Below are 55,301 nucleotides of genomic sequence, written 5' to 3' on the forward strand. Positions count from 1 at the left end.
CGTGGTGTATGGCGTGATCCAGCGCGCGCCCAGCACGCCATCGTCGAAGGCACCCAGACTGGAGCGGTAGGTACGCGTCCAGGCGAGGGGAAATGGGCCGGGTAGCGTGAAGTCGGTGTGGCTGAGTGTTTCGCTGCCCGTGGCGAAGCTGATGTTGCTGCCGGTGCCTGACGGCGCTCCGATCTTGCACACGTTGGCGTCTTGGTCGGCCGGGCGTTCTTTGACGCGTGCCTCAAGTGATTCGCCTGGATGGAGCGATCCAGCCCGGCTCGTCGTATCGGTCTTGACATTGGCGGCCAGGTAACGGCTCGGCCCTCGCGCTTCGAGCGACCGATGCAATCCGGCGACGATCCACCCGACACTACCTTGCGTCGACGGATTGGCTTGCGCGCGTACCTGGCTGGCCAAGAGCGCGGCGAACTGGCGCAGTAGCTGGGCGTTTGCGGCGATCTTGGCGCGTGTTTCTTTTGAAGGGCTTTGTGCCGGGGCGCTCTGGCTTGTGGTTGCGGCATCGCGCTGAAACTGAAGCGCCGCGTCATAGAGGTTGGAAAACATCTCGGTGGGGTCGCGCCACGACTTCCCTGATTCGCTTTTGCCGGGCGCTGTACCGACAACGTTGTTCGCCTGACTCAGGGTCTCCAGACCGCTGGCGAGGTCCAGTATGAGGCTTTCGCCAAAGGTCGCGGCTTCATCCAGCAAACCGGGTAGCCTTTGTTGGGTCTGCTTTACAAAGTCGTCCAACTCGCCCCGAATGCTGCTGTTCAGATTGACCGTCAGCGTGTTGAGCAGGGCCTCGCTGACCAGGGATTTTTCGCCAGTCAGTTCCTGTCGCGCGAGAAAAAGTGCAGGCCGCAGCGTCATGCGGGCGGGAGCGGTGGCCGGGGCAGGCATCAGACCGATCAGATTGATGCTCGCGATCGCCCAGTCCGAAGTATCACGGTCCTCGCGTGTGGTGAGGGTGACGATATCGCCCAGCAGGTCTGCCAGATTGAGGATGTTACGGACCGCTGGCAGATTGCCTGCAACGGTGCGCAGGCGATCCAGGGTCACTGCTCCGTCGGTGATTGCGCCCAGCCATTGGCCAAATGCATCGATGGTCAGCGCCACGTCACCCAGTTGGATCTGGTTGAGCGGAGCGACTGTGACGGGACGTGCGGAAGAGGCGGACGCTTCAGGTGCTTGGCTTGCCATCGGTGCTCCAGGAACTGAGCACCTACAACTACTGCCTCTAGTGAAGGAATGACTAGCAGCAGGCTCTCAGCATGTGGACGTACATGAAATTCTCCAGGCACAAGCGTGCGCAATTACTCGCGATTTGAATATAGGATCGATCTGAAAAGCCGTTTAGATGGGCGGCTAACTGTACAAAATTCATTTCAGCGCACAGCCATTCTCGTTGGCCGGGGGCGAAAAAAGGCGTGCGTCAGTAATGCTGGTGGGAGTCTCGGCCGGGTCCTGGACTAATATTGCGCATGGCGTAGGTCGGCTGATTCTGCGTCGTGAAGGGCGCACAAGGGGCAGCGGTTTTGCCATGGCCCGGCGCCAGTACCTGCTCACACCACAAGATTGCGCGCCGACGCCAGCCCGTCGATGTAGCCCAACCACGCCTGCAGCATCTTCCGCCGCTGGTCAACATATTCGGCCCGGTTGTAGACGTCGCGCACACCGCCGATGGTGTGATTCAACGCTTTCTCCACCCCGTCCGCCTCCCAGCGCTGTTCATGCAGCAACTTGGAGGCTGAGCGCCGCAGATCATGGATCGTGAAGGCGGAAATCTCCTGCGCCTGTAATGAAACCTTCAACGCCTGGAAGTGACGTTATTTACCGAGGAAGAAAACCGTTGCCGTGCCGCGATCCGCGCTGTCGATCGTCAAACCCGCCGTCGACGATATCGTTGCGGGCCGCAAGCGGGTGGAAATCCGGTCGTGGGCGCCGCCGGCCCTGCCGCTGCGCGATCTCGTGCTGGTGCAGAACACGATCTTCCTGCGACAGGACGGACAGGAGGATCCCGATGGTATCGCGCTCGCGTGGGTCGACGTCGTGGGGATATACGACTGAACGCCTGATGAAGCCCGCACGCAAGGTTAGCAATGGTGCGCCGGATACGTATGCTGGGAACTGACGAATGTGCGGGCGATCGATCCACCTTTTCCGTGCGTCGCCAGGCGCGGTATCTATGCGTTGACGGATGACTCCGGCAAGGTATCCTGATGATTGCGCCGGCATCCCGGGCGTGCCGCGTCCCCTTTCGATACACAAGCGGCCGGTAGAAACGATCGATCACCCGGCGCGCGCCGGTGACGTGCGCTAAACCGGAATCGACCGCCCGCGAATCCTGATCCCGAGCCGCACGACGCCGATCACCGTATTCGACAGCCACGTAAGCAGCGGCATTTGCCGTACGGCCGGCGGCGCGACGACGTTGCTGCGTCGCGCCATGATCCGGCTAGGCATATTTGTTGCCGACGGTACTTCGCACCGGATGCGTGTCGTAGATGATGACCATGCGCTCGATGCGCGCGTCGTCGTCGAACTCGAAGACGTCGACGCACTCGAACCGCACCTCGGAGCCGTCCTTCAGTCCCCAGTCGTAGACGAAATAGCCGGTGGCCCGACGTGCGCCCGTCGTGCTGACGCAGATGTCGAGCGGCGTGATCCGGCTTTGTCCGGATGCCGCCGCGACTTTTTCGAAGAAGGGCTGCGGCGCCATCCAGCCGAGAAACGGCGAGAATATCCGTGCATCCGGCGCGAACAGCGCGCAGATCTCGGCGACGTCGCCGCGTTCGAGTGCTTTCAGGTAGGCATTGACCTGCCGCGTGTATAGTGCGTCGGACGACGAGACCATGGTATTTCTCCGCTGATGGTTGACGAGCCTGCCGCGACAGCCGCCGCGAACCGGTTCAACCACGATAGCGATGCCGCGATGACCGAACAAACGAATAATCCGCAACCCGGGTATGTCGCCCGCGCATATCCGCTGGCGGATCTGACCCGTGCGCTGCCGCCGCTGACGGCGTTCCAGGCGTTCGTCGCCGCCGCCGAACTCGGCAGTTTCAACCGGGCCGCCGAGCATCTGTGCCGGACCCAGGGTGCGGTGAGCCGTCAGGTGCAGCAACTGGAAGCGCACTACCGATGTGCGTTGTTCGTCCGTCATCCGTCGGGATTGACGCTGACCGGGGAAGGCAGCGCGTTGCTGACGGTGGCCGTCAACGTGCTCGCGCAACTGGCGCAACACGCGCATGCCCATGCGCATTCCGCGTCGACCCTGACGTTGCGCTTGCCTTCCACGTTCGCGATCCGGTGGCTGCTGCCGCGGCTCTCGGCCCTCAATCACGCGTTGCCGCGAACCGAATTGCATATTCACACGTCGGCGGACGACACACCGGATTTCACCGACGCCGATTTCGATGCCATCGTCGTGCGCGGTACCGGAAACTGGCCAGGAATGGTGGTCGTGCCTTTATTCGACGAGTGCCTTACGCCGATGTGCACGCGCGACGCAGGCACGTCGTTGAAGTCGTTCGCCGATCTCGCGCATGTGACGCTGCTGCATCCCGCGCGCAATCGAGACGAATGGCGATGTTGGCTCGACGCCGTCGGCGCAACGCAGATCGACCCGGGCACCGGGCTCGTATTCGATACGCTCGAACTGACGTTGACGGCAGCGGCTCACGCACACGGCGTCGCGATCGGCGATCCGCGCATGGCGGCGGATCGGCTGGCGGCCGGCGCGCTGGTCGCGCCGTTTCCGGAGGTGGTGCGCAACGGTCTGGGTTACTACCTCATCTACCCGGCGCAGCGCGCCGCGCAACCCGCGATTCAAGCGCTCGCGGAGGTTCTGACGCGTCTCGCGCGCGAGGATTGACCGCGAAGGGCGCGCGTCGTGCAGTTGGCTAAACCGGAATCGACCGCCCGCGAATCCTGATCCCGAGCCGCACGACGCCGATCACCGTATTCGACACCCACGTGAGCAAGCGCGGCATCCCGCGCCGTCGGATATCGAGCAGCAGCACGATCCGTACTTCGTCGCTGTCGTTCCATACCTCGTGCACGAACGTGTCGTCCCACAGCAGGAAACGGCCTTCCTCGAGCCGATATTCATGACCGTCGACCTTCAGCACCGCGGCCGGCGTGCCGTCGGCGCGCTTCGGCATCGACAGCACGAGATAGCCGCGCAGGATGCCGCGAAACGGCCCGCGATGCGGCGGGATGTGTTTGCCGGGCGCGAGGAACGACAGCGACGCGGACAACACGTCCGGCGACGCCGCGACGATCGACGCGACGGTCGGGCAACGCGACAGGTTGCGCGGGAACGGCTGGCCGTAAGCCTGCATGATGAACATCCGCCAGTCGCGCGCATCGTTGGCCGAGATGTCGTGCTGTTCGCGCATGATCTCGTGGAAACGCGGGATGCGCGGCAGGTCGCGCGCGACGGCGAGCGCTTCCGCGCGAATGGCCGGCCACGCGCGGACGAATCGCTCGGCGTCGGGGAACATGGCCGAATCGAGCACGGCACCGCTGTCGATATGACGGTCGAACAGTGCGCGAAGCAGGCCGGCTGCATAGTCGTAAGCGACGGACATGATCGAGGCGCGATCCACAAGGTGTCGTCAGTCTGCCCCACGCGCGGTGGGGCTTGCGTTACGTCAGGTTACGCCGGCTGACGAAAGAATGACAGCTCGATGAACGTCCGGCACAAGCGGTTCGCCATTCCGGGAATAAACGGACACCCAGCGTCGTCATACGGGTGTAGCACGTCGTCTCGTTGACTTCTCAAGGAGTGGAACATGAACACGCATTGGCTGGTGGCCGCCGCCGTGGCGGCGATTTCTCTCGCGGGTATCGCGCCGCAAGCGTCGGCACAGGCACTGACGCGCGCGCAGGTCAGGCAGCAACTGATCGACGCCGAAAACAACGGGCTGCGCTTCGTGACCGATACGTCGTATCCGGACGTGAGCCCGCTGTTCCAGCAGCAAGCCGAACAGATGCCCCGGCATCAGGCCGAAACGGCGGTCGGCAGCGATCCGGCCGCGACTTCGGATGCGGGAAGGCCGACGGTACTGCCGTCGCGTCCGCGTTCGGCCGCGTGCGTGGGCCCCGAGAGCTTCTGCACGCCGTATTTCGGAAGCTGACGTAGCGGACTGCCGCGGCCGGCCCGAAATCCACGAAGGTTGATCGGCGCGCAAGATTGAAGGAGTTGATGATGAAAACATGTATCGCACTACTGATGATGATCGGCGTGATATCCGGTCAAGTTGCATTCGCGCAATCGAATGCGCCGCTCACACGCGCCCAGGTTCGCGAGGAACTGATTCGTCTGGAAGCGGCGGGCTACGATCCGTCGAAGGGGGACGACGGCGAATATCCCGCGGACATTCAGGCCGCGCTGGCGAAGCTCGCCGAGCAGGATCGGGCGAGGATGGCGGCGTTGCCCGCCGCGCCGGCGCCGGCTTCCGTCATGCCGGTGCAGACCGTCAACTAGGTGTCGACATGTACGTGTGTGTCTTCAGGCCGACGTGTTCGCGGTACGGCGATACGCATGCCGTTCGCGGCACGCGGCCTGGCCGAATTGCACGGACGGCGAGGCCGTCGATCGCGCGCCGCTTCGCGCGGCGCCGCGATCAGCTCGTTGCCCGATTCCGATGGGCGCGCAGGTGGATCGCAGGATGAGCCGCGATGCAGGCGAGCGCGCGATCGGCCATTGCGGGGTATCTGCCCGTGACGGTGCGCAAGGGGGCAGGTGGCGAGATTACCAGAGCATCATCCGTTGCATGACCCTGTCGCGCAGGACGAAACGATGCGCGACCGCGGCCGAGACGTGAAGGCAGATGCCGCCGAACAGTGCCCACGCGAGGATGCCGTGCACATCGCCCATCGCGTGCCCGAATCCCGAGCCGGCCGCCGACAGCGCCGGCAACGGGACGACGCCGAACAGCGTCACGGCCCATGCGCGCGACGACGCATTGATCCAGCCGAGCAACGGCACCGCGATCAGCAGTGCATAGAGCCCGAAGTGCGTCACGCCGGACACCGCGCGCATCGCGGGCGACAGTTCGTCGGCGGGTGGGCGATGCGTCACGCGCCATAGCACGCGGCAAGCCATTGCGGCAAGCAGCGCGGTGCCCACGATCAGGTGCGCGGCGATCAGGCCGACCGGTTGAGTATCGCGATGCACGTCGGGCATCGTCCAGCCGATTGCATACTGCGCGACGACCAACGCCACGATCAGCCAGTGAAGAAGGCGTGCGACTGCGTCGTATCGGGCGGTTGTAGACATAAAAGCTCCTGGCAAGCGGATGAGGACCGTATCTTCCGGCGGATTTTACGGCCGAATCCTTAACGAGACGTTAAGCGTGCGGCCGCGCAGCGACTTCGCCCGATAACGCCTGCGTGCCATCGATCCGAGAGGATTCAGCCGACGGCAACGCGATCGTGACGCCGAGGCCGCGGCCGCCGATGCCCGGCCCGAACTGCACGGTTCCGCCGAAGTATTGCGCGATGCGCTGGACGATCGACAGCCCGAGTCCGCTGCCGGGCAACTGCGTGCCGACGCCGCGATAGAAACGATCACCGAGCCGCTCGTGCTCGCCCGGGGCGACGCCGGGCCCGTCGTCGCGCACGACGATGCGCTGCGCGGTGCCGTCGTCGTGTACGTCGATTTCGATGCGGCCACCTTGCCGGCCGTACTTGACCGCGTTGTCGAGCAGATTGTCGAGCAGGATGCCGAGCAGGATCGGATCGGCCAGGATCGCTCGCCCGGGCGTGCCGGTGGCGACGATGTCGATGAAGTGATCCGACGCCTTCGCGAGATGTCGCTCGATGGCCGCGTCGACCAGTTCGCGGACGACGACGGCGCGCACCGGAATGCGTTCGTATTCGTCGAGTCGCGCGAGCAGCAGCAACTGTTCGGCGAGACGCGCGCTGCGATCGACGCCTTGCACCACGCGCTGCATGGCGAGCTGCTTGCGCACCGGATCGTCTGTCGCGAGCGCCACCTGGGCCTGAACCTTGATCGCAGCCAGCGGCGTCTTGAGTTCGTGCGCCGCGTCTGACGTGAATGCCCGCTCGCGCACGATGGATTGCCGCAGTCTGGCGAGCAGGCGGTCGATCGCGTCGACCAGCGTGCGGACTTCTTCCGGGACGGTCGTGATGGCGAGCGGTTCGAGCGAGCGCGCATCGCGCGCGCCGATCTGCGTCGACAGCGTTTTCAGCGGTGCGAGACTGCGCCCGATCAGGTACCAGAGCAGCAACGCCAGCACCGGGAGCGCGAGGATCAGCGGCCAGACGATGCCGCGCGCGATGCCCGTCGCGAGATCGCTGCGCGTGTTGGCCGGCTCCATCACCCGTATCCATCGCCCCGACACGTCGTTGCGCAGCGTGTGCGTGCGCCATTGCGTGCCGCGTACGACGATCGTTGCGGGGGTGTCGCTTCGGCCCGCTGCATCGGGCTGGCCGGGGGCGTCGACCGGAAGGCTCGACGCAACGACGTTGCCCCGAGCGTCCCGGACTTCGAACAGCACGTCGCGCGGCAGACGATCGCCGTCGTTGTCTCGGGTCGCGGCCGACGTGCCGTGCGCCAGTTCGATGCGCGCGTCGGGCGGGAAGCGGGCGAGGCGCTCGAGGTCGGCCGGTGCAAGATCGACGAGCAGCGACGCATATTCGACGAGACGGGCGTCTTCCCATTCGCCGATCTCGCGTGTCGCGTGCCGGAAGCTGCCGAACACGGCGACGATCCACACGACGGTCACGCAGCCGAGCGCCATCGACGAAACGCGGCGTCGTATCGAGCGCGAGGTCATGGTTTGTCGACGACGTAGCCGATGCCCCGCACCGTCCGGATCAGTTCCGCGCCGAGCTTCTTGCGCAGGTTCGAGATGTGAACCTCGATCGCATTGCTTTCGATGCCTTCCTGCCATCCATACAGGCCGTCCTCGAGACGCGCCCGCGATTGGGGCATGCCCGCACGACTGACAAGCTGAACGAGGATGGTCCATTCGCGTGACGTCAGCGCGATGCGCGCGGCATCGCGTGTCACCGTCTGGGTGGTCAGGTCGATCGTGATGTCGCGCCACACGATCTCGTCGCCGGCGCGGCCCTGCGAGCGCCGCACGAGCGCGCGACAGCGGGCGAGCACCTCGGATAGCTCGAACGGTTTGGCGAGATAGTCGTCGGCGCCATCGTCGAGGCCGCGGACCCGATCGGCCACGGTGCCGCGCGCGGTCAGGACGAGCACCGGCGTGGTATCGCCCGCGTCCCGCATCGCACGCAGCAGTTCCGTTCCCGATTTGCCGGGCAAGCCGAGATCGAGGACGACGAGCGCGAAGCGCGTCGTCGCGAGCGCGGCGGCGGCGGCATGACCGTCGCGCAGCCAGTCGACCTGGTAACCGGCCTGACTCAGGCTGATTTCGAGGCCGCTGCCGATCAGGTCGTCGTCTTCGACAAGGAGGAGTCGCATGGTCGATTCGTGTGCAGATACGTGCAATTGTACGAGCCCGACTGTGCGCGCCGTGCAACGGATTGTAATTGCGTTCCCTCAAATATCGCCCGATTCTGAAGAACGCTTAAGGTTCGGCACCGACATTCCCGCTACCATCGCCCACAACATTTCTCGGGACGATCTCCGCTTCCCCTGATCCCGAACCGGGTTCGGCGCGTCCGGCACGCGCTTGCCCGTCCACCCGCGACCATGTCGATCGACGCACGATCGATGCGGGCCGTCCGCACGGGAGGTTCATTCCTGATGGCACCCTCGACGATCGAGCGCTGGCGCGCCTACTTGTTGATCGCCGCGCTCGCCGGTATGTTCATTCAGTGTTTCGTGCTGGTTTCGTTGTTTGCGCTGCGCGTACCCGAAGCGTTTTTCACGACGATGACATTCCGCATCTGGACCGTCGTCGCGGTCGCGACTGCGATCCTGTCAGCCCGTAAGGTGGCCGACGCGGCGTTCAGGGCCGCTGACGTGTGCGGCCATGTGCGCGTGTCCGGAATCGATCGCCGCACGGTAGTCGTGTCATCTGATTGCGCGTACCGTTGGTTGATCGTCCTGCATATCCGGCTCAACGGGAATCGATACGGCGGCGTGTAAGGGTGAGCGCGCGTTCACGCGTTCCTGCCCCGGGCGTCGCGGTCACTGGGCCACCACTGGGGAGAAGCATGGTATTGCTGCATGTGCTGTACGCGCTGGCCGGCGCGATGTCGATCGCCTGCGGGTTGGGCGTGTTGCTCGGCATTGCCTACACTGTCACGGCCAGCGTGCTCGTCGGCCGGTTCTTTTCGCGCGCGCGGGCGATGCCGCGCGATTATCCGGGCGTCACCGTCGCGAAACCGCTGCACGGCGACGAATGGAATCTCGTACAGCATCTTGAAAGCTTCTTCGTCCAGGATTATCCGGGGCCGGTACAGCATCTGTTCGGGGTGCACGATGCGGGCGACGCGGCGCTCGCGGCCGTCGAGACGCTGCGCGCGCGCTATCCGGACGCGAACATCAAGGTCGTCGCCGATGCGCGGTTGTACGGGCCGAACCGCAAGATCGCGAATCTCGTCAACATGCTCGAACATGCGGAGCATTCGGTGCTGTGTCTCGCCGACAGCGATGTGCTGGTCGAGCGCGATTATCTGCGTGCCGTCGTCGGCGCGCTACAGCAGCCGGAAGTCGGCATCGTGACGAGCGTGTATCGCGGCATCGCGTCGCCGGGCTTCTGGCCCGGTGTCGCCGTCGCGATGACGAACTACCATTTCCTGCCGGGCGTCATTACCGGGCTTTTCATCGGGCGCGCCCGTCCGTGCTTTGGCCAGACGATTGCGATCACGCGCGCAACGCTCGAACGCATCGGCGGGCTCGCGCGTTTCGCGCATCACCTGGCCGAGGATCACGCGCTCGGCGAAGCGGTGCGGCAGGTCGGCGCGCAGGTCGTCGTCCCGTCGTTCGTCGTCGGACATGCCTGTGTCGAAGAGACCTTCGCCAGCCTGTATGCGCACGAATTGCGCTGGAGCTGCACGATTCGCGCGGCGGACCGGCTCGGTCACGCCGGGTCGGTGCTGATGCACCCGGTGCCGCTCGCGCTGCTGGCCGTGCTGTTCTCTGGCGGCACGCGCGCCGCCTGCTGGCTGACGGTCGCGGCGCTCGCCGCGCGGGCGCTGCTGATGCTGAAAACGAGCCGTGCGACCGGTGCCGGGCTGCGCGGTGCCCTCTGGCTGCCGTTCGTCGATCTGCTGCAGTTCCTGGTGTTCGTGTCGAGCTTCTTCTCGTCGCACGTCGTCTGGCGCGGCACGCGCTTTCGCGTCGATCGCGAGGGCTTGCTGTCGCCGGCAGGGAAATCATGATGCACGACACGCATTTCGATGTCGAAGGCGCGGACCGGCGGTCCGCGCGTCGCGATGCACGGTTGCGGCATGCGGGGCGCGCGGCGGCGCTGGCCGGGCTGGTGCTCGCGGTGTGGCTGATCTGGCGCGAGCATCCGCTGGAGATCCTGCACCGGTTGCGGATCGCCGGCGCCGGGTTGCTGATCGCCGCGCTGGCCCACATCCTGCCGATGCTCGCGAATGCGTGGGACTGGCGGCTGCTGATCCGTGGCCCGCGCCGGCCGTCGTTCGCGACGATGCTCAAGCTCGTGTGGATCCGCGAATCGATCAACGGGCTGTTGCCGGTCGCGCGGATCGGCGGCGAGATCGTGTCGTTCAGCCTGCTGCGGCAGGCGGGCGTGCGCCCGGCGACCGCCGTGGCGAGCCTCGTCGCGGACATGCAGCTGACGCTGATCAGCCAGCTGGTGTTCGCGCTGGTCGCGATCGGCTACGTGCTCGAACACGTGTCGTCCGACGCCGCGCAGGTGGCCGCGCGCCTCGCCATCGGCATGGCGGCGCTCGTGCCGGTGCTGCTGCTGTTCGCGCTGGTTCAGCACGCGCGGCCGTTCGAGCGCGCGATGCGCGTGGTCAACCGCGTCACGAGCGGCAAGGTGGTGGCGCTGGTCGGCGAATCGGCACGCACCGACCAGTCGATCCGGATGATCTGGAGAAAGACGGGTATCGTCGTCCGCTATCTGGCGATCTGGCAGACGCTGCAATTTGTCGGCTATGCGCTGGAAATCTGGCTCGCGCTGCGTTTCCTCGGCGCCGATCCTACATTCGCGCAGGCGCTCGCGATCGAAGCGCTGATCCAGCTCCTGAGCAGCATCGCGTTCCTGATGCCGGGCGGGTTGGGCGTGCAGGAGGGCGGGTTCGTGCTGATCGGCGGGCTGCTCGGGTTCGACGCGACGACTTGCCTGGCGCTCGCCGGCGCGCGGCGCGTGCGCGACTTGCTGTTCTATCTGCCGGGCTTGCTGGCATGGCAGCATGCGGCCGGCGCGGCGCGCTCGCCGTACGAGGCGAAGCGCGCATCGATGCCCGTCGGGGAGTCCGCCGGGCCGCGCTGATGCGGCCCGACGTTGCCTGCCAGCCGGGCGGGAAGCGGCTCGCCGACGCGGCCGCGTGCCCCGCCGGGCGGCGCGGCCATCAACGCCGCTCGTCGGCGATGTAGCTGCGGATCACGTCCGCGAACGACGTGTCGCCCTTCAGTCCGAGCGCTTCGGCGCGCGCCGTGTCCCAGCGGCCCGGCCAGCTGCCGACGATCTTCTCGATGCGTTCGTCCGGCGCATGGCGAATCAGCTTCACGACGTCGTCGCCCGCGACTTCGCGCAGCGCCGCGATCATTTCGTCGACCGATACCGACAGGCCGGGCAGGTTGATCACGCGCTTGTTGCCGAGCTTCTCGCTGTCGATTTCGCAACCCGCGACGAGCGCGTCGATCGCGCCGCGCGGCGACAGCAGCCACAGCCGCGTCGAGCCGGGCACCGGGCATACGCTTTCCTCGCCGTTCAGCGGTTCGCGGATGATACCGCTCGCGAACGACGACGCGGCCGCGTTCGGGCGACCCGGCCGCACGCTGATGGTCGGCAGCCGCAGCACGCGGCCGTCGACGAAGCCGCGCCGTGCGTAGTCGCACAGCAGCAGTTCGGCGATCGCCTTCTCCGCGCCGTACGACGATTGCGGATTCAGCGCGGTGTCGTCCTGCACGACGTCGGGCAACACGCCGCCGTAGACGGCCACCGAGCTCGTGAACACGACGCGCGGACGATGGCCACGCGCGCGGCACACTTCAAGCAGCGTGCGCGACGCGTCGAGGTTGATCCGCATGCCGAGATCGAAATCGGCTTCGGCCTGGCCGCTGACGATTGCCGCGAGATGGAAGATCGCGCCCGTCTGCGCGTCGATCGCGCTTTCGAGCACCGTGCGATCGGCGATGTCGCCGACGATCGACGTCACGCGGGCGTCGCCGAAATCGCTGCCCTTGACGACGTCGAGCAGCACCAGCTCGTCGATCTTGCCGGTCCGGCCGTCGGGGCCGGTCAGTTCGCCGCGCTCGAGCAGCTTGCGCGCGAGACGCTGGCCGAGAAAGCCGGCGCCGCCGGTGATCAGTACTTTCATGTTGTGAGCCCTCTTCGGAATGCCTGGATTACAGATAAGGCTTGAGCCAGCCAAGCCCTTCGGACGTGCCGGCCTTCGGGCGATACTCGCAGCCGATCCAGCCGTCGTAGCCGAGCGCGTCGATCAGCGCGAACAGATACGGGTAGTTGAGTTCGCCGATGTCCGGCTCGTGACGCTCGGGCACGCCGGCGATCTGGATGTGGCCGATGCCCGCGAAATCGCGCTTGAGCTTCATCGCAAGGTCGCCCTCGACGATCTGGCAGTGATAGCAGTCGAACTGCACCTTCAGGTTCGGCGCGCCGACTTCCGCGCGGATGTCATGCGCATCGTCCTGGCGGCTCAGGAAATAGCCGGGCATGTCGCGCTGGTTGATCGGCTCGATCAGAATCGTCATGCCATGCGCGTCCGCCGCCTGCGCCGCATGCCGCAGGTTTGCCACGTAGGTATCGCGATGGCGCGCGCGGTCGGCGCCCGGCGCGACCATCCCGGCCATCACGTGCAGCTTCTTGTTGCCGAGCACGCGCGCATAGTCGAGCGCCTGGTCGATGCCGCGCCGGAACTCGTCCTCGCGGCCCGGCAACGACGCGATCCCGCGTTCGCCGGCGGCCCAGTCGCCGGGCGGCGCGTTGAACAGCGCCTGCTCGAGGTTGTGCGCGTCGAGGCGTGCGCGGATGTCCTCGGCGGCGAAGTCGTACGGGAACAGGTACTCGACGGCCTTGAAGCCGTCGTACGAGGCAGCGGCGAAGCGTTCGAGGAACGCGTGCTCGGTGTACATCATCGAGAGGTTGGCGGCGAAGCGGGGCATGGCAGCGGTTCCTGTGAATGAATGGGGCAGGGCGCACGGCGCCCCGCGTCGAATGACGGATCAGCGGTTCACGAGTTTCGCGGGCGTGAGCCACACGGCGATCGCGCCGATCACCAGCATGGCGGCCAGCACGTACATGCCGGACGCCGTGCTGTGCGTGGCGTCCTTCAGGTAGCCGATCACGTACGGGCTCGCGAACCCGGCGAGGTTGCCGACCGAGTTGATGATCGCGATCCCGGCGGCCGCGGCGGAGCCGGCGAGAAACGCGGTCGGCAGCGACCAGAACAGCGGTGCGCAGGTCAGCACGCCGCCCGCCGCGAGCGACAGGAACACGATCGACACCGCCGTATTGTGCGAGTACGACGCGGCGACCGCAAACCCGACCGCGCCCATCAGCGCCGGCACGATCAGGTGCCAGCGGCGTTCGCGGCGCTTGTCCGCGCTGTGGCCGAACAGGTTCATCACGACGATCGCGACGACGAACGGAATCGCCGACAGCAGGCCGATCTGCAACGTATCGGTGATGCCGGTCGACTTGACGAGCGTCGGCATCCAGAACGTGAGGCCGTACTGGCCGGTGACGAACGCGAAGTAGATCAGCGACATCCACCACATGCGCGGGTCGGAGAACACGGCCTTCAGCGAATGGCCGTGTTTCTGCTGTTCCTGCGGCTGCGCGGCGATTTCATCCTCGAGGATCTGCTTCTCGCGCTCGTCGAGCCATTTCGCGCTGCGGATGCTGTTGTCGAGATACAGGATCGTCGCGATGCCGACGAGCACGGCCGGCACGGCCTCGATCATGAACATCCATTGCCAGCCGTGGAAGCCCGAGCCGCCGTGAAAGCGCTCCATGATCCAGCCCGACAGCGGGTTGCCGAAGATGCCCGACACCGGGATCGCCGACATGAACACCGCGATGATCTTCGCGCGGCGATGCGACGGGAACCAGTACGTGAGGTACAGGATCACGCCCGGATAGAAGCCGGCTTCGGCGAGACCGAGCAGGAAGCGCAGCACGTAGAATTGCGTCGGCGTCTTCACGAACGCGAACAGCGCGGACAGCAGGCCCCACGTGATCATGATCCGCGCGATCCAGATGCGCGCGCCGATGCGGTGCATCAGCATGTTGCTCGGCAGCTCGAACAGGAAGTAGCCGAGGAAGAAGATGCCGGCGCCAAGGCCGAACACGGTTTCGCTGAACGCGAGGTCCTGAGACATCTGCAGCTTGGCGAAGCCGACGTTGACGCGGTCGAGATACGCGACCACGTAGCAGAGCATCAGGAACGGCACGATGCGCCAGAACACTTTCTTGTAGGTGCGGTCGAGTTCGGCCGATTGGGCGGGCGCGGCGGGCGAGCGGCCTGCGGCCGCGTCGAGAGCAGTCATTGTCGTCTCCTGGGATGTCATGTGCCGGCGGCGCGCACGCCGCCGGATTGTGTCGTGTGTGCTGATGGAGGGGCCCGCGCACACGGCGGGCATGGTACTCGGTTCGTAGTCCTGCGTGATCAGGACGCGATGCGTTGCGTCACCAGCGTGCGCCGAAGGTCTGGCGCAGCTCGTCGAGCGCCGTGTCGGACAACGGCTCGGGCTTCGGGTTCGTCATCAGCCAGAGCCGCGCGGTTTCCTCGAGCTCCTCGAGCGCGTACGACGCGTGCGACACCGACTGCCCCCACATCACCGGGCCGAGGCGGTCGAGCAGCACGCCGCGCACCTGGTCGGCGAGCGCCGCGACTTCGGCCGCGACCGCCGGGTCGCCGGGGCGGCGATAGCGGATCAGCGGAATGTGGCCGACCTTCATCACGTAGTACGGCGTGATCGGCGGCAGCACGTCGGTGTCGCGCCACACGCCCGCGAGCGTCAGCGCAACCAGGTGCGTCGAATGCGTGTGGACGATGCCGTTTGCTTCCGCGTTGCGCGCGTAGATGCCGCGATGCAGCGCGAGCGTCTTCGACGGCTTGCCGCCCGATACGGGCTGGCCGTCCAGGCCGACCTTCGCGATGTCGTTCGGGTCGAGCCGGCCGAGGCAGGCGTCGGTCGGCGTGATCAGCCAGCCGTCATCCAGACGCGCGCTGATGTTACCGGCGCTGCCGACGGCGTGGCCGCGCGCATACAGGCTCGCGCCGACGACGCAGATCTCTTCGCGCAGTTTCGCTTCGTGGCTCATCATGCGGCTCCGTCGAGCGCGCGCAGCGCCTTGTCGAAAAAGTCCACCGTGCCGAAGTTGCCGGATTTCAGCGCGAGGCCGAGCGGCTGCGCGTCGATGGTGGCCGTCGCCGGCACGCCCGGATCGATTTGCGCACCGATCTGCAGCGACTTCACGTCGAGCGCCTGCACGACCGCGCCGGACGTCTCGCCGCCGGCAACGACGAGCTTGCGCACGCCGAGGTCGCGCAAGCCCCTCGCGATCGCCGCGAGCGTGCTCTCGACGAGTTGGCCGGCCGCCTCGACGCCGAGCGCCTGCTGGACGGCCTTCACTTCGTCGGGCGTCGCGGTCGCGTAGATCAGCACGGGTTGGGGCAGGTGCGAGCGCGCGAATGCCAGTGCCGCGTCGACGACGGGTTCGCCGCGCGAGGCCGCGATCGGGTCGATCCGGAAGCTCGGGCGGCTTTCGCGCCACGCGGCGACCTGGGCGTTGGTCGCCTTCGAAGCGCTGCCGGCGAGCACGGCGGACAACCCGTCGATGCGCGGCAGCGAGGCTGCGTTGTCGCGCTCGGGCAGTTGATCCGCGCGGCGGAAATTCGCGGGCAGGCCGAGGGCGACGCCCGAGCCGCCGGTGACGAGCGGCAGGTCCGTGCACGCTTCGCCGAGCACGTAGAGGTCGCGATCCGACAACGCGTCGGCGATCGCGAAGCGCGCGCCTTCCGCGCGCAGCTGCTCGATCCGCGCGCGCACGGCGGCGGCGCCCAGGGCGATCGTGTCGTAGCGGATCAGGCCGACATGCGACTTCGTTTGCCGCTGCAGCACGCGCACGAGGTTCGCGTCCTTCATCGGCGTGAGCGGGTGGTTCTCCATGCCTGATTCGTTCAGCAGCACGTCGCCGACGAACAGATGGCCGCGGAAGATCGTGCGCCCGTTCTCCGGGAACGCCGGACACGCGATCGCGAAGCCGCCGCCGGCCGCATCGAGCAGTGCATCGGCGACGGGCCCGATGTTGCCCGCGTCGGTCGAGTCGAACGTTGAGCAGTACTTGAAGAAGAATTGCCGGCAACCCTGTGCGCGCAGCCATTCATGGGCGGCGAGCGATTGCGCGACGGCGTCGGCGGCGGGAATCGTGCGCGACTTCAGCGCGACGACGATCGCGTCGGCGTCGATTGCGGCGTCGCCGGCGGGTACGCCGATCGTCTGCACGGTACGCATGCCGCTCTTGACGAGCATGTTCGCGAGATCGGTCGCGCCGGTGAAATCGTCGGCGATGCAGCCGAGCAGGGGACGGGAAGCGGAAGCGGTCATGGCAGGAACGTCGTTCGAATCAGCGGGCGGGCGGCAGCGTGATGCCGGGGAAAGTCTTGATCACGGCGGAATCGTCCTCGCCGCCGTGGCCGGCGCTCGACGCGCTCATGAACATCTGGTGCGCGGTGGCCGACAGCGGCAGCGGGAACTTGCTGCGCCGCGCGGTATCGAGCACGAGGCCGAGATCCTTCACGAAGATGTCGACGGCGGACAGCGGCGTGTAGTCGCCGTTCAGGATGTGCGGCACGCGGTTCTCGAACATCCACGAGTTGCCGGCGCTGTGCGTGATCACGTCGTAGAGCGCGTCGGCATCGACGCCTTCGCGCAGGCCGAGCGCCATCGCCTCGGCGGCCGCCGCGATGTGCACGCCGGCCAGCAGTTGATTGATGATCTTCACCTTCGAGCCGATGCCGTGCGCGTCGCCGAGGCGATACACCTTGCCGGCGATCGCGTCGAGCACGTCGTCGCAGGCCGCATACGCGGCGGCGGGGCCCGACGTCATCATCGTCATCTCGCCGGAGGCCGCGCGCGCCGCGCCGCCGGACACCGGCGCGTCGAGCATTTGCAGGCCCGCGGCCTCGATGCGCGCGCCGAGCGCGACCGCGAAGTCGGGTGCGACGGTCGCGCTCGCGATTACGACGCCGCCGGGCTTCATCGCCGCGACCGCGCCGTGCTCGCCGAACAGCACCGTTTCGGTCTGCGCGGCATTGACGACGAGTGTGACGACGACATCGCACCGCGCGCCGAGTTCGGCCGGGCTCGCGCAGGGCACGCCGCCTTCGGCCGCGAACGCCTGCAGCACGGTGTCGCGCACGTCGCATGCATGCACGCGGAACCCCGCGCGCAGCAGCGAGCGGGCGACGCCGAGGCCCATCGCGCCGAGGCCGATGACTCCAACATTTCGTGACATGGTCAACCTTGATCGATTCGGGAAGAGGTTCGGGACAACGACGGCACCGGATTGGCCCGGGCCGCCGCATTCAGCAATCGTTCATCAGCAGATGCCGGCTTCCGCGAGACGGCGGGCGGCGTTGTACATGTGCGTGCGCGCCGCGTTGCGTGCCGCCATCGGGTCGCGCGCGCGGATCGCGTCGGCGATCGCCGCGTGTTCCTCGCGCACCTGCCGCGAGAAATCCTCGCGCGTCGCCTCGTTGCGCCGCGTGACCTTCACGCCGGCCTCGAGGTACTGGTTCAGGAACTGCAGTGTCTTCAGGAAATACGGGTTGCCGGTGACGGCCGCGATCGTGCGGTGGAACGCGACGTCTTCCGCGACGCCGTCGCGCCCTTCGGCCACCGCATCGTCGATCTTGCGCAGCGCGTCGTCGATGTCGGCCATGTCGTCGGCCGTGTGGTGCAGCGCAGCTTCGGCCGCGACTTCAGCCTCGATCGCGCGGCGCACCGCGAGAAGGTGCGGCAGCGAGCTGGCCTCGACGGCCTCCGCGTAGTCGATCCGTAGCGGCCGGATTGCGCCGTGCTGGTTCACGTACACGCCGCTGCCCTGGCGCGGCTCGACCACGCCTTCGTTCTTCAGCCGCGAGATCGCTTCGCGGATCACGGTGCGGCTCACGCCGAATTCCTGCGCGAGGACGGCTTCCGTCGGCAGCTTGCCGGTGGCCGAAAAACTGCCGACTTCGATCTGCTTCAGCAACTGCTGCGCGACGTGGTCGCTCATCGCACGGGCGGGAATTTTCTCGAACATGGCGCTCAGGTTTGTAAGGTGATGTGGTCATCATACAAATTTGAAGGTGCGTCAGCATCCGGGATAACCCTTGGTCAATGGGCCGTAACGTCGGCGAAATTGACTGGAACCGGTTCCAATTCGCCTGAAATTGCCGCGATCGTGTGCGGCGTCGAGGCGTGGGCAGGGGAAGGAAAGGGGACGCGCGCCGGCGGCGCGCGCGATCGTCAGTCGGCGATGTCTTCGACGGGATCGGGATCAGCCGCCATCGGTGCGCCGGCCTCCGTGCTGTCCCCGCCGCGTTCGCGATAGGTCGCCGGCGGCACGCCGAACTGCTTGCGGAACTCCCGGCCGAGGTGCGACGCGTCGGCGAACCCGCAACTCGACGCGATATCGGCGACGGTGCGGTCGGAGCTGGTCAGCAGCCAGGCGGCCGTGCGCAATCGCACCTGCTTCGCGAACGCCTGCGGGCTCTTGCCCGTTTCGGCCTTGAACAGCCGCTCGAGCTGGCGCGTCGACATGTCGAGCTTGCACGCGAGTTCCTCGAGCGGCAGCGCGCGGCCGACATGCTGTTCCATCAGGAGAATCGCGCGCTTGACCTTCGGGTGCGTGGCCGGCTCGAGGCCCGGCGGATGCGGCTGCGGCGCATTGCCCTTCTGCATCTCGCCGACGAGCAGGATGCGCAGTGCCTTCTGCACGGTCGCATGATCGAAATGGCGCAGCAGGACCGCGGCGGCGACGTCGATCGACGCCCGCCCGCCCGAGCAGGTGATCCGTCGCCGGTCGATCACGAACAGGCGATCGGCGATCAGCATGTCGGGATCGGCGTGCGGGAAGCGCTCGATGAAATCCCAGTAGTGGAACCAGCTCACGCAGGTGCGGTAGCCGTCGAGCACGTTCGCGCGCATCAGCGTGAACACGCCCGTGCAGATCCCGACGAGCGTCGCGCCGCCCGTCGCCGCGCGGCGGATGAAGTCGAGCGTTTCGGGGCCGGCTTGCGGCCCCGAATGCAGCAGGCCGCCGACCACGACGACGTAGTCGAACGGCTCGGCGCTCTCGAAGGTTTCCCACGGCGTGATCTGGATCCCGCAACTCGCGCGCACCGGCGCCAGCGTTTCGCCGATCACGCTCCACGCACAGCGCACCGGCTTGCTGTAGTCGCCGTCGTCGGCCGACAGCCGCAGCATGTCGACGAAACCCGAGAAGGCCGTGAGCGTGAAGTTCGGCAGCAGCACGATGCCGAAACGGATGCGCTGCGGCGCGGGTTCGGCGAGGGGGGAAGCGGGTACGTCGGGTGTCATCGCGGTCAATCTCGTCACGCCGGGAAGGCGGGTCTCACTCGTTGCAATCTGTTCGCGGGCACGGTTGCCGGCTGGCGCGGACCCTGGCCGACTTGTGGTTTTTCGTCGCCAACCATCGTCAAAACGCACTTTCCGGCCGTCCTGCGCGGGGCTTGGCGGCGGTATCCCACGCCGATGCCGTTTTTGTTCTATCGGCCAATTTTACGCTTTGATGTACTGATGCCAACGACATTTCACGTACGCCCACCCAGAGGAAGTCAGATGAACGTCAGCGCGTTCGACCTGTTCAAGATCGGTATCGGCCCGTCCAGCTCGCATACGGTTGGCCCGATGATCGCCGCGTGCCGCTTCGCGTCGCACATCGAGGACGCGAACCTGCTCGGCTTCGTGCGCCGCGTGCGGGTCGAACTATACGGCTCGCTCGGTGCAACGGGCAAGGGCCACGGCACGGACAAGGCGGTGCTGCTCGGCCTCGAGGGCCATCTGCCCGACACGATCGATCCGGACCTGATCGAGCCGCGGCTCGCGGCGATCCGCGCGGAGAAGTCGCTGGCGCTGCTCGGCAAGCAGACGATTCGCTTCGACGAGAAGGAGAACATCGGCTTCTATCGCAAGCTGATGAGCGGCACCAGCATCGTGCATCCGAACGGGATGCGCTTCCAGGCGTTCGACGAGCACGGCCAGCTGCTCGTCGAGAAGGAGTATTACTCGATCGGCGGCGGCTTCGTCGTGAACCGCGACGGCGATCGCGTGAACGGCGTACGTGCTGCGGCCGAAGTGCCGTACCCGTTCCGCACGGGCGACGACCTGATGCGCCAGTGCCGCGAACACGGGCTGTCGATCGCCGAGCTGATGCTGCGCAACGAATCCACGCTGCGTCCGGAAGACGAAGTGCGCGCCGGGCTGCTCGCGATCTGGCGCACGATGGCCGCATGCGTCGAGCGCGGCTGCAAGGTCGAGGGCGAACTGCCGGGCCCGATGCGCGTGAAGCGCCGCGCGGCCGAACTGAACGGGCGCCTGCGGGCGCGTTCGGAGGAGTCGCTGCGCGATCCGCTGTCGATGCTCGACTGGGTCAACCTGTATGCGATGGCCGTCAACGAGGAGAACGCGGCGGGCGGCCGGGTCGTCACCGCGCCCACGAACGGCGCGGCCGGCGTGATCCCCGCGGTGCTGCACTACTACGTGAAGTTCGTGCCGGGCTCGAACGAAGCCGGCATCGTCGAATTCCTGCTGACGGCCGCGGCGATCGGGATCATCTACAAGGAAACGGCGTCGATCTCGGGCGCGGAAGTCGGCTGCCAGGGCGAAGTGGGCGTCGCGTGCTCGATGGCCGCGGCCGCGCTCGCCGCGGTGATGGGCGGCACGCCCGACCAGGTCGAGAACGCGGCCGAGATCGGGATGGAGCACAACCTCGGCATGACCTGCGATCCGGTCGGCGGGCTCGTGCAGATTCCGTGCATCGAACGCAACGCGATGGGCGCGATCAAGGCGCTGAACGCATCGCGGATGGCGCTCAAGGGTAACGGCCAGCACTACGTATCGCTCGATTCGGTGATCAAGACGATGCGCGAGACGGGTGCCGACATGAAGACGAAATACAAGGAAACGTCGCGCGGCGGTCTTGCCGTGAACGTCATCGAATGCTAACGAAGGATCACTAACATGAGCCGCTACTCGATATTCAGCCTGTTCCGCAACGGCCTCTCGTATCACGAGAACTGGGAAAAGCAGTGGAAGAGCCCGGAACCGAAGAAGGAATACGACGTCGTGATCGTCGGCGGCGGCGGCCACGGCCTCGCGACCGCCTACTACCTCGCGAAGGAGCACGGCATCACGAACGTCGCGATCCTCGAGAAGGGCTGGATCGGCGGCGGCAACACCGCGCGCAACACGACGATCGTGCGCTCGAACTACCTGTGGGACGAATCGGCCGCGCTGTACGAGAAGGCGATGAAGCTGTGGGAAGGGCTGTCGCAGGACCTGAACTACAACGTGATGTTCAGCCAGCGCGGCGTGATGAACCTCGCGCACACGCTGCAGGACGTGCGTGACACCGAGCGTCGCGTGAACGCGAACCGCCTGAACGGCGTCGACGCCGAATTCCTGACGCCCGCGCAGATCAAGGAAATCGAGCCGACGATCAACCTGAACAGCCGCTACCCGGTGCTCGGCGCATCGATCCAGCGCCGTGCGGGCGTCGCGCGTCACGACGCGGTGGCCTGGGGCTTCGCCCGCGGCGCCGACCGCGCCGGCGTCGACATCATCCAGAACTGCCAGGTGACGGGCATTCGTCGCGAAGGCGGCGCGGTGGTCGGCGTCGATACGGTGAAGGGTTTCATCAAGGCGAAGAAGGTCGCGGTGGTCGCAGCCGGCAACACGACGACGCTCGCCGACATGGCCGGCGTGCGCCTGCCGATCGAGAGCCACCCGCTGCAGGCGCTGGTGTCCGAGCCGATCAAGCCGGTGGTCAACTCGGTGATCATGTCGAACGCGGTGCACGCGTACATCAGCCAGTCCGACAAGGGCGACCTCGTGATCGGCGCGGGTATCGACCAGTACACGGGCTTCGGCCAGCGCGGCAGCTTCCACATCATCGAAAGCACGCTGCAGGCGATCGTCGAGATGTTCCCGGTGTTCTCGCGCGTGCGGATGAACCGCCAGTGGGGCGGCATCGTCGACGTGTCGCCGGACGCGTGTCCGATCATCACCAAGACCGACGTGAAGGGGCTCTACTTCAACTGCGGCTGGGGCACCGGCGGCTTCAAGGCGACGCCGGGCTCGGGCTGGGTGTTCGCGCACACGATCGCCCGCGACGAACCGCATCCGCTGAACGCGCCGTTCGCGCTCGACCGCTTCTACACGGGCCACCTGATCGACGAGCACGGCGCTGCCGCCGTCGCGCACTGACCCCCGCACTGAACGAGGAGAAAGAAACATGTTGCTGATCGAATGTCCGTGGTGCGGGCCGCGCGCCGAATCCGAGTTCACGTGCGGCGGTGAAGCCGACATCGTGCGCCCGGTTGCGAACGAGAACATGACCGACCGCGAATGGGGCGAATACGTGTTCATGCGCGAGAACAAGCGCGGTATCCACCGCGAGCAGTGGCTGCACACGCAGGGCTGCCGCCGCTGGTTCAAGGTCACGCGCGACACGGTGACCTACGATATCAAGGGCTACGAAAAGTTCGGCGGCGCAGCCGCCGGCAACGCACACGAAGAGGGCACCAGCAAATGAGCCAGAAAGACCGCCTCGGCACCGGTGGCCGCATCAATCGCGCGATTCCGCTGACGTTCACGTTCAACGGCCGCACGTATCAGGGCTTCCAGGGCGACACGCTCGCGTCCGCGCTGCTCGCGAACGGCGTGCACTTCGTCGCGCGCAGCTTCAAGTACCACCGTCCGCGCGGGATCGTGACGGCGGACGTCGCGGAACCGAATGCCGTCGTGCAGCTCGAGACCGGCCCGTACACGGTGCCGAACGCGCGCGCGACCGAGATCGAGCTGTACCAGGGCCTCGTCGCGACGAGCGTGAACGCCGAGCCGTCGCTCGAGAACGACAAGTACGCGATCAACCAGAAGTTCTCGCGTTTCATGCCGGCCGGGTTCTACTACAAGACCTTCATGTGGCCGCGCAACATGTGGCCGAAGTACGAGGAGAAGATCCGCGAGGCCGCCGGCCTCGGCAAGGCGCCCGAGGTGCTCGACGCCGATCGCTACGACAAATGCTACGCGCACTGCGACGTGCTCGTGGTCGGCGGTGGCCCGTCGGGCCTCGCCGCCGCGCATGCGGCCGCGACGGCCGGCGCGCGCGTGATCCTCGTCGACGACCAGCGCGAGCTCGGCGGCAGCCTGCTGTCGTGCCGCGCGGAAATCGACGCGAAGCCGGCGCTGCAGTGGGTCGAGAAGATCGAGGCCGAACTGCGCAAGCTGCCCGACGTGACGATCCTGTCGCGCAGCACCGCGTTCGGTTATCAGGACCACAACCTCGTGACGGTCACGCAGCGCCTGACCGATCACCAGCCGGTGTCGATGCGCAAGGGCACGCGCGAGCTGCTGTGGAAGGTCCGCGCGAAGCGCGTGATCCTCGCGACCGGCGCGCACGAGCGTCCGATCGTGTTCGGCAACAACGACCTGCCGGGCGTGATGCTCGCCGGCGCGGTGTCCACCTACGTGCATCGCTACGGCGTGCTGCCGGGCCGCAACGTGGTCGTGTTCACGAACAACGACCGTGCGTACCAGACCGCGCTCGACCTGAAGGCGTGCGGCGCGAAGGTGACGGTCGTCGATTCGCGTGCGTCGTCGAACGGCGCGCTGCCCGCGGCCGCGAAGCGGCAGGGCGTGACGGTGATGAGCGGTGCAGTCGTGACGGCTGCTTCGGGTAAGTGGCGCGTATCGTCGGTCGACGTCGCGTCCTACACGAACGGCCAGACCGGCGGCAAGCTGCAGTCGCTGCCGTGCGACCTCGTCGCGATGTCGGGCGGCTTCAGCCCGGTGCTGCACCTGTTCGCGCAGTCGGGCGGCAAGGCGTGCTGGAACGACGAGAAGGCCTGCTTCCTGCCGGGCAAGCCCGTGCAGGCGGAAGCGAGCATCGGTGCGGCCGCTGGCGAGTTCGGTCTCGCCCGTGCGCTGCGGCTCGCGGTCGACGCGGGCGCCGAAGCGGCGAAGGCATCGGGCTTCACGGCCGCGCAGCGCCCCGTCGCGCCGCAGGTCGCGGAAGCCGTCGAAGGCGCGCTGCAGCCGTTGTGGCTCGTCGGCAGCCGCGAGGCCGCCGCACGCGGGCCGAAGCAGTTCGTCGACTTCCAGAACGACGTGGCGGCCGCCGACATCCTGCTGGCCGCGCGCGAAGGCTTCGAGTCGGTCGAGCACGTGAAGCGCTACACCGCGATGGGCTTCGGCACCGACCAGGGCAAGCTCGGCAACATCAACGGGATGGCGATCCTCGCGCAGGCGCTGGGCAAGACGATTCCGGAAACGGGCACGACGACGTTCCGCCCGAATTACACGCCCGTGTCGTTCGGTACGTTCGCGGGCCGCGAGACCGGCGACTTCCTCGACCCGATCCGCAAGACGGCCGTGCACGAATGGCACGTCGAGCACGGTGCGATGTTCGAAGACGTCGGCAACTGGAAGCGGCCGTGGTATTTCCCGAAGAACGGCGAGGACCTGCATGCGGCCGTGAAGCGCGAATGCCTGGCGGTGCGCAACAGCGTCGGCATCCTCGACGCGTCGACGCTCGGCAAGATCGACATCCAGGGTCCGGATGCGGTGAAGCTGCTGAACTGGATGTACACGAACCCATGGAACAAGCTCGAGATCGGCAAGTGCCGCTACGGGCTGATGCTCGACGAAAACGGGATGGTGTTCGACGACGGCGTGACGGTGCGCCTCGCCGACCAGCATTTCATGATGACGACGACCACCGGCGGCGCGGCGCGCGTGCTCACGTGGCTGGAGCGCTGGCTGCAGACCGAATGGCCCGACATGAAGGTGCGGCTCGCGTCCGTCACCGATCACTGGGCGACGTTCGCGGTGGTCGGCCCGAAGAGCCGCAAGGTTGTGCAGAAGGTGTGCCAGGACATCGACTTCGGCAACGACGCGTTCCCGTTCATGAGCTACCGGAACGGCACCGTCGCGGGCGTGAAGGCGCGCGTGATGCGGATCAGCTTCTCCGGCGAACTCGCGTATGAAGTGAACGTGCCGGCCAATGCGGGCCGCGCGGTGTGGGAAGCGCTGATGGCGGCCGGTGCCGAGTTCGACATCACGCCGTACGGCACCGAGACGATGCACGTGCTGCGCGCGGAGAAGGGCTACATCATCGTCGGCCAGGATACCGACGGCTCGGTCACGCCGTATGACCTCGGGATGGGCGGGCTCGTCGCGAAGTCGAAGGACTTCCTCGGCAAGCGTTCGCTGTCGCGCTCCGATACGTCGAAGGAAGGCCGCAAGCAGTTCGTCGGCCTGCTGACCGAGGACGAACAGTTCGTGCTGCCCGAAGGCGCGCAGATCATCGCGAAGGACACGCAGGTGTCGGCGGTCGATCCGACGCCGATGATCGGCCACGTGACGTCGAGTTATTACAGCCCGATCCTGAAGCGCTCGATCGCGCTGGCGGTGGTGAAGGGCGGCCTGAACAAGATGGGCGAGAGCGTCGTGATTCCGCTGGCCAACGGCAAGCGCGTCACCGCGAAGATCTCGAGCCCGGTTTTCTACGATACCGAAGGGGTGCGCCAGCATGTGGAATGAAACGAGAAACCAGTCGCAAGTGGCGGGCGCGGGCGTGAGGCTTGAATCGCCGTTCGTCGGCGCGGCCGATGTGCTGAAGGCGCATCAGGCGCGCGCATCGAAGAAGTTCATGCTGCGCGAGCGGGCCTTCCTCGATCTCGTGAACGTGCGCGGCGAGCTGAGCGACCCGGCATTCGTCAGCGCGTTCGAGCGCGTGGTCGGTTGCCGGCCGCCGTCGGCACCGAACACGGTGGCGCGCGGCGCCGAGTACGACGTGTTGTGGCTCGGTCCCGACGAGTGGCTCGTGCGCTCGAACGGGCCCGTGCAGGCGGGCGTGCTCGAGGCGCAACTCGCGGAGGCCGTGCAGGGTTCGTATGCGGCGGCGGTCGACGTCGGCAGCGGCTACACGGTCGTCGAAGTCAGCGGCGAACGCGTGCGCGACGTGATCGCGCGCGGCTGCCCGCTCGATCTGCATCCGCGCGTGCTCAAGCCGGGCCAGTGCGCGCAGTCGCACTACTTCAAGTCGCCGATCACGCTGATCCCGACCGGCGACGATACGTTCGAGATCGTCCTGCGTCGCAGCTTCGCCGACTATTTCGTGCGCATCATGCTCGACGCCGCGGCGCCGCTCGCGTCATGAAGCCGTTCGACGAACCGTTCGTGGCGATCGACGCGCCGCGCCTGCGCGGGCGCGGCTGGAGCGTGTTCGTCGACGAACTGAAGGTGCCCGCGCGGATCGGCATCCACGCGCACGAGCACGAGGCGCCGCAGCCGATCGTGATCGATGCGCGGCTCGGGTATCGCTGCGAGCCGAGCGAGCAGGGCGAGTGGATCGACTACGATGGTTACTGCGCCCGTGTCGCGTCGTTCCTGTCGCACAAGCCGCATACGCGGCTGCTCGAAACGCTCGTCGCCGATCTCGCGGTGATGTCGTTCCGCGAATGGCCCGCGCTGGAGTCGCTGACGCTGTCGATGTACAAGCCGAAGATCCGGCCGGGGACGAAGCGCGTCGGCGTGTCGCTCGACTGGACGCGTGGGGATTACCTGCGGTGGACGGGGGCTGCGGGGCAGCTGTAACGGGCTGAGCAGCCCGTATCGTTCCGAGGCGGCGCGTCATGACGAAGTCACGACGCGCCGTTTCTCTTTGCAGCGCTTATGCCGCGCCGCTCAGCGCCGGATAGTCGACATACCCGCGTGCATCGCCGCCGAAGAACGTCTCGCGCTGCGCGTCGTTCATCGGCGCGCCCGTCTTCACGCGCGTCACGAAATCCGGATTGGCGAGCACCATCTGGCCATACGCTTCGAGATCGGCGAGACCCGATGCCACATCGGCACCGATCGCGTCGCGCGTGCGCCCCGGGCGGTTCAGGATCAGCGTGCCGCGCCAGCGCGCACGCAGGTCCGCGAGCAGCGATTCATCGCCCTGATGCATCACGTGCAAATAGGCGAGGCCGAGCGCGTCGAGCTGCGTCGCCAGGTAGCGGTAAAGCTCGGCGCTTTCCGGACCTTCGTCGATCCCCCACAGCGTGGTGCCGGGCGACAGGCGGATCGCCGTGCGATCCGCGCCGATCTCGTCGGCGATCGCGGCAGCGATTTCGATCGCGAAGCGCGCGCGATTCTCGATCGACCCGCCGTATTCGTCGGTGCGCATGTTGGCGTTCGGCGCGAAGAACTGCTGGACCAGATACCCGTTCGCACCGTGAATCTCGACGCCGTCGGCGCCGGCCTCGATCGCGCGTCGCGCGGCGAAGCGGAAGTCGCTCACGGTGTCGCGCACCTCGGCCGTCGTCAGTGCGCGCGGCGCCGGAATCTCCTGCATGCCCGTCGCCGTGAACATCGGCACGCCCGGCGCGATCGCCGACGGCGCAACGCCTTGCCGGTGGTGCGGCGTGTTGTCGGGATGCGACATGCGGCCCACGTGCATCAGCTGGATGAACAGGCGGCCGCCGCGCGCATGCACGTCGTCGCTGATCCTCTTCCAGCCGGCGACGTGTGCGTCGGTATAAATACCCGGCGTCGTCAGGTAGCCCTGGCCGTCGGCCGACGGTTGCGTGCCCTCGGTGACGATCAGCCCGAGGCCCGCGCGCTGCGCGTAGTACTCGGCGGCCCACGCGCCGGGCGTACCGTCGAACGCGGCGCGGCTGCGCGTCATCGGCGCCATCACGAGGCGGTTGTCGAGCGTGTACCGGCCGACGCGCACCGGGGTGAACAGTTGCGGCGTGTCCTGATCGGTCGGGGCCGGAACGAACAGTTGTTTCATCGTGTTTTCCTCATCGAAGTTCGGGATGCGCCACCGGGGCGATGCCGCATCGGGCGGCGGCCGCGCGCGTTGCGCCGGCCTCGCCTCCACGTCAGCATCATCCATTGCTTCCTTTTCGAGATAAACCGGGTATCGTGGAGATCATTGATCCATTGATGGAGCAGTCGGCATGGAACTGCTGAACGACATGGCGCTGTTCGTGGAGGTCGTGAAGGCGCACGGCTTTCGTAGTGCCGCCCAGACGCTGGGGATGCCGAATTCGACGTTGTCGCGGCGGATCGGCGCGCTGGAAAAGGCGATCGGCCTGCGATTGCTGCATCGCACGACGCGCCGGATCGAGCTCACGGAGGCCGGGCAGCTGTACTTCGAGCGCTGCAAGCGCATCGTCGACGAGGCGCGGCTCGCGCACGAGCAGCTCGGCGGGCTGCTGGCCGAACCGTCCGGGGTGCTGCGCGCGTCGTTTCCGGTCGATTTCGCGGTGATCTACCTGACGCCGCTGGTCGTCGAATTCGCGGAACGGTATCCGAAGCTGACGTTCGATTTCGAGCTGACGTCGCGGCGCGTCGACCTGGTGAGCGAGCCGTTCGACGTCGCGATCCGCATCGGCGAATCCGCGGATTCGCAGCTCGTCGCGCGGCGGCTCGCGACGTTGCGCGGCAACCTGTATGCGTCGCCACGCTATCTCGAACGTTCGGGCGAGCCGCTCGAACCAGGCGACCTGACACGCCATCAGTGTCTGAGCGTGCAACGCGTCACCGCGTGGACGCTGCGTCGCGGCGAGCGCACGGTCGACGTGCCGGTGGGCGGGCGGTTCGTCGTCAACAGCGTCGGCATGAACCGGCAACTGGCCGTGCACGACGCGGGGATCATCCAGTTGCCGGAGGAAGTGGTGGCCGACGACGTGGTCGCCGGCCGGCTGCGCCGCGTGCTACCGGAATGGGAGGGCACCCCGGTGCCCATCTATGCGATGACCGAAACGCGTTTGCTGCCCGCGAAAACGCAGCATTTCATCGAATTTCTGCGCGCGCATTTCGCACGCGAGTGAGCGGCGGTACGTGCCGTCGTGCGTCCCGCCGCTGGCGGATACGCAGGTACGCGCGGTGCGTAGCGTGAGGTGCGCTTACTTCGCGTTGCGGTTCGCGGCGGGCGCCGCGGTCGACAGATCGCTGACCGGCATCATGCGCGCGTTCGTATCGTTCGCGCCTTTCGCGCCGTCTTCGGGTTCGAGCACGAAGCGGAACGTGTCGACCCGCTGCATCACCTTCGCCGCATACGCATTCGATCCGCCGTAGCTTTTCAACCCGGCCTGCACGTTGCCGCCGGCCGCCCGCACATAGCCCGACAGAATCTTCGAGCCGGCTTCGACGTTCGCATTCGGCTCGGTCAGGTCTTTCACGTTGCGCAGCATGCCGCGGTGCGCGGAAGGCACGACCTGCATCAGTCCGGTCGCGCCACGCTGGCCGCGCGCCTTTTCCTGGAAGCGCGATTCGATCGAGATAATGGCGTAAACGAGTGCCGGAGGCAGCGAATATTTCGTCGCAGTCATGTTCACGATATCGGCGAGTTTCGCGGCGCGCTCTCTCGCGACGCCGAATTTCTTCGTCAGGTAGGACGTGATGCGACGGTTTGCTTCGTTGGGCTGATCGTTCGCGAGCGGGACGGAGGCCTCGGTCGGCGCGGATGCGGCGGCTTCGGGCGCGGAGGCGGGCAATGCGGGCGCCTGCTGCGCCGAGGCCTGGTGCGCGATGCCGAGCGAAAACACGATCAGCCAGAGAAACCGTCGTCGCATGGTGAAGTGCGGGGAAATGGGAGGCGCATAGTATATCGGCCAATCATCTGGCGTGTGCGAGCGCGGGCTCGAATGAAAGCGCGATGTAGGCTTTTGTCGGCGAGTGCCTCGCACGGACTCGATCGTTGCACGAACACGTATCGGAGTCCGGATGAAGAACGGCCGGATTTTCTCTCGCGTCCCCCATTTCATGCGCGCATCGCGGATGCGTGCTACGCCCGCCGCGCGCTTGCCACCCGTGCAAGCGCGCCGATCGCATCACTGACCAGCACCGCGAGCAGCCCGACGATCACGCCGCCCTGCAGCACGAACGCCGTGTTCGATGTCTGCAGGCCTGCGATGATCACATCGCCGAGCCCGCGCGCGGCGACCGTCGACCCGATCGTCGCGGTGCCGAGATTGATCACGACCGCGAGCCGGATCCCGTTCACGATCACCGGAAACGCGAGCGGCAGCTCGACCGACACCAATTGCTGCCAGCCGCTCATCCCCATCCCGCGCGCGGCGTCGACGACGTCGCGCGGCACGTCTTCGAGCCCCGCGATCGTGCTCTCGAAAATCGGCAGGAGACCGTACAACACGAGCGCGATCAGCACGGGTTTCAGCCCGAAGCCAACGGCCGGCACCGCGAGCGCAAGCACTGCCACCGGCGGAAAGGTCTGGCCGATGTCGACGACGCTGCGCGCGACCGGCAGGAAATCCGCGCCGGCCGGACGCGTGACCGCGATGCCGGCCGCGACCGCGACCAGCGTGCCGATCAGGCTCGACAGCGCGACGGTGCCGAGATGCGCGAGCGTGAGGTCGAGCAGGCTCGCACGATCGTAGATGACCGGCGCGCCGTTGTCCGCGAACGGCGCGAACACGCCCTGCAGCCATGCGGGGCGCAGCAGCACGAGCAGCAGCGCAAGGGCGGCCGCACGCGCGACATACGCAGGAAACCGCCGCGGCAGGGTCGAACGCGCGGGCTTCATCGTCATGCGGGCTTCCTCGCATGCGCGCGGATCGCATCGAGGGTGATGCGGCGCGCAGCGCGCCCGTTGCCGTCGTCGACCGGCAAGGCGTCCGCTCCGCGCCACAGCAGCTCGGACACCGCGTCGCGCAGCGTGCGCGTCGCGGCGATCGGTTCGCCGTCGGCATGGCCGGGTTCGGCCACCGCGTCGATCGGCGTCAGCGCGAGCAGGCGCAGCGGCCGGTCGACGCCGGCGACGAGCTGCTCGACGACACCCGCGGCCGGCTTGCCGAGAATCTCGGCCGGCGGCGCGACCTGCAGCAGCCGTCCGCCGTCCATCACCGCGATCGTGTCGCCGAGCTTCAGCGCTTCCTCGATATCGTGCGTGACGATCACGACCGTGATGCCGAGGCGGCGCTGCAGCGCGTACAGGTCGTCCTGCGCCTTGTTGCGGATGATCGGATCGAGCGCGCCGAACGGCTCGTCCATCAGCAGCATCGCGGGCTCGGCCGCGAGCGCACGCGCGACGCCGACGCGCTGCTGCTGGCCGCCCGACAGTTCATGCGGCAGCTTGTCCGCGAACTCGGACGGAGCAAGATGAAACAGGTCGAGCAGTTCGCGCACGCGCGCGTCGATGCGCTCGGCCGGCCAGCCGAGCAGGCGCGGCACGGTCGCGATGTTGCGCGCGACGCTCCAGTGCGGAAACAGGCCGTGCCCCTGGATCACGTAGCCAATGCGCCGCCGCAACTGCTCGGGCGGCACGCTCGCGGTGTCGACGCCGTCGATGCGGATCGTGCCGGCGGTCGGCGCGATCAGCCGGTTGATCATCCGCAGCAGCGTCGACTTGCCGCTGCCCGATGCGCCGACGAGCGCGGTGATCGTGCCTTGCTTCATCGTCAGCGATACGTCGTCGACGGCGACGACGTCGCCGAAGCGTTTGCCGATGCGTTCGATCTCGATCATGCGGTACGTCCCTTCGCAAGCGTGGTCGCGGCTTCGAACACGACGGCGGCCGCCAGTGCGAGCGCGATCGTCGGGATCGCGCCGAGCAGTACGAGATCGGCGGCCGATTGCCCGATCCCCTGGAAGATGAAGGTACCGAAACCGCCGCCGCCGATCAGCGCGGCGACCGCGGTCAGCCCGATGTTCTGCACGAGCACGATGCGCACGCCGCTCAGAATCACCGGCAATGCGAGCACGAGATCGACGCGCAGCAGCCGCTGCGCGCGCGTCATGCCCATCGCGCGAGCCGCTTCGGTCACATGCGGCGGCACCTGCTCGAGCCCGACCACGACGCTCGACGCGATCGGCAGCAGCGAGTAGAGAAACAGCGCGAGCACGGCCGGCGCGACACCGATCCCGCGGATGCCGAGCGCGGCCGCGAGCGGCACGTGCGCGGCGAGCAGGCCGAGCGGTGCCATCATCAGCCCGTACATCGCGATACTCGGGATCGTCTGCACGATATTGAGCACCGGCATCACGACGGTGCGCACCGGTGCGACCCGCGCACACGCGATGCCGAGCGGCAGGCCCGCGACAAGCGCGGCCGCGACCGATCCGCCCGCGAGCGACACGTGCCGGATTGCTTCGCGCCAGAAGTCGTCGCTGCGCACCGCGTATTCGCGCATCACGGACAGGCCGTCCCACCAGCCGGTCGCAAGCGGTACCGATATCGCCGCGATAGCGACGACGAGTGCGACGAGGCGGCGCCACGGGCCGAATGCGAGCCGCGCGAGTGCGTCGGCGACCAGCACCGCCCAGGCGAACAGCAACAGCCAGACGCCTGCCGCGGGCGACACGCGCGCGAGCACGTCGTCGGGTGCGACGACGTGCGTCGCCGCGGCGCCGACCGCGTAGGCGAGCGTCGCGAGCCATGTGCAGCCCGCCGCGAGCCGCCATGCGGGGCGGCTCGCCGTCATCGCCCACAACGCGCCGACGACCCACAACGCGGCGAGCACGGCCCCCTGCATCGCGGGCAGCGCGGCGAACGCCGACAGCCCCGTGCCGGCCGCGATCCGGTTCGGCCGAAGCACCATGAACGGCATGCCGAACACCGCGACGATCGTCAGGACACCGATCAGGATGCCGACTTTATCCAGCGCGATGCGTCGCGCGGACGCCACCGCGCGACCCGTCACTTGACGAAGCCTTTCGACTTCAGGTAGCTCTTTGCCACGCCGGCGGCCGGTTCGCCGTTGATCTGGATGCGCGCGTTTAGCATTTGCAGCGTCTTCAGGTCGAGGCTTGCGAACACCGGCTTCAGGTACTCGGCGATTTGCGGATGTGCTTTGAGCACGACTTCGCGAATCACCGGCGTCGGCGCATAGACGGGCTGCACGTGCTTGTCGTCGTCGAGCACGACGAGGCCGCTCGATGCGATCCCGCCGTCGGTGCCGTACACCATCGCCGCGTTCACGCCGTCGGTCTGGTTCGCGGCGGCCTTGATCGTCGCGGCCGTGTCGCCGCCCGACAGCACGACGAGCTGATCCGGTTTCAGCTTGAAGCCGTAGGCCTTCTCGAACGACGGCAGCGCGGACGCGCTGTTCACGAATTCGGCCGACGCCGCGAGCTTCAGCTTGCCGCCACCCGCGATCCACTTGCCGAAATCCGAGAAAGTCTTCAGGTGCTGCGCTTGCGCGACCGGCGCGAGCACGGCGACGCCCCACGTGTTGTTCGCGGGCGCCGGCGCGAGCCAGACGAGATGGTTGGCGGCATAGTCGAGCTTCTTCGCGGTGTCGTAGCCCTGGCTCGCGTTCTTCCAGAGGGGATCGTCGGCCTTGTTGAAGAAGAACGCGGCGTTGCCCGTGTATTCGGGGTAGATGTCGATCTCGCCGCTCGTGAGCGCCTTGCGCACGATCGGCGTCGTGCCGAGCGCGATCTTTTCGGTGACGGGGATGCCATGGGACTTCAGCACCTGTGCGATGACGTTGCCGAGCAGGTTGCCTTCGGTGTCGATCTTCGACGACACCACGACGGGCGTGTCGGCGTGCGCGCCGGGTGCCACGACAGCGGCGGCGAACGCGAGGCCCAGGATTCGGGCGGGCAGGGCGAGCTTCATCGGGGCCATTCTCCAGAACGGGGACGTACGCCGAAAGTTACTTGACTGAGTCGGCTTTGGCAAACCATGTGCGGCGGCACGTCCACAGCGCGCGTGGGGATAACCCGCGCGCGTCACGCGCCGTTGTTAAACTGGAACGCATTCCCCCGCCTGCGGACATTTGCTGACATGAAGCCTGAGCTGCTGGTCCTTATCGCGCTGCGCGGCGACGCGCACCGCCAGATCGCCGCGTCGTACGACGTCCATCATGCACCGCTCGCCGATGAACGCGAGCGCGCGATCGCCGAACACGGCAGCACGATCCGCGCGGTGTTGACCAACGGCAGCACGGGCCTGACTGCCGCCGAAATCGATCGTCTGCCGCAGCTCACGTTCGTCAGCGCGCTCGGCGCGGGCTACGAGCACATCGATGTCGCGCATGCGAAGGCGCGCGGCATCACCGTGGTGACAGGCGCGGGCACCAACGACGATTGCGTCGCCGATCATGCGTTCGCGCTGCTGCTGGCGGCCGTGCGCAACGTCGTGCAACTCGATGCGAACACCCGCGCCGGCGTATGGCGCGACGCGCTGCCGATGCCGCCGAACGTGTCGGGCAAGAAGCTCGGTATCGTCGGGCTCGGCAAGATCGGCGAGAAGTGTGCGCGGCGCGCGGCCGGCTTCGACATCGAGATCGGTTATCACAACCGTTCCGCGAAGGATGTTCCGTATCGCTATTTCGATCGTGTCGAGGCGCTCGCGCAATGGGCCGATTTCCTGATCGTCGCGACGCCGGGCGGCGCGGGCACGCATCATCTGATCGACCGCACGGTGCTCGACGCGCTCGGCCCGGGCGGGTTTCTCGTCAACGTGTCGCGCGGCAGCGTTGTCGATACCGCTGCGTTGGCAGATGCGCTGCGCGAACGGCGCATCTCGGGCGCCGGGCTCGACGTGTACGAAGGCGAGCCGGAGCCGCCGCGCGCGCTCACGGCGCTCGACAATATCGTGCTGACGCCGCACATGGGCGGCTGGTCGCCGGAGGCGCTCGATCGTTCGGTCCAGCAGTTTCTCGACAACGCCGCGCGGCATTTCGCGGGAGAGCCGGTGCTGACGCCGGTGTGAGCGGTGCCGCCGCCGCGCGCGGAAGGGATGAAGGACGCACCGGCACGAAGATGAACCGGCCCGCCAGGACGAGAGAACCTTGCGTCGTGGCCGCGAATGCAGCGCCGAAATATCGATCCTGCTGAAATGGCATTTCACTCCATCAAGTCCGGCTATCGGCCTGACGCGCATCGCGCTGACGGACGACGAGCGGGCCGGGCGCGAGCTCGTCGTCGAATGGATGCGAGACCTTGACCTCGACGTTCAGGTCGATCGGATCGGCAACATTTTGGGCACGTTGCGTTCCGCCTCCGGCGACGGCAGCGAGCGGCCGCTGATGATGGGCTCGCACATCGACACCGTGACCAACGCTGGCGCACTCGACGGCTGCTACGGCGTGCTCGCCGGCCTCGCCGTCGAGCGAGCCTTTCGTCGTGCGGGGCGTCGCATGGCTGACGCGATCGCGTGGCCGACGAAGAACGGCGCCGTGCGACGGTGAAGCATCGTCGCGCGGCGCCTTCGATGCGTGTCACCCGGCGTCATGCGCATGCGATCGCGCCCGATCGCATGCGCGTGGCGGTCAGTCGTGCCAGACCGCGCCGGCTCAGGACGAAACCAGCGGCACCGTCACGGACGTGCCTGCCGGATCGAGCGCGAGACCCGTGCCCGGCGTCGGCCGCAGTGTCGCCTCGTTGTCGCTCGACAGCACGACGAGGCCGAGCTTGTGACCCGCTGCGAGCATGTAGTCGCGCGGCATGAACGTCAGCTTCAGGTCATACGGCATCCCCGGGAGTACGGGCTGCGAGAACCAGTCCGACACGCGATTGCGCGGATCGGTCCATGCCCGCGTGACGATCGTGGCCGACCCATCCGGTGCGCGGTCGACCAGCAGTGCCGTCACGTTCGCGACGCCGGTGAAGGTCAGCCGCACGCGTGCGGTCGCGGTGCCGGACAGGCGCGTCGCAGCCGCGAACGGCGCCGTCTCGAAGCGGCTGCGATGCTCGCCGGTCGCGGCGTTCGCCAGCGTGAGCGCGGGGATCGACGCATCGTCGGTGAAGCCCGCGAGCGGACCGCCGCTCGGCAGCCGCAACAGCGTGCCGGTGCCTGTGCCGTCACCGCCCGCGAAGTACGCGACCGGCGTGGCGTGCCGCGCGGCCCAGTCGGCTTCCTTCAGCAGCGTGCCGTCGGCCTGCTCGACCACCGCGCGCGGATCGCGTTCGACGCCGTTGTCGACGCCGATCAGGTAGCGCGTGAACCAGCGGTTCACCTCGGCAGTCCACGCATCGGCCATCGCCGGCACGCGGGTCGGGTCGGTGTGCTTCAGGCGATGCAGCCACAGTTGCGTCGGCACGCCCTGGCGCCGCATCGCCAGATACCATGACGTCGACTGGTCGACGCGAACGTTGTCGTCGGTCAGCCCCTGTGCGACGAGTGCCGGCGCGACCGCGTGCGCGGTCGGAATGTCGCGCGCGGCCCAGAACGGCGAATAGTCACCCGTCTTGCGGTCTTCCTGCTGCAACGCCTCGTCGATCAGGTGCGTGCAGCGCTCCGGATGCGCGTTCGTCAGGAGTGCCTTGATATAGACGTCGACGTCCTCGCCCTGATAGCCCTCCGGCGCGCGCACGAGCCCGCCCGAGCGGTAGTAGCCGTACATGTTCGACAGGCCGGCGATCGGCACGATCGCGTCGAGCCCGCGCGTGCGCAGGCTTGCGACCATCTTCGGCAGCGTGCCGTCGTACGACACGCCGTACATGCCGACGTGGCCCGTCGACCAGTTCGCGACGATCGGCTTGCCGCTCGCATCCTTCGCGGCGGCATCGCGGCCGAGCCAGCGGATCACCGACGCCATCGCGACGGATTCGTCGCGCGTGAGGATCGTCGGGCAGCCGTCGGAACCGGCGGTGCCGAGCGAATCCGCATAGACGATCGTGAAGCCGCGCGGAATGAAGTAGCCCTCGATCCACGAACGGCCGGCCGCGGCCGCCTCGAGCTGCTGCAGCATGCGCGTCTGCGGCACCGCGGCCATGATGCGCGCCGAGGCGCCGGTGGCTGCCGCGGCCGCCGTGGCGGCCGGATGCGGGGTGCCGTCGAGTTCGACGTCGACGTCGTGGTTCGGGCTGTCGGCGAGCCCCGCATAGTACGGGCTTGCGAGCACGATGACCGGCGTGCGTGCGCCGCTGGCGGTTTCCGACGGACGCACGATGCGCACGTGAATGCGGTCGCGCGTGCCGTCGCCGTCGGAGTCGACGGGCGTGTCGACCCACGCGTTTTCCTCGATCGTGCCGCCGGATAGCGACGGCTGTACCTGACCGTTGGTGATCACCGGCTTGTAGCGCCCGCCGCTGGCCAGATTCGCGTACGGGACGCCGGACGGCGACACGCGCCCTTGTGCATTGTCACCCTGCTGATCCTGGTTTTGCCCTTGACCTTGCGCGAGCGCGGACACGCCCGCCACGCTGCCGCCGTCATCTCCGCCGCACGCGGCGAGCGTCGCGGCTGCAACGAGCGCGGGTAGCCATGCGCGGCGCGATCCTCTGAAATGAAATTGCATTGCCGACCTCGTTCTTTTGATTGTGTGGATACGACCGTTCCGCGATACGCCCCCTGCGGGCCGGGCCGATTACTGCATGCAACGAAAAGGAAACCGCACCATCGGGACATCACCGACGACATGCGCCGGCCGGAAAGCCGTGACTTCGGCCTGCATGTCATACAGGACTGCAAAGTAAATGTGCGCATGCCGCGCGTCCTTCCAGGTGAGGCGGAACGACATCATTCGATGAGACGGGGATGTTGCGAGCTGCGGTGCTGCGCTGCGGAAAAACACGACGCGATGCGCGTGCGGCGACGGAATGAAACGGATTGGCGGTTTCGGCCGCGCCACGCATCGTGATGGCTTGCCGGTTCGCGTTTGCTTTCCGGAAGCTTGCGCAAAAGTTATCTCAGTGAAAACGGCGTGTCAAACTTTTTTAACTGTGAGTAAAAAATATTTGAGGCGTCGTCGATGCGGGGCGCGTGGTGTGCTGGCGGCGCGTCTGCCGCCGCTTCGCGCCGCGTCGTCCAATGCAAAACGGGCGATGACGAATCGTGTTCGCCATCGCCCGCTCGCTGGATGCTTTCAGTCTTGCATCCATTCATGAACGCCTGTGAGGGTCAGCCGTCGTCGGCCTTCGCCTGCAGATCCTTCAACCCCTGAATCACGACCAGCAGCGCCCGCCCGTGCTCGTCGGAGCCGTCCCACGCGTCGACGATCGCGTCGCGCAGCAGGTCGTTGTACCGGCGGCGCGCCGGGCCGGTATCGACGCCGTAGAAACTGCATAGCTTATTGAATGGCGCGCTACGTCGCAGCCGATGCCCGTTCGACAGCCGAAGGCGCGACACGGTCGGCTGGCTGACGCCGGAAAGCCTTGCAATTTCGCTGGACGAGCGCGTGTCCGCCATCAGACGGCGCAACAGGTCTTGTACAGGAAAATCGTGGTCCGGGGCTTCCATGCGATGCATTATACCTATACAGTTACGGTTGTTGAATGGGCTTGCTGTCACCAGCGAGGCTGTATCCCGAGAAAGTTGATGACACTGAAACACCTCCCTCCCACGTTCTGCTGGACGAAGATCGGTACCGAGTCCGGCGAGGAACTGCCGACCGTCGTGCTCCGCAAGGAATGGGAGCGCCGGCTCGGGGGCGGGCGTTTTCTGTGGGGGATCAACCAGCCGCTCGGCAGCAGCGCGCAAGTCGCCGCGCATCGCACGGGTTCGCTGCTCGCACTGTTTTCGCCGGTCGCGTCGCGCACGCGGCCCGGCGAGCGCAGGCGCGAGGACGCGCTGCTGTGGAATGCATGGGTCGACGCAAGCGGCCAGGTGCGGCCGCTGCCGGCGCACACCTTCATCGCGAGCCGCTCGACGCTGCCGTCGGGCCGGCGCCGCGAACAGCACTACGCACTCGTCTGCGCATCGTCCACCGCACTTACAGTCGGCACGCAACTGCGCGTGTTCCCCGACCACCTGCGCAGCGTGAGCACGGGCAAGCCGCTCGGCGTCGCGCAGGGCGCGGCCGTGGTCGATTGCATCGGGCGCGCGAAGGAGCAAACTGGCAAGAGCTATCCGCTTGCGCTGTCGGTCGAACTCGAAGCACCGTATTTCGTGCGACTCGCGCAGCCGTGCGTGCTGAAGGCGCGCGATCTCGCCGAGGTGAACAAGGCGACGCGCGCCGGCGATTTCGATCGCTTCGTCGAACTGGTCGCGCGCTTGCGCGGCCGTTCGCCGACGGATGCCGTGCGTGGCGTCACGCGCGACCTGTTCGACGTGCCGCCGATCGAAACGGCGGCCGCCTACGTCGCGCCAACGCACGTCGCGCGACTGCGCAGCCGGCCCACGGCCGAGCATCCGAGCGGGCTCACCGGCGATCTGTTCGATCTGTCGCCCGGCGAAGCGGCCGCGTTCGGCGGTCTCGCGCATCCGCATATCGGGCGTGCATGACGTTCGCGCCGCGCAGGTGCGGTGCGTGACGTGAAGCGGGACCGCTGAATGCGCGTGCAACGACACGCATGCGTGTGGCCGCCATCGCGGCGCGCGCAAGAATGTGTTGCAAATTCGCCGTGGCAGATCGACAAGCGTCGCGAGACAATCGCCACGAAGCGTGCTGCGCGGTGGCTCGTGCACCCGACAGGCTGCTCGCCGTCGTTCACGCCGCTGACATGCGCACCACGCACGCTGGGCGTCGGCTTGCTTCACACTGCAATCCTGAGGGAGACGTGTCGATGTCGATCCACATCTGTTCGCGGGAAGCCCAAGCGGCGCAACGCTTCGTCGAAGCGACGCGCAACGTCGATCAGGCGTTTCGCGCGGTGCGCGGCGAAAGCGAAGACGAAGTCTCGTCGGCCGAATATGCACGTGCGATGTCGCGCCTCGATCGCGCGCTCGACGAACTGGCGCGTGCGCAGGAGTTCTTCGATCGCGTGGTGGGGGCCGACGCGGCGCACGGCAACTGAACTCGACTCGCGGCTTCTACCTTCACTTGCGCGTATGGCTGAGTGAGAAATGCGACACGCCCGTGTCGCGCCTGCCGGATGCTACGCGTAACCGCCGTGCTGGAACGACGTCGCGAAGAACTGCATCTGGTAGCGGATCGCGTGTGCCCAGTAGTCCCATGTATGTCCGCCCGGACGCTCCGCATAGTCGTGCGGCACGCCGAGCGCGACGAGTCGTTGATGCAGCGTGCGGTTCGAGCCGACGAACGAGTCGTCGCGGCCGCAGTCGATCGTCAGGTCCAGATGTGCGCGGACGAACGCGCGCGCGTTTTCGACGATCGCGTTGCGGTTCCAGAATGACGGATGGCGGCCGGGGTCGCCGAATACGTGGTCGATGCCCGGTTCGTCCTCGCAGCAGCGCGGATCGACCGCGCCGCTGATGCTGCCGACCGCGCCGAACGTGTCGGACCGGTCGAGCGCGATGCGCAGCGCGCCGAAGCCGCCCATGCTGAGCCCGGTGATGGCGCGCGCGCCCTTGGTTGCGATCGTTCTGAAGTGCATGTCGACATACGACACGACTTCGTCGCCGACGAAGGTTTCGTAGCGGCTGCCCGAGTCGAACGGACTGTCGATGTACCAGCTTTCGTGTCCGCCGTCGGGCATCACGAGGATCACGCGGTAGCGATCGGCCAGTGCCGCGATGTGCGTGTTCGCGGTCCAGTCGGTGTGGTCGCCGCCGGAGCCGTGCAACAGGTAGACGACCGGAAAGCGCTCGACGCCGCGTTCCGGGCCGTGGCGCAGGCGTGCGTAGTCGTCGGGCAGCACGACGGTCGCCTTCAGCGTCTGGTTCATCGCGGCACTCGGAATCGCGACGACCCGCGCCTGATAGGCGAGGGCCGGGCCCGCGGCGGCGAGCAGCAGTAGTAGCCAGAACGCGCGTACCAGATTCATGGAGCCCTCGCATCGGGAAAACCCCGTTCGGCGACTCTAGCAACCGTCCCTTTCAGCCAAATTTCGGCGAAACCTACGGATTGTCAGGTGGCGGGCGCGCGGCCGGGGCCGTTCGCGTCAGCCGAGACAGCGTGCGAGCGCCTCCAGGAACGCGCCAGGCTGCTCGGCCGGCATCAGGTGCCCGCAGCCGGCGATCGTTTCGAAGCCCGCACAGCGCACGAGCGCCCAGTCCGGCACGTGCCAGCCCGCACGCGAGCGTTCGCCCGCGACGAGCCACACCGGATGGCGCTCGAATACTTCGGCGAGCGCCTGCAGATAATCGGGGTCGCCCGTCGTCGCGACGACCGAGCGTCCCGTCGCGCGCAGCGTCGACGCCGGCTGATGCGCGAGCCAGCGGCGCGCGTCGTCGAGCTGGCGTGGCGACGGATCGTTGATCGAGCCGCGCAGCCAGCCGAACGGATCGCCGCGCAAGCCGTCGAGCATCGCGTCGGCTTGCGCGGCCGACATGCGGCCGACCGACGCCGACCAGAACGCATCGTCGAGCGTGAAGTTGCCTTCGACGTTGACGATCCGGCGCACGCGCGCTGGATGCGCGTGGGCGAACAGCATCGCGATCGCGCCGCCGACGGAGTGACCGACGATATCGACCGGCTGCGTGCCTAAGTGCGTGTCGATTGCCTGCCGGACATGCTCGACTTGCGCGGCGAGCGTGATCGCGTCGGACGGCGCGTCGCGATGGATGCCGTAACCGAGCAGGTCGGGGGCGAGATGCGGGCCTGGCCATCCGGGCACGTCGAATGTGCCGATGAAACCGTGAACGAAGACGACGGGCGGAGCGGGCTGGCTCATTGGGCGTTCGGCAACGGAAGGGGCGGCAATTCGAATTCGGCGAGCAGTTCGTCGAGTTCGAGCGCGTGCGTGCGATCGTGGTCGAGCAGCTCGCGCACGAGTTCGTCGAGCGACATCCGGCGGATTCCGTCGCGCAGCCCGCAGCGCTGGCGTTCGGACGGTTGCAGCGCCGCGGCCGACGCGCACAGCGCGGCGCGGCCGGCGCGGAACGCGGCGAGCGCGCCGTCGAGCGGCTGTGCGAGGTAGTCGCGCTGCGCGGCGAGCGCGGTCCCGTCGACGGACGCGATCACCGGCAGTTCGTGCGTGCGCACGACATCGATGCGTTCGGCGAACACCGCGTCGAGGTCGCGCAGGTGGCACGCATGTTCGACGAGCGAGAAGCCCGTGCCGGCGGGGCGGCGCGTGGCCAGCGCGGCGGGAACGCGAGCGGCATACGCGGCGAACCGGTCGGGCATCGCGGCCAGCGCGGCGACGACGTCGGCGAACGGCAGGACCAGCGGAAACGCGCTGAATACCGCGCCGTAGCTGAACAGCGCGCCGCCGATCCGGCCGCGCGCCTGCACGACGTCGTGCCCGTGGCGGCGCATCACGTCGGCGACCATCGCGCCGCAGAACTGCCGGGCGGTCGTATCGGCTTCGATTTCGGGGAACTTGTGCGCGATCTCGTGCTGGATCGCGCCGATCGCCGCGACGCCGACGCGCGACAGCGCCGCGAATTCGAGATAGCGCGCGGGCTGCGTAATCAGGGCTTCGAGCTGCGCGCCGAGTGGCGTCGCGCGAAAACGGTCAAAACGGGAATGCATGACGACAAGGCCTCGCCGTGTAACGTGTCAAAATGCTACGTTACACGGCGAAGCGCCGTCAATCCGTTTATGCAGAGGATTCGGCCGGGGCACCCGCTTCGATTGCGCTGCTGCGCCCCGGCCGGGCCAGCCTTATGCGTCCCGCTTGCCTTCCATCTCCGCGCGCAGCCGTGCTTCCTGTTCCTGCAGCTCCGGCGTGAACGCCTCGCCGAAATCCTCGGGCGAGAAGACCTGGCGGATCTCGATGTCCGATTCGGTGGGCATCGGATTCGGGCAGCGCTTGACCCATTCGACGGCTTCTTCCATCGAATTCACCTGCCACAGCCAGTAGCCGGCGATCAGTTCCTTGGTTTCGGCGAACGGGCCGTCGATGACGGTCCGGTCCTTGCCGGAGAAGTGCACGCGCTTGCCGCGCGAACTCGGGTGCAGCCCTTCGCCGGCCAGCATCACGCCGGCCTTCACGAGTGCCTCGTTGTACTGGCCCATTGCGGCCAGCAGTTCGGTATCGGGCATGGTGCCCGATTCGGAAAAGGCCGTTGCCTTGACGATCACCATGACGCGCATTGTCGCTACTCCTTGAACGGGAAAGGGAACATCCGCAATCGGCCTGCCGTGCGGACGGCAAAACGATCGGTTACGACACTACGACGCATGACATGCGCGCGAATCGACATCGCGCGCAAACAATTCTGATGACCGGTGACGGGGAGGTGGCAGCCGTGGGCAGCATCGCGTAACGGACGAGGCGCGCGGAGTGGAGGATTCGCCCGCGTGAAACCGGAGGCGGACGGCACCGGCACCGGCCGCGGCCCGGCGTGGCGAGTCGCGCAACCCGGTCGATTCCAGCACGGGACGATCGTGCGGCGACGCGCCGGAGCCCCCGGTCAAAACTGGTATGCTGGTCAGCATTACGTTCATGTGGAGGGCGCCATGGCAACGAAGGAAGTCTCGAAGAAAAAGTACCTGAAGATTCTGAACAAACGCCTGCGTGCCGAGCCGGAAGCGCCGGCCGGCGCGTCGTTCGTATTCTTCCCGCTCGGCGCGAAGGCCAAGCATGCGACGGGCGTCGTATCCGGCGAGCCGCGCAGCAAGCGCGAACTCGCAGTGATGGCCGCGATCCAGAGCAAGGCCGCTGCGGAATTCGTCGTGACCGGCGCCTGACCGGCGACGTACGACGGGCGGCCGCACACGGCAGCGCGTGCGTTACGCCGCGGCCGCCTCGCAATATGCAATCACACCGGCGATCACGCGCGCGATGTCATGCGTGATCGCCGGGCCGTGCATCGGCAGGATGATGTCGAGATCGAGCGCCTGGATGCGGCGCAGCGCGCTCGCCAGGTGCGCGAGCGACGGGAGGTAGTCCGAGCGCGTAATCGCGTCGAGGATTGTCGGCAGCGGGTCGTCGGTCTCCTCCCTGCCGAAGCGCATCAGGATGTCCGACGACAGCAGTGCCTTGTACGCCGGCAGATACACGACGAGCGCGTCCCACTGATGCACGTGCTTCGTGAAGACCGGCACGACGTCAATGCCCGAGAGCGTCGTCGGCTCGCCGTCCTTCAACGGAATCGCGCGTACGCCGAACACGTCGGCAAGCCCCCATGTACACATCGGATGTCCGTACGCGACGAGCGCCGGATTGGCCGCGAGGAAGTCGGGCAGCGCGCCCATTTCGTCGGCCTCGAAGTGCGGGACGATCACGTTGCTGACCATCGACGGCGCGATGCCGACGGTGTCGAGCGCCGCACTCAGTTGCGTGAAGTTGGAACGCGTGCCCGTTTCGACGCACAGCACGTCACCGTGCGACGATCGTACGAAGAACTGACTGAAGCTCAGGTTCAGCGTGTCGACGTAGGACGTGGCGCGAAACAGGCCGTCGCGGACGGCGTCGATTCGGGAGGCGCTCATCGGGGATCCTCGCGCAGGGAAGGGGGCGGGAGCCGCACCGCCCGCGCACCGCGGGTTGCGGTGCGGCAGACGGCGGCAGTCGATCTTCCGATCCAGTCTAGCAGCGCCGCCCCGGATCCGCGAACCGGGGCAACCCGCGGCGCGTCAGTTCTTCAGCTTGTAGCCGGTGCGGAACATCCACGCGACGATCGCGAGCAGGATCGCGAGGAACAGCGAGGTGGCCGCGAGGCTGATCCCCACGTGCACGTCGGCCAGCCCGTAGAACGACCAGCGGAAGCCGCTGATCAGATAGACGATCGGGTTGAACAGTGTGACGATGCGCCACGCGGGCGGCAGCATGTCGACCGAATAGAAGCTGCCGCCGAGGAACGTGAGCGGCGTGATGATCAGGAGCGGCACGAGCTGCAGCTTCTCGAAGCTGTCGGCCCAGATGCCGATCACGAAGCCGAACAGGCTGAAGGTGATCGACGTCAGTACGAGGAACAGCACCATCCAGAACGGATGCAGGATGTGCAGCGGCACGAACAGGCCTGCCGTCGCGAGGATGATCAACCCGAGCAGCAACGACTTCGACGCGGCCGCACCCACGTACGCGATCACGATCTCCCAATACGACACGGGCGCGGACAATATCTCGTAGATCGTGCCCGTGAAGCGCGGGAAGTAGATGCCGAACGACGCGTTCGAGATGCTCTGCGACAGCAGCGACAGCATCACGAGGCCCGGGACGATGAACGACCCGTAGCCGATCCCGTTCACGTCGCTGATGCGCGAGCCGATCGCGGAGCCGAACACGACGAAATACAGCGACGTCGAGATCACCGGCGCGATGATGCTTTGCATCAGCGTGCGGCGCGTGCGGGCCATTTCGGCGCGGTAGATCGCGCGGATGCCGTGAAGATTCCAGTTCGCCATGTGCGTCAGGCCCCTTGTGTGCCGTTGCGGCGGTTGTCGATCAGGCTGACGAAAATGTCCTCGAGCGAGCTCTGCGTCGTGTGCAGGTCGCGAAAGCCGATGCCGGCCGAGCCGAGGGCGTTGATCAGCTTCGCGATGCTCGCGTCGTCGCGCTGCGAGTCGTACGTGTAGACGAGCGCGGTGCCGTCGTCCGCGCGTTCGAGCCCGAACGCGGCGAGTTCGCCCGGCACGGTCGCGAGCGGATGCTCGAGCTGCACCGTCAGCTGTTTCTTGCCGAGCTTGCGCATCAGCTCGCGCTTCTCTTCGACGAGCACGAGCTCGCCGCCGAGGATGATGCCGATCCGGTCGGCCATTTCCTCGGCTTCCTCGATGTAGTGCGTGGTCAGCAGGATCGTCACGCCGCTTTCGCGCAGCGAGTCGACCAGCTTCCACATGTCGCGGCGCAGCTCGACGTCGACGCCGGCCGTCGGCTCGTCGAGGAACAGGATGCGCGGCTCGTGCGACAGCGCCTTCGCGATCATCACGCGGCGCTTCATGCCGCCCGACAGCGTCATCAGCTTGTTGTCGCGCTTGTCCCACAGCGACAGCGCCTTCAGCGTTTTCTCGATGTAAGCGGGATCGGGGGCCTTGCCGAACAGGCCGCGGCTGAACGACACGGTCGCCCAGACGGTTTCGAACGCGTCGGTCGTCAGCTCCTGCGGCACGAGGCCGATCATTTCGCGGGCGGCGCGGTATTGATCGCGGATGTCGTGCCCGCCGACGGTCACGCGGCCTTCGGTCGGCGTGACGATGCCGCAGATCGAGCCGATCAGCGTGGTCTTGCCTGCGCCGTTCGGTCCGAGCAGCGCGAAGATCTCGCCCGGGCGGATGTCGAGGGTCACGTGCTTCAGCGCCTGGAAGCCGGACGCGTAAGTCTTGGAGAGGTCGGAGACGGAAAGGATCGGTTGCATGCTCACGGATGGCACGGCCGGTCGGTCCGACGCTGCGCGCCGCGCGTGCCCGGTGCCGCCGCTGCGAAGCGGCCGGTGTCGGGTGCGGCATGGCGAACGAGCGTCATGTCGAACGGCGTTGTGGTGCGGGATCGCAGGACCGCCATATTAGCAATCGGAAGATGGAAATGCATTTCGACGCAAAGGTCATGCGATGCCGGTGTCGGATTTGCGGAAAATGTGTGTGCGTCATTCAATAAAGCGGCGCTTTATTCGAATCGGGCGAACAATGCGCGCGGTTTTCGGGCAACGGGATGGCGATCACGCTTGCGCGCGGCAGCGGGGCGGGCACCAGGCCGACTGTGCCGCTCGAACGCCGTCGGGCCGTACCGGGACGGTATGCGGCGCGCTCGCGATAATGCATTCCTCTCACGTCCCGGAGCGATGCACATGTCCTTGATCGATTTCAAGTCCGTCGCGGCCGCGCAGGCCGTTGCATGGAAATCCACGATCGTCGGCGAAGTCGGGCCGGCCCGGATCAAGGTGCTGCGCATGGACGCGCAGCCGTACGAAGCGGAAGTGCACGACTACGACGAAGGGCTGCTGGTGCTCGACGGCAGGCTGATGCTCGAGGTCGACGCGGAAACGGTCGTCGTCGAAGCCGGGCAGATGTACCTTGCTGCCGCGGGCTTACGCCACGCGGTGCTGCCGGGCAGTCACGGCACGCTCGCGATCATCGACGTGTGAGGTTGCACCGCAGCATGCGTGCGTGCCGCCGGCGGTTCGCACGCCGGGCCTTGCGCGACGTGGAGCACCGACATTCAAACGAGCGTTATATAGGTCCGGTATTTGTCTGAGCAAATAAATTGAAGGCTGTTTGAAAAACTGTCAAACACCCTGCTCGCACCGGGGATCGCGCGGTTCGGCACGTTTGGAACTCTGCATCCATTTACTTGTGCGGATCGTCCGATCATAGTCTCGACAAACGACGCATCACGATAACGAATCAAGCGTACGTACGGAGACCAATACATGACATGCCTATCCGAGGGCCTTGCCGCACTGCCGTTTCCCTGCTTTTCGCCGGATGCGGGCGCGCCGCGCATTGCGCGCTGCCTGCGTCATCGCATCGCGTTGCCGCGGTAGCGACGCACCCCATTCCATTTCGATTTCCCCGATGGCGCCTTGCCGCATGACGGTGGCGCCGGATTGCGCTTGCCAGCCGCGTCGATCCTGATCGCATTTGCGTGACCGGCAACGCGGCGCACATCGTGCGCATCGTCATGTGCCGCGCATCGTCGCGTCGGCGCGATACCAACCGGTGGGCCACGCAGCTCATCCGGACGAGACCTGTCGTACCTCAAAAGGAGGGGTTGATGATTTGCATTCCTGATTGGCGGAAGGCGATCCTGTCGTGCGCCGTGCTGGCGCTGCCGTTCGTTGCCGGTTGCGGCGGCGGCGACGATCCGGGCCCGATCAACGTGCCGCAGTGCTCAGGCAGCGCATGCGGGCCGAGCGGCGCGGAAACGACGCCGCCCGTCGTGACGAAGCTGTGTCCGGATTCGCTCGACTACACGACGACCTACACGGGCGGCGCCGGCAGCGGCGAATACGTGAAGGTGAAGTTCGACACGACGAAGCTCACCTACCAGATGCAGTTCATCGAATCGTCGGTGCCGACCTCGGCGGGGCAGGTCAACAACACGCGCGCGGGCCTGACGATCAGCGGTGCATTCCATCATCCGACCAATCTGCCGACCGCCGAGCAGAACCGCTGTGCGTTCGTGCTCGACAGCGGCGCGACGAGCGACGGCGCGTATGCGGTGACGATCAATCGCGCGGATCCGCCGATGCTGTTCGTCGGCAACGGGGTGGTTGGCGGCGGGATTCCGGGCGCAACGATCGCGTTCGCCGGTCTCGAGCCGTTCCCGGGCATCGTGCTTGGCACCGTGCCGTCGCGCACCTTCGATTTCTATCCGTTCATCGGCTTCACCGATACCGAAACCGACTTCTCGAAGGTCGCGGGCAACTACAACGAACTCGGCATCCACCTGTCGCCGGTCGGCGGCAGCGCGCAGAGCAGCACGGGGGCGGTCGGCTGGCAACCCGACGTCGTCAACTGGAACCAGACGTTCAATGCCGACGGCTCGTGCACCATCACGGCAGGCAGCGATTACTCGTGCCAGACCACCGGAACGCCGTGGGCGCTGCGCAAGAACGCGGACGGCTCGTCCGACAACGTGTTCGTGAGCCACGCGGTGGCGAACGCGGGCGGCACCCTCATCTATCCGTTCGCTGGGCAGGGCTCGGCAATCGTCATCGTCGCGCCGAGTCAGGCGAAGGGCATCATGATCGTCGGCAAGCTGAACGGCGTTCTGGTGCCGGTCGTGATTCGCGTGGGCTACACGCATATCGACGCGAGCAACCTGCTGGCGTCGGTCGCCGATGCCGAGGTGGGGATTTCGATGCTGTCGCGGACGACGGCCGTCTCGGCCAATTCGTTGAAGGGCGGTTTCATCGGCGCAACGAGCGCATCCGCGTGCGGTGTCGTGGCACCCAGCACCGCGACGTTCGCGATCGCGACGGCGGGGCCGAGCTTCAACAACAACGTCCCGCATCCGGATCTGCCCGGCACCTTCGACGGCACCTTCTTCCTGGCGCAGGCCGGCAGTTGCAACGACGGTACCGCCGTATCGACAATGGCCGCGAACTACACGTCGACGCTGTTCCAGGGCGCCACCGCGGCGTTCATCGACCCGCAGACGTCGTCGGTCACGTCGCAGTTCGCGCTCGACTACACGCAGGCCACGCCCGGCAAGATCAAGGTCACGGCGTCGCAGGACTTCAACGCGAAGGGGGCGAACGGCAACGTGGCGATCTTCAGCAAGGGCGACACCGGCTGGCTCGTGACGGCCGGGAACATCTACGCGATGGTCGTCAACAACAACAAGGTCAACCCGTTCTTCACGGTCGGCGCGTTCGTCCAGTAGCGGCGGACTGAACACGGAACACCGGCGGCGCACGCGTCGCCGCCGGCGAATAAAAATTCTAGAGGATTCCTATGAATGTGAAGAATTGGATGGCCGCGGCGTCGCTCGCGCCCGTGCTGGTCGCCTGCGGTGGCGATGGCGACCCGCCGCCCGCGCCGGTGGTCAGGCTGTGTCCGCAGACGATCGACTACAACACTGTGTTCATCGGCGGCTCCGGCTCGGGCGAACTCGTGAAGGTGCAGCTCGACACGACGAAGATGACGTACCGGATGACCTACCTCGCATCGCCGGTGCCGACGGCCACCGGCACGGTGCAGCCGACGCGCGACACGGCGCCGGCCAACGTTGTCGACGGCACGCTGGCCGACGAAACGGGCCTGCCGACCGTGAAGCTGAACCAGTGCACGTTCCGGATGCAGAACGCGAGCCTCGACCCGAGCCGGCCGGCGCGCCTGTTCCTCGGTGAAGGCGTGCTGGGCGGTGCGATTCCGGGCGCGACGATCCAGTTCGACGGCGTGATCGGCGTGGGCAAGATTCCGAAGACGACGTTCCCGTACTACCCGTTCATCAGCTTCTCGTCGCTCGAAACCGACCTGACGAAGATCGCGGGCACGTACAACCAGCTCGGCTACCACCAGGTGCCGTCGCAGAACTTCCAGCCGGTGGCGCTCGACCAGCAGGTGACGATCAACGCCGACGGCAGCTACGTCGAGACTGACAACTTCGGCAAGAAGAACGGCGGGCAGCCGCTCGCATCGAGCGCGACCGTGAACCAGCCGTTCACGCTGCGCCCGGACGCACCGGCGCTCCAGTCGTTGAACTACCAGCCGCAGATTCCGCCGACGCTCGCCGCACTCGATCCGGCGAAGGGCGGCAAGGGAATCCTGATCGTCGGCAAGCTGCGCAATCAGCTCGTGCCGGTCTTCATCCGCACGGGTGCCGCGAACGCGGACCTCACGCAGGGGCCGCCGAGCGCGGACGACGAATCGGGCATCTCGTTCCTGAGCCCGCAGACGGCCATCACCCAAGGCTCGGAGAACGGCGAGTACACGGGCGTCGACAGCGCGTTCAACTACCGCGCGACCGCGCTCGTCGGTGCGCAGGCGACGCTGCTCGATCCGTTCAACGCGTCCCAGGCCGCGCTCACGCGTGCGCTGAACCTCGACTACACGCAGAAGGTGCCGGGCGTCGTGACGACCGTGCACGCGGACGAGGCGTCCGGGCCGGCGACCGGCAAGTTCGTGTTCACGGGCGGCGTGTTCGGGTTCCTCGACATGGCCAATACGAGCAATCCGTACTTCACGGTCGGCGCGTTCGTGCAGTGATCACACGCGGATGGAGACACGGCGGCGTCGCACATGGCTGCGCGGCGCCCGGATGGAATGAGGGGGAGACTTCATGAAGAAGCTGATTGTCGCGAGTGTCGTCGCAGGCGTGTCGACGTTCGCATCGGCCCAACAGGCGGGCGACAATGTCGCGACGCTGGGGTGGCTGCACATCATGCCGCAGGATTCGACCAACGGGCTGACGACGAATCTCGCGAGCATGCCGATCAACGGGCCGCTGCGGCTGCCCGGGTCGTTCACGTCGCCGGGCACCAGCCTGACGGTCAACAACGCCGACACGGTCGGCCTCACGCTCACGCACTTCTTCACCGACCATATCGCGGTGACGTCGGTGCTCGGTGTGCCACCCGAGTTCACGCTGACCGGGCACGGCGTGATCCGGCCGCCGGGCCCGGCCGGGTCGCTCGGCAGCGTCAACATGGACAATCCGTCGAACCAGCCGGCCGTGAAGAATGCGCGGCAATGGAGCCCGACGATCATTCTGCAGTACTACTTCAATGCACCGACAGCGAAGTTCCGCCCGTTCGTCGGGATCGGCGTGGCCTACAGCTGGTTCAGCAACATCGAACTGAACGGCAACTTCGCGAAGGACATCAACGAGAACCTCGGCAGCGTGCTCGCGGCCGGCGCCGGCAAGCCGGGGCCGACGTCGGTGGAGGGCAAGGCGTCGTCGTCGTTCACGCCGGTCTACAACGTCGGCGCGAGCTATGCGATCGACAAGCACTGGGGGCTGACGGCGACGCTGACCTACATGCCGCTGAAGACCTACTCGTCGCTTGTGATCAAGGCCGCTGACGGTTCGACGCTCGCGACCACGCGCACGCGGCTGAAGGCCGATCCGCTGATCACCTTCGTCGGGATTTCCTACAAGTTCTGAGCCGTCCGGCGTGCATTGCGTACGCCGGCGGTTTCCTGCGACCGAGCGGCCGATCCGATCCGGCCGGGGCGTCGCGTTCCTGGCGGCATGCCGCCATTTGTGAAGAGAGAGGGGGCAGTTCAAATGAGCATTCGCAAAATCGTATCGCTTGTTGCTGCAGTGGCATTCACCGCGGTTTCGGCCGCGCCTGCTTTCGCCGTGACCGTCTCGCGCGCCGACGGGCAGGCCATGAACCCGAACGGGGAGCCGTTCTCCGCGACGGGCCTCACTGTCCTGGCCAAGGGGTCGATCAACGCAACCTGCAACGCGACGTTCAACGGCACGATCTCCTCGACGGGCATCGTCAACATAACGTCGACGACGTTTACGGGCGGCGCGACGTGCGGCCTGATCAGCGGCAGCGCGACCAGCGCATCGCCGTGGACGGGCCAGGCCGACAGTACGACGCAGCTGTCGATCAACAACGCGAAGGTGACCGTTTCGCTGCTCGGCGCCTGCGGGCCGAGCAAGGTCGTGACGACGTGGAGCGATCCGAACTCGTCACTGACGTTCAACAACGCGGTGCTGACACCGGACTGCACGGTCAGCGGCACGGTCGCCACGTCGCCGAAGTTCCACGTGCAGTAAGCGTCGCGCGATCGGAACCGGGCGCCCGCCAGGGACGAGGGCCGTGCAACGATGCGCGGCGGGCGTGCCGGTTTCGCGATGCATTCGCGTCGTCGCGTGGTTCCGCGTGACGACCGGCTGGCCGCCTGCTTCGCGATCCGTTGCGGGCGGCCACGCGGGGGGCCGGCGCGACGCACCGTGCCGCCTGCGTCGACGGACATAGAACAATCATTTCGATTTGCCAGAACCATTCCGGACCACCCATGCTCACCGACCCAGCGAAGTATGGCGATGCCCGCGCTGCGACGCCCGACCGGCTGCGCACGGCCGCGTGGCTGCAGTACCTGATCGAATATCTGAACGCAGCGGCTTGCGTGGCGACGGACGACGCTGGCGCAACGACCGCGCGGTCGTCGCGTACGGCCAGCGTGCGCACGGGCGTGACGCTGCCGCACGAAGCGCTTGCCGTCCTCCACGAACTCGCACCGTGGACGGCAATGGACGGCGGCGGTTGCGCGTGCGACGCGACCGAGCCGCTCGGCGCGTGCATCCACGTGCCGAATACGCGGCAACTTGCGCACGCGGAACGATGCTGCCCGGGATCGCGCGCAGTATTCGAAGCAGCGCACGGTGTCGTCGATGCGTGGGCCTTCGACGATCCCGCCGACGGCTGGGCCGCGCTGGAGCGCATTGCCGGCGGCGTCGAACCTGGCGGTGTCGACGGCGCCGACGGGCACGACGGCCGAAAACAACCCGCGAGCGGCGAAGCACAGCCCGCGAAGAACCTGAGAGAACGACGGGCGGCAGTCGTGGCCGCGTGCGTGGACCCGTCCGCGCGGCCCGGCGCGATCATCGACGCGATCGTGCTGCGCATCTGCGGGCCGCGCGACGATGCCGCCCGCATCGACGAGATGGCCGCGCTCGCGATGTTCTGCGCGGAGCTGGCTGCCGGAAAAGGGGCTTCCTTTGCCGCGTATGGTGGTCGGCACAATCTCGTCGCGCGCGCGATTCGCGAACGACGTGCCGATCTCGCGTCGGTCGACGGCCTGCTCGCGGCGGTGTTCGTGTGCCGACTCGACCGGCTCGTCGGCGCGGGCAGTTTCTGGGCGTATTACCTGCTGGCGGGCATCGTGATCGCGGCGCCGGGCATGGTGCGCGAGTTCGCGCGGCGTTTTCATGGCGACGCGTGGCAGGCGTGGCTCGATGAAGTGCTCGCGTGGCCGGCGGTCGGTCGCTTCGGGATGAAGGAGGATGTCGCGTTCGAGCGTCTGAGCGGCGCGATGAGCCTGACGTCGCGATCGAATCCGATCGTGCGCGCGAAACGCGTGCGGCCGAGGGTGGCTGCGATCAAGCGCTTCAGTACGGGCGGCGAGAGCGCCCGATGAAATGAAAAACGGCTCGCGGCGAGAACGCGGCGAGCCGTGTGCGTTGCTGCTGCGCCCCGGGGAGGGCGCTCGCGCGGTTACGCCGTTTCCGGCTGCCGCACCGCCTTCGCGATATTGCGCGCCGCCGCGCCGTTCGCGACGAAGTAAGGCACGTCCACGCGCGCCAGCGGCGTGCGGCCGCGGATCTTGTCGGCGATCTTCTCCGCGATCATGATCGTCGGCGCGTTCAGGTTGCCGGTCGTGATGATCGGCATGATCGACGCATCGACCACACGCAGCCCTTCGAGCCCGTGCACGCGGCCTTCCTCGTCGACCACGGCCATGTCGTCGTAACCCATCTTGCACGAGCACGACGGATGGAACGCGGTTTCCGCGCGGGCCCGCACGAACGCGTCGAGTTCCTTGTCGCTCTTGCAGTCGGCACCCGGGTTCAGCTCGCGGCCGCGATAGCGGTCGAGCGCGGGCTGCCGCATGATCTCGCGTGTCGCGCGGATCGCATCGCGGAACTCGCGCCAGTCGAGCGATTCGGCCATGTAGTTGAACAGGATGCTCGGATGATCGTTCGGATCGCGCGAGCGCAGTTTCACGCGGCCGCGGCTCGGCGAACGCATCGAGCCGACGTGCGCCTGGAAGCCGTGCATCTCGATCGCGTTCGAGCCGTTGTAGTTGATCGCGACGGGCAGGAAGTGATACTGGATGTTCGGCCACGGATCGTCGTCGCGCGTGCGGATGAAGCCGCCCGCCTCGAAGTGGTTGGTCGCGCCGAGGCCGGTGCCGTTCAGCATCCACTCGAGGCCGATCTTCGGCTGGTTCCACCACTTGAGCGCCGGATACAGCGACACCGGCTCCTTGCACTCGTACTGGATGTACATCTCCAGGTGATCCTGCAGGTTCTGGCCGACGCCGGGCAGATCGAGCACGACGGGGATGTCGAGTTCCTTCAGCCACGCGCCGGGGCCGACGCCCGAGCGCTGCAGCAGCTGCGGCGACGCGATCGCGCCGCTGCACACGAGCACTTCGCGGCGCGCATGCGCGGTCGCGCGCTCGCTGCCGCGCAGGTACGTGACGCCCGATGCGCGCTTGCCGTCGAACAGGATGCGGTCGGCGAGCGCGTGCGTGACGATCTCGAGGTTCGGCCGCACCTTCGCCTGGTCGAGATAGCCGCGCGCGGTGCTCGCGCGGCGGCCCTTCGGCGTGACGGTGCGGTCCATCGGGCCGAAGCCTTCCTGCTGATAGCCGTTCAGGTCGTCGGTGCGCGGATAGCCGGCCTGCACGCCCGCATCGACCATCGCCTCGAACAGCGGGTTCACGCCCGGCTTGCTGGTCGTGACCGACACGGGGCCGTCGCCGCCGTGATAGTCGTTCGGGCCGACGTCGCGCGTCTCGGCCTTCTTGAAGTACGGCAGGCAGTCGAGATACGTCCAGTTCTCGAGTCCCTTGTGCGTCGACCAGTTGTCGTAGTCGAGCGCGTTGCCGCGGATGTAGCACATCCCGTTGATCAGCGACGAGCCGCCGAGCCCCTTGCCGCGGCCGCATTCCATCCGGCGGTTGTCCATGTGCGGCTCGGGGTCGGTCTCGTAGGCCCAGTTGTAGCGACGGCCCTGCAGCGGATAGGCGAGTGCCGCCGGCATCTGCGTACGGAAGTCGAAGCGGTAGTCGGGGCCGCCCGCTTCGAGCAGCAGCACCGTGACGTTCGGATCTTCCGTCAGGCGCGTCGCGAGCACGTTGCC

At 67.0% G+C, this 55,301-nt stretch carries 55 protein-coding genes and 2 pseudogenes (2 of these 57 cut by a window edge); 25 read left to right on the forward strand and 32 right to left on the reverse strand.

Annotated elements, in window-relative coordinates:
• A protein-coding gene (locus BTE28158_RS05175) for an RHS repeat-associated core domain-containing protein (RefSeq protein WP_174919734.1) crosses the window boundary here: on the reverse strand, positions 1–1,191 show its beginning. The gene continues 3,633 nt to the left of window position 1, outside the view; 1,191 of the gene's 4,824 nt are visible here — the first part of the coding sequence; it begins with the start codon at positions 1,189–1,191; its stop codon lies beyond the left edge, outside the window.
• A gap of 362 nt (positions 1,192–1,553) precedes the next feature.
• A complete protein-coding gene (locus tag BTE28158_RS05180; RefSeq protein WP_239007195.1) occupies positions 1,554–1,802 on the reverse strand; it encodes a hypothetical protein in 249 nt (82 codons plus the stop codon).
• A 43-nt stretch (positions 1,803–1,845) separates the two neighbouring features.
• Here BTE28158_RS05180 and BTE28158_RS32385 point away from each other — a divergent pair, with 43 nt between their 5' ends.
• On the forward strand, positions 1,846–2,058 hold the full coding sequence (locus tag BTE28158_RS32385) for an ASCH domain-containing protein (RefSeq protein WP_244108004.1): 213 nt from the start codon (positions 1,846–1,848) through the stop codon (positions 2,056–2,058).
• Between the two features lie 249 nt (positions 2,059–2,307).
• On the opposite strand, the pseudogene BTE28158_RS05190 reads toward BTE28158_RS32385, so the two are convergent.
• A pseudogene (locus tag BTE28158_RS05190) lies at positions 2,308–2,400 on the reverse strand (aspartyl/asparaginyl beta-hydroxylase domain-containing protein); the annotation flags it as partial.
• A gap of 46 nt (positions 2,401–2,446) precedes the next feature.
• Positions 2,447–2,845, reverse strand: coding sequence for a nuclear transport factor 2 family protein (locus BTE28158_RS05195; RefSeq protein WP_151048194.1), 399 nt, complete (start codon positions 2,843–2,845; stop codon positions 2,447–2,449).
• A gap of 78 nt (positions 2,846–2,923) precedes the next feature.
• On the opposite strand from BTE28158_RS05195, the gene BTE28158_RS05200 reads away from it, so the two are divergent.
• Entirely contained in the window at positions 2,924–3,865 is a 942-nt protein-coding gene (locus BTE28158_RS05200; RefSeq protein WP_151048170.1) for a LysR substrate-binding domain-containing protein, read from the forward strand.
• A gap of 28 nt (positions 3,866–3,893) precedes the next feature.
• Here the strand turns inward: BTE28158_RS05200 and BTE28158_RS05205 are convergent, their stop codons facing one another.
• A complete protein-coding gene (locus tag BTE28158_RS05205; protein ID WP_151048171.1) occupies positions 3,894–4,583 on the reverse strand; it encodes an aspartyl/asparaginyl beta-hydroxylase domain-containing protein in 690 nt (229 codons plus the stop codon).
• A 204-nt stretch (positions 4,584–4,787) separates the two neighbouring features.
• Here BTE28158_RS05205 and BTE28158_RS05210 point away from each other — a divergent pair, with 204 nt between their 5' ends.
• Entirely contained in the window at positions 4,788–5,132 is a 345-nt protein-coding gene (locus tag BTE28158_RS05210) for a DUF4148 domain-containing protein (RefSeq protein WP_059600302.1), read from the forward strand.
• Between the two features lie 71 nt (positions 5,133–5,203).
• Entirely contained in the window at positions 5,204–5,482 is a 279-nt protein-coding gene (locus BTE28158_RS05215; RefSeq protein WP_151048172.1) for a DUF4148 domain-containing protein, read from the forward strand.
• A gap of 267 nt (positions 5,483–5,749) precedes the next feature.
• Here BTE28158_RS05215 and BTE28158_RS05220 read toward each other — a convergent pair whose 3' ends face one another.
• The 3 genes from BTE28158_RS05220 to BTE28158_RS05230 form a co-directional block, all read right to left on the reverse strand.
• The gene (locus tag BTE28158_RS05220; RefSeq protein WP_151048173.1) at positions 5,750–6,277 is read right to left on the reverse strand and encodes a cytochrome b; all 528 of its coding nucleotides are present in this window, start codon (positions 6,275–6,277) and stop codon (positions 5,750–5,752) included.
• Between the two features lie 70 nt (positions 6,278–6,347).
• Positions 6,348–7,799 (reverse strand): ATP-binding protein, encoded by a 1,452-nt coding sequence (locus BTE28158_RS05225; protein ID WP_151048174.1) that lies wholly within the window; start codon positions 7,797–7,799, stop codon positions 6,348–6,350.
• Positions 7,796–8,455: a response regulator gene (locus tag BTE28158_RS05230; RefSeq protein WP_059600300.1), complete on the reverse strand. Its 660-nt coding sequence runs from the start codon at positions 8,453–8,455 to the stop codon at positions 7,796–7,798. Before BTE28158_RS05230 ends, BTE28158_RS05225 begins: the two co-directional genes overlap by 4 nt.
• A 231-nt stretch (positions 8,456–8,686) precedes the next feature.
• Between BTE28158_RS05230 and BTE28158_RS05235 the strand changes: the two genes are divergently transcribed.
• The 3 genes from BTE28158_RS05235 (at position 8,687) to BTE28158_RS05245 (ending at position 11,408) form a co-directional block, all read left to right on the forward strand.
• Positions 8,687–9,085, forward strand: coding sequence for a hypothetical protein (locus tag BTE28158_RS05235; protein WP_124622207.1), 399 nt, complete (start codon positions 8,687–8,689; stop codon positions 9,083–9,085).
• A 68-nt stretch (positions 9,086–9,153) separates the two neighbouring features.
• Positions 9,154–10,323: a bacteriohopanetetrol glucosamine biosynthesis glycosyltransferase HpnI gene (gene hpnI / locus BTE28158_RS05240; RefSeq protein WP_124901077.1), complete on the forward strand. Its 1,170-nt coding sequence runs from the start codon at positions 9,154–9,156 to the stop codon at positions 10,321–10,323.
• The gene (locus BTE28158_RS05245) at positions 10,320–11,408 is read left to right on the forward strand and encodes a lysylphosphatidylglycerol synthase domain-containing protein (RefSeq protein ID WP_151048175.1); all 1,089 of its coding nucleotides are present in this window, start codon (positions 10,320–10,322) and stop codon (positions 11,406–11,408) included. Before hpnI ends, BTE28158_RS05245 begins: the two co-directional genes overlap by 4 nt.
• A 79-nt stretch (positions 11,409–11,487) precedes the next feature.
• Here BTE28158_RS05245 and denD read toward each other — a convergent pair whose 3' ends face one another.
• From denD to BTE28158_RS05285, 8 genes are all read right to left on the reverse strand, one after another.
• Positions 11,488–12,459: a D-erythronate dehydrogenase gene (denD, locus tag BTE28158_RS05250; RefSeq protein WP_124622201.1), complete on the reverse strand. Its 972-nt coding sequence runs from the start codon at positions 12,457–12,459 to the stop codon at positions 11,488–11,490.
• Positions 12,460–12,487: 28 nt separating this feature from the next.
• Complete coding sequence (gene otnI, locus BTE28158_RS05255) at positions 12,488–13,264, reverse strand: 2-oxo-tetronate isomerase (protein ID WP_059600295.1); 777 nt, start codon at positions 13,262–13,264, stop codon at positions 12,488–12,490.
• A 60-nt stretch (positions 13,265–13,324) separates the two neighbouring features.
• Positions 13,325–14,650, reverse strand: a complete 1,326-nt coding sequence (locus BTE28158_RS05260; RefSeq protein ID WP_170296397.1) for an MFS transporter — start codon at positions 14,648–14,650, stop codon at positions 13,325–13,327.
• Between the two features lie 139 nt (positions 14,651–14,789).
• The gene (otnC, locus tag BTE28158_RS05265; protein ID WP_124622269.1) at positions 14,790–15,428 is read right to left on the reverse strand and encodes a 3-oxo-tetronate 4-phosphate decarboxylase; all 639 of its coding nucleotides are present in this window, start codon (positions 15,426–15,428) and stop codon (positions 14,790–14,792) included.
• Positions 15,428–16,714, reverse strand: coding sequence for a 3-oxo-tetronate kinase (gene otnK, locus BTE28158_RS05270; RefSeq protein ID WP_151048176.1), 1,287 nt, complete (start codon positions 16,712–16,714; stop codon positions 15,428–15,430). The genes otnC and otnK overlap by 1 nt, the downstream gene beginning before the upstream one ends.
• 19 nt (positions 16,715–16,733) lie before the next feature.
• The gene (gene ltnD / locus BTE28158_RS05275; protein WP_059600292.1) at positions 16,734–17,624 is read right to left on the reverse strand and encodes an L-threonate dehydrogenase; all 891 of its coding nucleotides are present in this window, start codon (positions 17,622–17,624) and stop codon (positions 16,734–16,736) included.
• Positions 17,625–17,708: 84 nt separating this feature from the next.
• Positions 17,709–18,413 carry a FadR/GntR family transcriptional regulator gene (locus BTE28158_RS05280; RefSeq protein WP_059452152.1) on the reverse strand — a complete coding sequence of 235 codons (705 nt, stop codon included), beginning with the start codon at positions 18,411–18,413 and terminating at the stop codon, positions 17,709–17,711.
• 206 nt (positions 18,414–18,619) lie between these two features.
• Positions 18,620–19,693 (reverse strand): GlxA family transcriptional regulator, encoded by a 1,074-nt coding sequence (locus tag BTE28158_RS05285; protein WP_059600291.1) that lies wholly within the window; start codon positions 19,691–19,693, stop codon positions 18,620–18,622.
• Between the two features lie 261 nt (positions 19,694–19,954).
• On the opposite strand from BTE28158_RS05285, the gene BTE28158_RS05290 reads away from it, so the two are divergent.
• Genes BTE28158_RS05290 through BTE28158_RS05315 form a run of 6 tightly spaced genes read left to right on the forward strand, consistent with a single transcriptional unit; the run spans position 19,955 to position 26,992 of the window.
• Positions 19,955–21,340, forward strand: a complete 1,386-nt coding sequence (locus BTE28158_RS05290; protein ID WP_059600290.1) for an L-serine ammonia-lyase — start codon at positions 19,955–19,957, stop codon at positions 21,338–21,340.
• A 15-nt stretch (positions 21,341–21,355) separates the two neighbouring features.
• Complete coding sequence (locus BTE28158_RS05295; protein ID WP_006480591.1) at positions 21,356–22,600, forward strand: sarcosine oxidase subunit beta family protein; 1,245 nt, start codon at positions 21,356–21,358, stop codon at positions 22,598–22,600.
• 28 nt (positions 22,601–22,628) lie between these two features.
• Complete coding sequence (locus BTE28158_RS05300; protein ID WP_059534095.1) at positions 22,629–22,928, forward strand: sarcosine oxidase subunit delta; 300 nt, start codon at positions 22,629–22,631, stop codon at positions 22,926–22,928.
• On the forward strand, positions 22,925–25,936 hold the full coding sequence (locus tag BTE28158_RS05305) for a sarcosine oxidase subunit alpha family protein (RefSeq protein WP_151048177.1): 3,012 nt from the start codon (positions 22,925–22,927) through the stop codon (positions 25,934–25,936). Before BTE28158_RS05300 ends, BTE28158_RS05305 begins: the two co-directional genes overlap by 4 nt.
• Complete coding sequence (locus tag BTE28158_RS05310; RefSeq protein ID WP_124901085.1) at positions 25,926–26,555, forward strand: sarcosine oxidase subunit gamma; 630 nt, start codon at positions 25,926–25,928, stop codon at positions 26,553–26,555. Before BTE28158_RS05305 ends, BTE28158_RS05310 begins: the two co-directional genes overlap by 11 nt.
• Complete coding sequence (locus BTE28158_RS05315) at positions 26,552–26,992, forward strand: dihydroneopterin aldolase (protein ID WP_059452158.1); 441 nt, start codon at positions 26,552–26,554, stop codon at positions 26,990–26,992. Before BTE28158_RS05310 ends, BTE28158_RS05315 begins: the two co-directional genes overlap by 4 nt.
• A gap of 76 nt (positions 26,993–27,068) precedes the next feature.
• Here the strand turns inward: BTE28158_RS05315 and BTE28158_RS05320 are convergent, their stop codons facing one another.
• On the reverse strand, positions 27,069–28,175 hold the full coding sequence (locus BTE28158_RS05320) for an alkene reductase (protein ID WP_151048178.1): 1,107 nt from the start codon (positions 28,173–28,175) through the stop codon (positions 27,069–27,071).
• A 169-nt stretch (positions 28,176–28,344) separates the two neighbouring features.
• Here BTE28158_RS05320 and BTE28158_RS05325 point away from each other — a divergent pair, with 169 nt between their 5' ends.
• On the forward strand, positions 28,345–29,220 hold the full coding sequence (locus BTE28158_RS05325) for a LysR family transcriptional regulator (RefSeq protein ID WP_151048179.1): 876 nt from the start codon (positions 28,345–28,347) through the stop codon (positions 29,218–29,220).
• Positions 29,221–29,295: 75 nt separating this feature from the next.
• Here the strand turns inward: BTE28158_RS05325 and BTE28158_RS05330 are convergent, their stop codons facing one another.
• From BTE28158_RS05330 to osmF, 5 genes are all read right to left on the reverse strand, one after another.
• Positions 29,296–29,964, reverse strand: a complete 669-nt coding sequence (locus tag BTE28158_RS05330) for a lytic transglycosylase domain-containing protein (RefSeq protein ID WP_124901088.1) — start codon at positions 29,962–29,964, stop codon at positions 29,296–29,298.
• 212 nt (positions 29,965–30,176) lie between these two features.
• Positions 30,177–30,941: an ABC transporter permease gene (locus BTE28158_RS05335; protein ID WP_151048180.1), complete on the reverse strand. Its 765-nt coding sequence runs from the start codon at positions 30,939–30,941 to the stop codon at positions 30,177–30,179.
• Positions 30,938–31,876 carry an ABC transporter ATP-binding protein gene (locus tag BTE28158_RS05340; RefSeq protein ID WP_124901090.1) on the reverse strand — a complete coding sequence of 313 codons (939 nt, stop codon included), beginning with the start codon at positions 31,874–31,876 and terminating at the stop codon, positions 30,938–30,940. The genes BTE28158_RS05335 and BTE28158_RS05340 overlap by 4 nt, the downstream gene beginning before the upstream one ends.
• Positions 31,873–33,051, reverse strand: coding sequence for an ABC transporter permease (locus BTE28158_RS05345; RefSeq protein WP_151048181.1), 1,179 nt, complete (start codon positions 33,049–33,051; stop codon positions 31,873–31,875). Before BTE28158_RS05345 ends, BTE28158_RS05340 begins: the two co-directional genes overlap by 4 nt.
• Positions 33,048–33,971, reverse strand: coding sequence for a glycine betaine ABC transporter substrate-binding protein OsmF (gene osmF, locus BTE28158_RS05350; protein ID WP_124901092.1), 924 nt, complete (start codon positions 33,969–33,971; stop codon positions 33,048–33,050). Before osmF ends, BTE28158_RS05345 begins: the two co-directional genes overlap by 4 nt.
• A 168-nt stretch (positions 33,972–34,139) precedes the next feature.
• Between osmF and BTE28158_RS05355 the strand changes: the two genes are divergently transcribed.
• Positions 34,140–35,069 (forward strand): 2-hydroxyacid dehydrogenase, encoded by a 930-nt coding sequence (locus tag BTE28158_RS05355; protein WP_151048182.1) that lies wholly within the window; start codon positions 34,140–34,142, stop codon positions 35,067–35,069.
• Positions 35,070–35,226: 157 nt separating this feature from the next.
• Positions 35,227–35,496, forward strand: a pseudogene (locus BTE28158_RS05360) (M28 family peptidase); the annotation flags it as partial.
• A gap of 156 nt (positions 35,497–35,652) precedes the next feature.
• On the opposite strand, the gene BTE28158_RS05365 reads toward BTE28158_RS05360, so the two are convergent.
• Both BTE28158_RS05365 and BTE28158_RS05370 read right to left on the reverse strand, forming a co-directional pair.
• A complete protein-coding gene (locus BTE28158_RS05365) occupies positions 35,653–37,599 on the reverse strand; it encodes a Xaa-Pro dipeptidyl-peptidase (protein ID WP_151048183.1) in 1,947 nt (648 codons plus the stop codon).
• Between the two features lie 602 nt (positions 37,600–38,201).
• Positions 38,202–38,540, reverse strand: a complete 339-nt coding sequence (locus BTE28158_RS05370; protein ID WP_044844401.1) for a helix-turn-helix domain-containing protein — start codon at positions 38,538–38,540, stop codon at positions 38,202–38,204.
• 78 nt (positions 38,541–38,618) lie between these two features.
• Between BTE28158_RS05370 and BTE28158_RS05375 the strand changes: the two genes are divergently transcribed.
• Together BTE28158_RS05375 and BTE28158_RS05380 are read left to right on the forward strand one after the other, a co-directional pair.
• Positions 38,619–39,524, forward strand: a complete 906-nt coding sequence (locus BTE28158_RS05375) for a hypothetical protein (RefSeq protein WP_151048184.1) — start codon at positions 38,619–38,621, stop codon at positions 39,522–39,524.
• 281 nt (positions 39,525–39,805) lie between these two features.
• On the forward strand, positions 39,806–40,036 hold the full coding sequence (locus tag BTE28158_RS05380; RefSeq protein WP_151048185.1) for a hypothetical protein: 231 nt from the start codon (positions 39,806–39,808) through the stop codon (positions 40,034–40,036).
• Between the two features lie 81 nt (positions 40,037–40,117).
• Here the strand turns inward: BTE28158_RS05380 and BTE28158_RS05385 are convergent, their stop codons facing one another.
• From BTE28158_RS05385 to BTE28158_RS05400, 4 genes are all read right to left on the reverse strand, one after another.
• Positions 40,118–40,966 (reverse strand): alpha/beta hydrolase, encoded by an 849-nt coding sequence (locus BTE28158_RS05385; protein WP_124622175.1) that lies wholly within the window; start codon positions 40,964–40,966, stop codon positions 40,118–40,120.
• Positions 40,967–41,083: 117 nt separating this feature from the next.
• On the reverse strand, positions 41,084–41,815 hold the full coding sequence (locus BTE28158_RS05390; RefSeq protein ID WP_151048186.1) for an alpha/beta fold hydrolase: 732 nt from the start codon (positions 41,813–41,815) through the stop codon (positions 41,084–41,086).
• Entirely contained in the window at positions 41,812–42,618 is an 807-nt protein-coding gene (locus tag BTE28158_RS05395) for a DinB family protein (RefSeq protein ID WP_151048187.1), read from the reverse strand. The genes BTE28158_RS05390 and BTE28158_RS05395 overlap by 4 nt, the downstream gene beginning before the upstream one ends.
• 132 nt (positions 42,619–42,750) lie before the next feature.
• Positions 42,751–43,182: a YciI family protein gene (locus BTE28158_RS05400; RefSeq protein WP_059600274.1), complete on the reverse strand. Its 432-nt coding sequence runs from the start codon at positions 43,180–43,182 to the stop codon at positions 42,751–42,753.
• Positions 43,183–43,548: 366 nt separating this feature from the next.
• Between BTE28158_RS05400 and BTE28158_RS05405 the strand changes: the two genes are divergently transcribed.
• On the forward strand, positions 43,549–43,779 hold the full coding sequence (locus tag BTE28158_RS05405; RefSeq protein ID WP_059600273.1) for a hypothetical protein: 231 nt from the start codon (positions 43,549–43,551) through the stop codon (positions 43,777–43,779).
• Positions 43,780–43,821: 42 nt separating this feature from the next.
• Here the strand turns inward: BTE28158_RS05405 and BTE28158_RS05410 are convergent, their stop codons facing one another.
• The 3 genes from BTE28158_RS05410 to BTE28158_RS05420 all read right to left on the reverse strand — a co-directional run bounded on the left by BTE28158_RS05410 (position 43,822) and on the right by BTE28158_RS05420 (position 46,388).
• Entirely contained in the window at positions 43,822–44,523 is a 702-nt protein-coding gene (locus tag BTE28158_RS05410; RefSeq protein ID WP_151048188.1) for an oxygen-binding di-iron domain-containing protein, read from the reverse strand.
• Between the two features lie 144 nt (positions 44,524–44,667).
• Positions 44,668–45,438: an ABC transporter permease gene (locus BTE28158_RS05415; RefSeq protein ID WP_121856849.1), complete on the reverse strand. Its 771-nt coding sequence runs from the start codon at positions 45,436–45,438 to the stop codon at positions 44,668–44,670.
• 5 nt (positions 45,439–45,443) lie between these two features.
• The gene (locus BTE28158_RS05420; RefSeq protein WP_059600271.1) at positions 45,444–46,388 is read right to left on the reverse strand and encodes an ABC transporter ATP-binding protein; all 945 of its coding nucleotides are present in this window, start codon (positions 46,386–46,388) and stop codon (positions 45,444–45,446) included.
• Between the two features lie 429 nt (positions 46,389–46,817).
• Between BTE28158_RS05420 and BTE28158_RS05425 the strand changes: the two genes are divergently transcribed.
• From BTE28158_RS05425 to BTE28158_RS05450, 6 genes are all read left to right on the forward strand, one after another.
• Positions 46,818–47,114 (forward strand): cupin domain-containing protein, encoded by a 297-nt coding sequence (locus BTE28158_RS05425; protein ID WP_059600270.1) that lies wholly within the window; start codon positions 46,818–46,820, stop codon positions 47,112–47,114.
• A gap of 629 nt (positions 47,115–47,743) precedes the next feature.
• Complete coding sequence (locus BTE28158_RS05430) at positions 47,744–49,357, forward strand: DUF2957 domain-containing protein (protein WP_124622168.1); 1,614 nt, start codon at positions 47,744–47,746, stop codon at positions 49,355–49,357.
• A 71-nt stretch (positions 49,358–49,428) separates the two neighbouring features.
• Positions 49,429–50,682, forward strand: a complete 1,254-nt coding sequence (locus BTE28158_RS05435) for a DUF2957 domain-containing protein (RefSeq protein WP_151048189.1) — start codon at positions 49,429–49,431, stop codon at positions 50,680–50,682.
• Between the two features lie 73 nt (positions 50,683–50,755).
• A complete protein-coding gene (locus BTE28158_RS05440; protein WP_151048190.1) occupies positions 50,756–51,580 on the forward strand; it encodes an OmpW/AlkL family protein in 825 nt (274 codons plus the stop codon).
• 123 nt (positions 51,581–51,703) lie between these two features.
• Positions 51,704–52,207 (forward strand): PraA/PraB family alkane oxidation protein activator, encoded by a 504-nt coding sequence (locus BTE28158_RS05445; RefSeq protein WP_151048191.1) that lies wholly within the window; start codon positions 51,704–51,706, stop codon positions 52,205–52,207.
• 242 nt (positions 52,208–52,449) lie between these two features.
• On the forward strand, positions 52,450–53,571 hold the full coding sequence (locus tag BTE28158_RS05450; RefSeq protein ID WP_059600266.1) for a hypothetical protein: 1,122 nt from the start codon (positions 52,450–52,452) through the stop codon (positions 53,569–53,571).
• 77 nt (positions 53,572–53,648) lie between these two features.
• Here the strand turns inward: BTE28158_RS05450 and betA are convergent, their stop codons facing one another.
• Positions 53,649–55,301: the 3' portion of a choline dehydrogenase gene (gene betA, locus BTE28158_RS05455; protein ID WP_124622162.1), read on the reverse strand. Its footprint extends 48 nt past the window's final position; the window shows 1,653 of its 1,701 coding nt (coding positions 49–1,701); the start codon falls outside the window, past its right edge; its stop codon occupies positions 53,649–53,651.

Origin of the sequence: Burkholderia diffusa (assembly GCF_902499115.1) — a bacterium.
Taxonomy (GTDB): domain Bacteria; phylum Pseudomonadota; class Gammaproteobacteria; order Burkholderiales; family Burkholderiaceae; genus Burkholderia; species Burkholderia diffusa.

Bases quoted from the DNA above. Each gene is read 5' to 3' on its own strand.
- BTE28158_RS05260 (WP_170296397.1), bottom strand. From the start codon at position 14,650: ATGACTGCTCTCGACGCGGCCGCAGGCCGCTCGCCCGCCGCGCCCGCC.
- otnI (WP_059600295.1), bottom strand. From the start codon at position 13,264: ATGCCCCGCTTCGCCGCCAACCTCTCGATGATGTACACCGAGCACGCG.
- BTE28158_RS05410 (WP_151048188.1), bottom strand. From the start codon at position 44,523: ATGAGCGCCTCCCGAATCGACGCCGTCCGCGACGGCCTGTTTCGCGCC.
- hpnI (WP_124901077.1), top strand. From the start codon at position 9,154: ATGGTATTGCTGCATGTGCTGTACGCGCTGGCCGGCGCGATGTCGATC.
- BTE28158_RS05370 (WP_044844401.1), bottom strand. From the start codon at position 38,540: ATGGAAGCCCCGGACCACGATTTTCCTGTACAAGACCTGTTGCGCCGT.
- BTE28158_RS05310 (WP_124901085.1), top strand. From the start codon at position 25,926: ATGTGGAATGAAACGAGAAACCAGTCGCAAGTGGCGGGCGCGGGCGTG.
- BTE28158_RS05325 (WP_151048179.1), top strand. From the start codon at position 28,345: ATGGAACTGCTGAACGACATGGCGCTGTTCGTGGAGGTCGTGAAGGCG.
- BTE28158_RS05450 (WP_059600266.1), top strand. From the start codon at position 52,450: ATGCTCACCGACCCAGCGAAGTATGGCGATGCCCGCGCTGCGACGCCC.
- osmF (WP_124901092.1), bottom strand. From the start codon at position 33,971: ATGAAGCTCGCCCTGCCCGCCCGAATCCTGGGCCTCGCGTTCGCCGCC.
- BTE28158_RS05385 (WP_124622175.1), bottom strand. From the start codon at position 40,966: ATGAATCTGGTACGCGCGTTCTGGCTACTACTGCTGCTCGCCGCCGCG.
- BTE28158_RS05440 (WP_151048190.1), top strand. From the start codon at position 50,756: ATGAAGAAGCTGATTGTCGCGAGTGTCGTCGCAGGCGTGTCGACGTTC.
- BTE28158_RS05305 (WP_151048177.1), top strand. From the start codon at position 22,925: ATGAGCCAGAAAGACCGCCTCGGCACCGGTGGCCGCATCAATCGCGCG.
- BTE28158_RS05285 (WP_059600291.1), bottom strand. From the start codon at position 19,693: ATGACACCCGACGTACCCGCTTCCCCCCTCGCCGAACCCGCGCCGCAG.
- BTE28158_RS05445 (WP_151048191.1), top strand. From the start codon at position 51,704: ATGAGCATTCGCAAAATCGTATCGCTTGTTGCTGCAGTGGCATTCACC.
- BTE28158_RS05365 (WP_151048183.1), bottom strand. From the start codon at position 37,599: ATGCAATTTCATTTCAGAGGATCGCGCCGCGCATGGCTACCCGCGCTC.
- BTE28158_RS05340 (WP_124901090.1), bottom strand. From the start codon at position 31,876: ATGATCGAGATCGAACGCATCGGCAAACGCTTCGGCGACGTCGTCGCC.
- BTE28158_RS05245 (WP_151048175.1), top strand. From the start codon at position 10,320: ATGATGCACGACACGCATTTCGATGTCGAAGGCGCGGACCGGCGGTCC.
- BTE28158_RS05380 (WP_151048185.1), top strand. From the start codon at position 39,806: ATGTCGATCCACATCTGTTCGCGGGAAGCCCAAGCGGCGCAACGCTTC.
- BTE28158_RS05295 (WP_006480591.1), top strand. From the start codon at position 21,356: ATGAGCCGCTACTCGATATTCAGCCTGTTCCGCAACGGCCTCTCGTAT.
- BTE28158_RS05425 (WP_059600270.1), top strand. From the start codon at position 46,818: ATGTCCTTGATCGATTTCAAGTCCGTCGCGGCCGCGCAGGCCGTTGCA.
- BTE28158_RS05200 (WP_151048170.1), top strand. From the start codon at position 2,924: ATGACCGAACAAACGAATAATCCGCAACCCGGGTATGTCGCCCGCGCA.
- BTE28158_RS05320 (WP_151048178.1), bottom strand. From the start codon at position 28,175: ATGAAACAACTGTTCGTTCCGGCCCCGACCGATCAGGACACGCCGCAA.
- BTE28158_RS05220 (WP_151048173.1), bottom strand. From the start codon at position 6,277: ATGTCTACAACCGCCCGATACGACGCAGTCGCACGCCTTCTTCACTGG.
- BTE28158_RS05230 (WP_059600300.1), bottom strand. From the start codon at position 8,455: ATGCGACTCCTCCTTGTCGAAGACGACGACCTGATCGGCAGCGGCCTC.
- BTE28158_RS05415 (WP_121856849.1), bottom strand. From the start codon at position 45,438: ATGGCGAACTGGAATCTTCACGGCATCCGCGCGATCTACCGCGCCGAA.
- BTE28158_RS05205 (WP_151048171.1), bottom strand. From the start codon at position 4,583: ATGTCCGTCGCTTACGACTATGCAGCCGGCCTGCTTCGCGCACTGTTC.
- BTE28158_RS05400 (WP_059600274.1), bottom strand. From the start codon at position 43,182: ATGCGCGTCATGGTGATCGTCAAGGCAACGGCCTTTTCCGAATCGGGC.
- denD (WP_124622201.1), bottom strand. From the start codon at position 12,459: ATGAAAGTACTGATCACCGGCGGCGCCGGCTTTCTCGGCCAGCGTCTC.
- BTE28158_RS05235 (WP_124622207.1), top strand. From the start codon at position 8,687: ATGTCGATCGACGCACGATCGATGCGGGCCGTCCGCACGGGAGGTTCA.
- BTE28158_RS05375 (WP_151048184.1), top strand. From the start codon at position 38,619: ATGACACTGAAACACCTCCCTCCCACGTTCTGCTGGACGAAGATCGGT.
- BTE28158_RS05420 (WP_059600271.1), bottom strand. From the start codon at position 46,388: ATGCAACCGATCCTTTCCGTCTCCGACCTCTCCAAGACTTACGCGTCC.
- BTE28158_RS05195 (WP_151048194.1), bottom strand. From the start codon at position 2,845: ATGGTCTCGTCGTCCGACGCACTATACACGCGGCAGGTCAATGCCTAC.
- BTE28158_RS05390 (WP_151048186.1), bottom strand. From the start codon at position 41,815: ATGAGCCAGCCCGCTCCGCCCGTCGTCTTCGTTCACGGTTTCATCGGC.
- BTE28158_RS05330 (WP_124901088.1), bottom strand. From the start codon at position 29,964: ATGCGACGACGGTTTCTCTGGCTGATCGTGTTTTCGCTCGGCATCGCG.
- BTE28158_RS05225 (WP_151048174.1), bottom strand. From the start codon at position 7,799: ATGACCTCGCGCTCGATACGACGCCGCGTTTCGTCGATGGCGCTCGGC.
- BTE28158_RS05355 (WP_151048182.1), top strand. From the start codon at position 34,140: ATGAAGCCTGAGCTGCTGGTCCTTATCGCGCTGCGCGGCGACGCGCAC.
- BTE28158_RS05405 (WP_059600273.1), top strand. From the start codon at position 43,549: ATGGCAACGAAGGAAGTCTCGAAGAAAAAGTACCTGAAGATTCTGAAC.
- BTE28158_RS05430 (WP_124622168.1), top strand. From the start codon at position 47,744: ATGATTTGCATTCCTGATTGGCGGAAGGCGATCCTGTCGTGCGCCGTG.
- BTE28158_RS05215 (WP_151048172.1), top strand. From the start codon at position 5,204: ATGAAAACATGTATCGCACTACTGATGATGATCGGCGTGATATCCGGT.
- BTE28158_RS05300 (WP_059534095.1), top strand. From the start codon at position 22,629: ATGTTGCTGATCGAATGTCCGTGGTGCGGGCCGCGCGCCGAATCCGAG.
- BTE28158_RS05335 (WP_151048180.1), bottom strand. From the start codon at position 30,941: ATGACGATGAAGCCCGCGCGTTCGACCCTGCCGCGGCGGTTTCCTGCG.
- otnK (WP_151048176.1), bottom strand. From the start codon at position 16,714: ATGACCGCTTCCGCTTCCCGTCCCCTGCTCGGCTGCATCGCCGACGAT.
- BTE28158_RS05395 (WP_151048187.1), bottom strand. From the start codon at position 42,618: ATGCATTCCCGTTTTGACCGTTTTCGCGCGACGCCACTCGGCGCGCAG.
- BTE28158_RS05435 (WP_151048189.1), top strand. From the start codon at position 49,429: ATGAATGTGAAGAATTGGATGGCCGCGGCGTCGCTCGCGCCCGTGCTG.
- BTE28158_RS05280 (WP_059452152.1), bottom strand. From the start codon at position 18,413: ATGTTCGAGAAAATTCCCGCCCGTGCGATGAGCGACCACGTCGCGCAG.
- otnC (WP_124622269.1), bottom strand. From the start codon at position 15,428: ATGAGCCACGAAGCGAAACTGCGCGAAGAGATCTGCGTCGTCGGCGCG.
- ltnD (WP_059600292.1), bottom strand. From the start codon at position 17,624: ATGTCACGAAATGTTGGAGTCATCGGCCTCGGCGCGATGGGCCTCGGC.
- BTE28158_RS05315 (WP_059452158.1), top strand. From the start codon at position 26,552: ATGAAGCCGTTCGACGAACCGTTCGTGGCGATCGACGCGCCGCGCCTG.
- BTE28158_RS05290 (WP_059600290.1), top strand. From the start codon at position 19,955: ATGAACGTCAGCGCGTTCGACCTGTTCAAGATCGGTATCGGCCCGTCC.
- BTE28158_RS05210 (WP_059600302.1), top strand. From the start codon at position 4,788: ATGAACACGCATTGGCTGGTGGCCGCCGCCGTGGCGGCGATTTCTCTC.